We start from the raw sequence: 56,288 nt of genomic DNA, 5'->3' as shown, positions 1-56,288 counted from the left end.
AGCGCGATCACCTCGGCGGTGAGGCCCGGCACGTCGGCCTGCCATTGCGCGGCGAACGTGGCCCCGTACCGGTCGGTGAGCGCCCGGACGGTCTCATCGATCCACGCGGTCTCGACGAAGGGGTACTCCGGTTCCGGCGCGGGTTCGGTGGGTGGCTCGTCGGATTCGGCTGGCGTGGTGTCGAATTCGCTCAGCGGTTCGAAGACCGATTCCCGGGGGATCGCCGCGTCGAGTTCGGCCGCGAGCGAGGACTCGGGCTCGGTGTCCCCGGTGTGCCGCGCGATCGGGTCATCGATATCGAGGACCCGGTCGGCGATCTCGCCCGCCAGCAGCAAGCCGACCTGGGCGAGGGTCCCCGTCCCGGGGAACCGGACATCGGACAACCGCCCGGATGTATCGATCAATGCCACACCCTCGGCGCGCCGTTCGGCGCGCAGGCCGGTGAACAACTCGACCTCGGCGATGAGCCGATCCTGGCTCAGCAGCGGTACCTCGCTGGGCCCGAGGTCCGCGGCATACACCACCGGCCGCTCGACAAGTGCCCGCCGCACCCGCCGCGCCGACTCGGCATGGCGGGTCGAGGCCGGACCGGTCCCGGCGGGTTCACCGAGCAGCCCATGGACGCTGTGTAGATGCTGCAACGCCCGCGGCGGCCGGAACAGCGCGAACACCACCGCGCGATCGATGTCGTAGAGCGCCTCGCCGGCGGCCGGGTCCGACGCCCAGCCGCTCGCGTCACCGTCGGCCAGCGTCAGGGCACCACGGGTGGCCAGCCAGCCCACCGCATCGACGAAGGCATCGCGGTCGGCGGCGCGCTCGGTCGCCAGGTCGAGCCCGTCGATCTGGGCGGTATACACCGCCACCTGGTCCGCGAGCTCGGACAGCGTGATCTGATCGCCCGCGCGACCCAGCGCGGCCAGCGCCAGCGCCAGATACGCGTAGCGGCGCCGATCGAACACCCGGTCGGCGGGAGTGCGCGCGGGCCTGCTCGCATCGAGCCGATCCAGCACCGGGAACACCCGCGCGGTCGTCTCGGTGACTTCGAGCCGGTACCCGAACAATTCCGCCAGATCCTCGCGCAGCTCGGTGGCCCAGCGCCGCACCAGCGGGAGCGCGATGCGATCCGGATAGGTGCGGGTCACCAGGTGATTGGCCAGCACGACGCGGGCGGCGCGTTGATAGTTGTCCAGCGCGAGAGCGTCGATGCGCCGGTGTGTGGTCATGTTCGATCCCCCTCGCTGCCGGTCGCGACCTTGCGCGCAGCGGCCCGCGTCGTCTGGCGTACCTCGAGCTTGCGATTGTTCAGATGAAGCATCCCGGCGGCCGTGCGCACTACCGTGGATCCGCTGTGCGCGGAGACGGTGAGCGTGACACCGCTGTCGGACCCGGTGGTCCCGCCGACCCGCCCGCTCACCGGCACCCAGGCTGTCGAGGCGGCGTCGAGCAGCCGCAGCAGCACCTCGGTCTCGCGCTCGTCGAGCACCCGCTCGTGCACATCGGCGCCGGCCAGCGACCGCGCCGCCGCCGCGCGCTCGCGCTGCGCCGCCAGCTGTGTCTCGCGCAGTCGGCGAATCCCCGCGTCATTGCGGTGGATCCGGGCCGGCGCACCGGCCGAGGGCGGACGCCCGGTCTCGGCCAGCGTCCGCGAGATCTCCAAGGGCGGTGCCTCCCACCAGGATCGGATCGCGGGCACGATATCGGCATCCGGATGCTCGGTGGCCAGATGCCGCGGGCGGCCCAGCCCGAACACCGCGTCGAAGAGGGCGTGCGCGCTGTCGGCGGTGGGCGCGGCGGTGAACCAGGCCGCGAGATGTCGCAGCGCGGATTCCCGGCTCACCCCGCCCTTGCGGGTTTCGGTGACCCGCCGCAGCAGCGACAGCACCGCGGCGATGGCGCTCATGGTGGCCTCCCGCAGCCGCTCGGCCTCGGTACTCGCGCCCGCGACCTCGTCCGCGGGAACGAACCAGGTGCGCAACCCGTCCCAGCGGGAACGCCAATCCGCCTGCCGCCGTGCCGGACTCAGCAGCACCCGTTCATCGCAGCGGGCGGCGCGTTCGATCAGCTCGTCGAGGCCGGTGGCTTCGACCGCGAGGATCGCCGCGGCCAGGCGCGGTGCGAAGCGGGCCAGGTCGAGCCCGAATTCGCGCATATGCGCGAGCAGGGCGTCCTTGTGGGCGAGGAACGCCTCGGGGGTGATCTCGGTGGTGCGGACCAGATCACCGAGCGAGAGATAGAACTGCGCCGCGTGCCCGGCCATATCGGTCAGCGCGATATCGAGCCTGCGCAGCGTGCGATAGACCCGCTCGGCGTCGGCACCGCGATTGGCCTCGGCCAGGGCCTCCAGATCGGCAAGCAGTTCCGGCAGCACCAGTCGCGGCAGCGCCACATCGTCGAGACGGGCCTCCAGCACGCCCGCGACCGCCCGGTAGGCCTGGAACCCGGCCTGGGCGAACTGGTAGACGAAGTGCCGGTTGCGGTATTCGGCCAGGGTCGCCGCCCGTGAGCCGTCATAGCTGCGTTCGAGCACACCCCAGCGGTGCAGTTGGTCGAGCAGCGGGCCGATCTCGGCCGCCGTCAGCCTGGTCAGCTCGCTGGAGGCCCCGGAGTTCGCGGCCGTCCCCTCGGCGGCATCGATCCAGGCGGCGACGTCGTCGGCGTGCAGCAGCACCACATACGCCGCCCGCGCCCGATCGAAGGCGTCCAGCACCCGCAGATAGTCGCCGCGCTTCTCGGCGGTCGCGAAGGAGAACAGCCGAAGACGCTCGTCCCGGTAGGCGGGTTCGGTGCTCGGGGAGCCGTCGACGGAAGCGGTCACCGGGAACAGGGTAATAGCGGGGCGATCGCTACCGGCACGATGAACCCCTGTTCGGCGTGGCCGCGTCCGGTATGCCGGTGTTCGCTCCAGGTGCTACCGGTTGCGGGCGCGGTCTGTCGCGTGCGGGCGCGGCGCTGTCGTGCGGACCGATGCTCAGTCCGGTGCCAGTGCGCGCAGCTGATCGAGGTAGGCGCGGGTACGTGGATCGCCGGGGAACCGTTCGATGATCTCACGGGCCACCTCGCCGGCGATCCACATCAGCGACGGCAGCGACCGCCGCTTGCCGGAGAACGCCCGCATGCCCTCGTCCAGCGCGAGTTCCAGATCGCGTCGGCGGACCGCGACCACCGCCAGGGTCAGATGGGCCTCCGAGACCCGCATCGGGTTGCGCAGCGAACCGTCGGCACGGGTGGCGTCGGCGATCACCTGCCTGGCGTAGGTCTCGGCGAGTGTGTCGTCGCCGGCGACCCGGCAGCAATCCATCGCGTAGAAATCGAACTTCTGCGGATCGACGACGAAATGATTGTCGATATCGGTGGGGTGGTCGAGCCGGTCCAGAATGGCGCGTCCGGCCGACAACGCCCTGTCCACCTCGCGGCGATCACCGATGCGTGCCCACGCCTTGGCCCGCTGCGCGGCCAGCTGCACGCCGACGCCCAGCGAATCGCAGTCGGCCGCAGCGGGATCCGCGGCATCGATCGCACCGCGGTAATTGCCCTGCGTGAGCGCGAACCAGGCTGCCATTTCCGCACTCCAGCCGACGATTTCGGGATGCTCGGCCTCATGGCCCAGCGAGCGCGCGGCCCGGCGAGTGGCCTCGGCGGTGGTACGGCGGCCGAGATCGTAATCGACACATCCCACCAGCAACGCCACCCAGCCAGCCAATTCCAGCACCTCGCGGTGCTGGGACAGAGTGAGCCTGCCATCGAGCAGCGAGGTGATCCGGCGCAACCAATTGGTGCCCTCGATATGCAATTCGTGCGGATCCGTATAGGGGTATTCACAACACAGCCGTTCGGCGGTGATACGGATGGCCTCGAGGGTGGCGGGGGAGACGTCCGACATACGCAGCCGGCCGATGAATTCCAGTGTGTCCATACCGGTTGCGGCCAGCAGCTCGTCATCGCGGTTGGGTCGCGACTTCGGAAAGAACGCCGCGGTGACGGTATCGAAGGCGGCCGCGATGATGGGCGCGTAGAACTCGTCCGGCCGCGACTCACCCGATTCCCACCGGCGCCAGTTACGCAGCAGGGTACTGTCGGTCGGCAGGTTGTGGGATGACTTGGCGCGCATCGCGCGGACGGCGTCTGCTTGTGACCACCCCCTCGCGTCGCGCTCCGAACGCATCCGAACAGCCCAGACGGGTCGATCGTCAGTAGCGGCCACGTCTGTAGTATCGCACCAGTTAACTTTCGGTGCACCGGATAGGGCACCTAGATGTCAGTGGGTTGACATCTGCTTTCGCCGCAGTTGATCGGACATGATCGAGATGGGCCGATGTTGGTACGGCCCAGCGCAACACCCCCGCATCCGCGGGGAGATCCCGGAGGCGCACTGCTCCCCGCCACGGCGGGGAAAGACCCAGGAGGTACGGGTGGAAGCGTTGATCTATGGATATTTGCGTGACGACTTGGCCGAAGGCCATGGCGACGAGCTGGAAGCCGCGCTACGTGCGCGGGCTCGGGCCGAAGGCCTCTGCTTCGCCGCGACTTTCCATGAATCGACACCGGGTGACGGCACCGCGTTCGCCGAGCTCACCCAGGAACTGAAGCGAGCCGATGCCCATCACGTGGTGGTGCCGTCACTCGATCACCTTGCCGGCCAGACGATTCCGCGGGACATGCTGCTCGCGAAGCTGGCCAGCGATGCGGAGGCCACAGTCTGGACCTTGCAGACCTGAGCCCACCCGGGCGCACCGCCGCCCGAAATCGGTTGCCGCGGTGCTGAGCCCGTGCCGCCCCTGCGCGCGCGTTCATCGCTGTGCTGTGCCCGGCGCGCCGAGGCGCGCCCCGCAGTGTCGATCAGCGACCGAAGCCGCCGGGCCCGCGCCGACGCAGATACTTCTCGAACTCCGCGGCGATGGCGTCGCCGTCGATCTTGGCCATGGTCTCGTTGAGATCACTCGCCGCGTCGCCGCGCTCCTCGAGCGAACGCACGTACTCGCTGATCTCCTCGTCGTTGACCGTCATCTCATTGACCGTCGACTCCCACTCCTCGGCCTGCGCGGGCAATTCCCGCAGCGGCACCTCGATATCGAGGACGTCCTCGACCCGGTGCAGCAACGCGATGGTGGCCTTGGGATTGGGTGGCTGCGAGACGTAGTGCGGCACCGCGGCCCAGAACGACACCGCGGGCACCCCCGCCTTCACGCACTGATCCTGGAGCACCCCGGTGATACCGGTGGGTCCTTCGTATCGGGTCTGCTCCAGGTTGAAGCGCTCGGCCGCCTCCTTGCTGTAGGCGGAACCGGTCACCGGCACCGGCCGGGTGTGCGGCGTATCGGCGAGCAGCGCCCCGAGGATCACCACGGTCTGCACCTCGAGCTGATCGATGAGTTCGAGCAGGTCGGCGCAGAACCGGCGCCAGCGCATATTGGGTTCGATCCCGCGCAGCAACACCACATCGCGGTCGCTGCCCGGCGGCGAGCACACCGTCAGCACCGTGGCCGGCCACACGATCTCCCTGGTCACGCCGTCGACCTGACGCACCATGGGCCGGTTGACCTGGTAGTCGTAATAGTCCTCGGAATCGAGTTCGGCCAGCGGTCTGGCATCCCAGATCAGTTCGAGGTGTTCCACCGCACCGCTGGCGGCATCGCCGGCGTCGTTCCAGCCCTCGAAGGCGGCGACGAGTACCGGATTCCGCAACGGCGGCAGTTCCGGGCCGGGCGAGGCCGGAGATTCACTCGAGTTCACCCGAGCCAGCCTACGACCAGAGCGGATGTGCCGTGACCGCGACGCGGTATTCGCCGCCGCGTGTCGGCGCCGGTGTGGGCGGGGGCACGGTGGACGGACATACTGCGCGGAACGTTGTACGCAGGCTCTACCCTTGAGGGCATGTCTGCGTCCAGCTCCACCGCGTTCGATACCACGCTTCTCGACACGCTCGCTCGCCGTGTCGTCATCGGCGACGGCGCGATGGGCACGATGTTGCAGGCCGCGGATCTGTCCCTGGACGATTTCCGTGGCCTCGAAGGGTGCAACGAGATCCTCAACGACACCCGCCCGGATGTGCTGCGCGGTATTCATCGCGCGTACTTCGAGGCCGGCGCCGATGCGGTGGAGACCAATACCTTCGGCTGCAACCTGCCGAACCTCGCCGATTACGACATCGCCGACCGGATCCGTGAGCTATCGGAGAAGGGCACCCGCCTCGCGCGCGAGGTGGCCGACGAGATGGGTCCGGGCGCGGATGGCTCGGCGCGGTTCGTGCTGGGGTCGATGGGCCCCGGCACCAAGCTGCCGACGCTGGGTCACGCGCCGTACGCGGCGTTGCGCGATGCCTATTCCGAGGCTGCCCTCGGCATGCTCGACGGCGGCGCCGACGCCATCCTGATCGAGACCTGCCAGGACTTGCTGCAGGTCAAGGCCGCGGTCACCGGCAGCAGGCGGGCGATGGAGCGCGCGGGCCGCCGGATTCCCATCATCACCCACGTCACCGTGGAGACCACCGGCACGATGCTGGTCGGCAGCGAGATCGGGGCCGCGTTGACGGCGCTCGAGCCGCTGGGCATCGACATGATCGGCTTGAACTGCGCGACCGGCCCGGACGAGATGAGCGAGCATCTGCGGCATCTGTCGCGCCATGCCCGCATCCCCGTGTCGGTGATGCCGAACGCCGGCCTGCCGGTGCTCGGCGCCAACGGTGCGGAGTACCCGTTGACCCCGGAAGAGCTGGCGGTGGCGCTGTCGGGCTTCGTCTCCGAGTTCGGCCTGGCACTGGTGGGTGGCTGTTGCGGCACGACGCCCGAGCACATCCGTCAGGTCACCGAGGCGGTGCGGGAGGTCGAGCCGACCCTGCCGCCGATCGAGCAGCGGCGCGATCCGGTGCACGAACCGGCTGTGTCGAGCATGTACACGGCGGTGCCGTTCGCGCAGGACGCCAGCGTCATGATGATCGGTGAGCGCACCAATGCCAACGGCTCCAAAGCATTCCGTGAGGCGATGCTGGCCGGCGACTGGCAGAAGTGCCTCGACATCGCCAAGGACCAGACCCGCGACGGCGCGCACATGCTCGATCTGTGCATCGACTACGTCGGCCGCGACGGCACCGCCGATATGAGTGAGCTGGCGAGCCGGCTGGCGACCTCGTCGACCCTGCCGATCATGCTCGACTCCACCGAGCCGCCGGTGCTGCAGGCCGGGCTCGAGCACCTGGGCGGGCGCTGCGCGGTGAACTCGGTCAACTACGAGGACGGCGACGGCCCGGATTCGCGGTATCAGCAGATCATGCGGCTGGTCGCCGAGCACGGCGCGGCGGTGGTTGCGCTGACCATCGATGAGGAGGGTCAGGCCCGTACGGCGGAGAAGAAGGTGGAGATCGCCGAACGCCTGATCGCCGATATCACCGGCACCTGGGGTTTGGACGAGTCCGACATCATCATCGACACCCTGACCTTCACCCTCGGCACCGGCCAGGAAGAGTCCCGGCGCGACGGCCTGGAGACCATCGAGGCGATCCGCGAGCTCAAGCGCCGTCATCCGCGGGTGCAGACCACCCTCGGCCTGTCCAATATCTCCTTCGGCCTCAACCCGGCCGCGCGGCAGGTGCTGAACTCGGTGTTCATGCACGAATGCGTGCAGGCCGGGCTCGACAGCGCGATCGTGCACGCCTCGAAGATCCTGCCGATCGCCCGCATCCCCGAAGAGCAGCGCGAGACGGCGCTGGATCTGGTTTACGACCGCCGCCGCGAGGACTATGACCCGCTGCAGAAGCTGATGCAGCTGTTCGAGGGTGTGTCGGCGTCGTCGTCGAAGGCCTCGCGCGCCGAAGAGCTGGCGGCGTTGCCGCTGTTCGAACGGCTGGAGCGGCGCATCGTCGACGGTGAGAAGGCCGGCATGGAAGCCGACCTGGACGAGGCGATGGCCCAGGTGCCACCGCTGCAGATCATCAACGAAACCCTGCTCGCGGGCATGAAGACCGTCGGCGAGCTGTTCGGTTCCGGGCAGATGCAGCTGCCGTTCGTGCTGCAATCGGCCGAGGTGATGAAGGCCGCGGTGGCCTACCTGGAACCGCATATGGAGGCCACCGACGATTCCGGCAAGGGCCGGATCGTGCTGGCCACCGTCAAGGGCGACGTGCACGACATCGGCAAGAACCTGGTGGACATCATCTTGTCCAACAACGGCTACGAAGTGGTCAATCTCGGTATCAAGCAACCGATTTCGACCATTCTCGACGCCGCCGTCGACAAGAAGGCCGACGTCATCGGCATGTCGGGACTGCTGGTGAAGTCCACCGTGGTGATGAAGGAAAACCTCGAGGAACTCAACGCCAAGGGCATGGCCGACCAGTTCCCGGTGCTGCTGGGCGGCGCCGCGCTGACCCGCTCGTATGTGGAGAACGACCTCACCGAGGTCTACGAAGGCGATGTGCACTACGCCCGCGACGCCTTCGAAGGGTTGCGGCTGATGGACGACATCATGTCCCGCAAGCGCGGCGGCGGCCCCGACCCCGACAGCCCCGAAGCGATCGCGGAACGGGAGAAGGCCGCCGAACGCAAGGCCCGCCACGAACGCTCCAAGCGCATCGCCGCCGAACGCAAGGCCGCCGAGGCGCCGGTCGTGGTCCCCGAACGTTCCGATGTGGCCGCCGACCTGCCGGTGCCGGTGCCGCCGTTCTGGGGCACCCGCGTGATCAAAGGCCTGGCCCTGCACGAGTATTCGGGGCTGCTCGACGAACGCGCGCTGTTCCTCGGCCAGTGGGGGTTGCGCGGGCAGCGCGGCGGCGAGGGCCCCAGCTACGAGGAGCTGGTCGAGTCCGAGGGCCGCCCCCGGCTGCGGGCCTGGCTGGACCGGCTGTCCACCGAGGGCGTGCTCCAGCACGCGGCGGTCGTCTACGGGTACTTCCCGGCGGTGTCCGAAGGCGATGACGTCATCGTGCTGACCGAACCCGATCCCGCCGCCCCGCAGCGGTATCGGTTCACCTTCCCGCGTCAGCAGCGCGACCGGTTCCTGTGCATCGCCGATTTCATCCGTTCCCGCGAACGCGCCGTCGAGACCGGCCAGGTGGACGTGCTGCCCTTCCAGCTGGTCACCATGGGCCAGCCCATCGCCGACTTCGCCAATGAACTGTTCGCCGCCGACAACTACCGCGATTACCTCGAGGTGCACGGTATCGGCGTCCAGCTCACCGAGGCGCTCGCCGAATACTGGCACCGTCGCGTCCGCGAAGAACTGGTGTTGGAAGGGCATTCGGTCGCCGAATCCGATCCCGACGACGTCCAGGAGTACTTCAAGCTCGGCTACCGCGGCGCCCGCTACTCCTTCGGCTACGGTGCCTGCCCCGATCTGGAAGACCGTGCCAAGCTCGTCGATCTGCTCGACGCCGAGCGCATCGGGGTCACGCTGTCGGAAGAACTGCAGCTGCACCCGGAACAATCCACCGACGCGTTCGTGCTGCTGCACCCGGAGGCGAAGTACTTCAACGCCTGAGTGCGGGCACCCGGGCCGGGCCCGGGTGCCCTCGGCGGCACGATTGCGACAGGCTGTGACGGTTCTCACGGATAATCGTCCGCCGGTGGGGTATTGGCGACCTCCGGGGCTGCTGCGCCCCGGTGACCTGGGTGTTTCCGGTGTAGCCCGGCCGGATTCCGGCTCACGCGGCGCCCGGTTCGGCGTGAGAACGCCACGACACCCCGCCACCGCACCATCCACGCGGGCGAAACCAGCAACGCTGCTGGAACCTGTCGGACGCTTATGCCATTGTCGGAGGGTGGCAACTGCATCCGGGGCAGTCGGCGGATGCGAGTTCATCCTGCAGCTCACCGGTGCAAACGACTTCGGCGCGTAGGGATTCCAGGCCGGTCCTGGCTCGGGCGCGAAGTGCTGGAGGACTCGGCGGGAAAGCAGGAGGGGCACAACCTCATGACGGCGGATCGGTTGATCGCTGGACGGTATCGGCTCACGGATCCGATCGGGACGGGCGCGATGGGCGTGGTGTGGCGCGCCACCGACGTCCGGTTGCGGCGCACCGTGGCCGTCAAGCAGGTGTTGCTCGGCCCCGGACTCACCCGCGAAGCCGCGCTGGAAGCGAAACTGCGCGCCAAGCGTGAGGGCCGGATCGCGGCACGCCTGCACCATCCCAACGCGATCACCGTCTTCGACGTCGTCGAGGAAGACGAACAGCCCTGGCTGGTCATGGAGTACATGGACGCGCCCAGCCTGGCGGCCAAACTCGCCGGTGGGCGCACCCTGCCCGCCATGCAGGTCGCCAGGATCGGCGCCCAGGCCGCTGCCGCCCTGGCCGCGGCGCACGATGCGGGCATCGTGCACCGCGACGTCAAGCCGGCCAACCTGCTGGTGGCCGACGACGGCACGGTCAAGATCACCGACTTCGGCATCTCCCGCGCGGTCGGCGACGTCACCGTGACCGCGACCGGTTTCCTGGCCGGCACCCCCGCCTACCTCGCGCCAGAGGTCGCGCGCGGCGAGAACCCCGAACCCGCCTCCGATGTCTTCGCACTCGGCTCCACTCTGTACGCGGCGGTCGAGGGCGCGCCACCCTTCGGTGAGGGCGACAACCCCCTCGCGGTACTGCACGCGGTGGCCCGCGCCGAGGTGCGCGCACCGGAGCAGGCCGGTGATCTCGGACCCGTGCTGATGCGGCTGCTCGCCGCCACCGTCGACGAACGCCCGACCATGAAGGAAGCCAGGCGCGCACTGGAAGATGTTGCGGCGGGGCGCAGTCCACGGGTGGGCGTCCTCGCGGCGACCAAGGTGCTGCCGCATCCGTCGCCGGCGCGGGACACCGACAACGCCGCCGCGGCCACCCAGGCGGTACCGCGTCCGTCTTCCGGCCCGGCCCCGAGCCCTGCGCCGAGCCGTCCGGTCCTGCCCGCCGCGCCGGGCACCGTCCCCGCCGCGCCCGGCACCGTCCCCGGCGGGCCGGTGCCGTCCCGGTCGGGTTCGGGTCGTGGCCGCGTGATCGCGCTGGTCGCGGCGGCCTCCGCGGGCGTACTCGTGCTCGTCGCGCTGATCGCCGCCGCGGTCAACGGCGGCGGCGAACCATCGGCGGGCGGATCCGGATCGCCCGCGGTGACGGCGACGCAGCCCTCGGTCGACGCCGTCGCCCCGGATGGTTCCGGCACCGGCGAATCCTCCTCCGACGACGCCACCACCACCGCACCGACGACCACCACGACCACGGCCACCCCCAGCACGACCACCTCGTCGGCCACGACGACCCCGTCCGGTCCACCGACCCCTGAACGGGTGGTGCAGTTCGTCAGCGGCTACTACGGCATGCTCCCCGGCAATGCCGCAGCCGCCTGGTCCCAGCTCGCACCCGCCTACCAGGCCCAGACCGGTTACAGCGACTACCTGAACTTCTGGTCCGGCATCAGCGCCGTCACCGTGCACAGCGTCACACCCAACGGGGACACCGGAGCGACGGTCTCGCTGACCTATACCCTGAAGGACGGCTCGACCTCCACCGAGAGCCGGTGGATCCAGGTCGCCTCGGACAACGGGCGGTTGCTGATCGCCAATTCGGGACTGTAGGGGGAACACGCAGAGGAGAGGATCAGGTGAACACGCGGCCGGCGGGTGTGCTGTGGGATATGGACGGCACACTGCTCGATTCGGAGAAACTGTGGGATATCGCGGTGCGCGACCTCGCCGTCGAGCTCGGCTCGCAGATGACCGATGAGCTGCGCCGGTCACTGATCGGCGCCTCCGGCCCCAACGCACTGCGCATCGTGTTCACCGGACTCGGCCTCGATCCACAGCCTGCGGCGATGCGCGCCGCGGGCGAGTTCCTGGAGCGTCGGGTCACCGAGCTGATGGCAGAACCCATCCCGTGGCGCCCCGGAGCGAAGGACGCGCTCGCGATGGTGCGCGCGGCCGGACTGCCGAGCGCGCTGGTGACCAACACCAAGCGTTCGCTTGCCGAATTCGGCCTGGACACCCTCGGCCGGGAGTACTTCGACGCGTCGGTCTGCGGCGACGAGGTGCCGCACGGCAAACCCGAGCCCGACGTCTACCTGCGGGCGGCCGAGCTCCTGGGGCTCGACCCGAAAACCTGTGTGGCGGTGGAGGACTCGCCCACCGGTGTGGCGGCCGCGGAGGCCGCGGGCTGCGCGGTGCTCGTGGTGCCGTGTGAGATCGCGGTGCCCGAGGCGCCGATTCGTACCCAGCGCGATTCGCTGGTCGCACTCACCATGGCCGACCTCGGTGCGGTGCTGGATACTCGGTATCCGGTGGGCCGGGGCTGAGGCCACGTCACCGGTTCCCGTGTCCGCGCAGGTCGAATGTGTTGCCGGACAACAAGACCGAACGGTCCGTGACGATTGTCACCGCCTATCTCAGGAAAACCCGGGCGTGTCGGGAATAGTCCGATAACAATGTCGCTATGGCAGCGACGGTAGCCCTGGACGAGATCGTCGACACCACTCGCTTTCCGATCACCGAACCCGACAGCGCCGGTTGGCGCGCGGCGGTGGCGGCGGCGCGAGCCGACCTGGCGCAGGACGGATGTACCGTGCTGCGCGAATTCATCCGGCCGGAGCTGCACGAGCGGCTGCGGGAGCAGGGTGAGCAGATGGCCCCGCACGCGCACTATCAGGTGGAGCGGGTCAACGCCTACAACATTCCGCTCGATACCGCACTGCCCGAGGATCATCCGGGGCGCATCGTGCTCGAACGCGGCAACGCCTTCGTCCCGCGCGACCGGATCGCCACCGACGCGCTGATCCACCAGCTCTACACCAGTCAGCTGTTCCAGCGATTCGTGGCCGATTGCTTCGGCTTGCCCGGTCTGCACGAATTCGCCGACCCGCTGGCCGGACTCGTGCTCAACGTCGTCGCGCCCGGCATGTCACACCCCTGGCATTTCGACACCAACGAATACACCGTCAGCATGCTCACCCTGGCGCCCGAAGCGGGCGGAGTCTTCGAATACTGCCCGGGCATCCGCTCGCCGCACGCGGAGAACCTCGACGATGTGCGCGCGGTGCTCACCGGCACCGGCCAGCACCTGATCCAGCGGCTCGAGCTGCGCCCGGGCGATCTGCAACTGTTCCAGGGCCGTTTCTCCCTGCACCGGGTCTCCCCGGTGAGCGGCCGCACCCAACGGCATACGGCGATCTTCGCCTACAGCGACCGACCAGGTGTCATCGGCACCGTGGAACGCACCCGTCAGCTCTTCGGACGGGTGCTGTCGGACCATCACGCCGCGGCCGACGCCGTCCGTGGCGACCGGCTACTCGACTGAGCAGCGCAGTTCGACCCGAGAGGAACCATCGTGTCCGTGCCTATGCACACCACCGGGAAAGCCTCCTTCGACGACATCTACGACCGCCCCGATCCGCGCGCCTACTACGCGCGCATGGCCGAATTGGATTACTGCATACCGCAGTTGGCGAAGCCGCATTTCGAGCAGCAGCTCGCCGAATACCGCGACGCCACCGGGGTGAGCGCACCGACCGTGCTCGATATCGGCTGCTCCTACGGCGTCAACGCGGCCCTGCTGCGGCTGGACACGACCATCGACGAACTGGGGGAGTACTACGGCGCGGCCGCCGCCGACGATCCGGCCGCGCTGATCGCCCTCGACCGGGCCCGCCTCGCCGCCGACGACACGCGGCCGGAGGTCCGCTTCGTCGGCATGGACGCCTCGCGTCCGGCTCTGGACTACGCGCACGCCGCCGGCCTGCTGCACGACATCGTGCACGCCGATCTCGAGGCCACCGACCCCACCGACGAGCAGCGCCGGATCCTGGCCGCCGCCGACCTGGTGATCTCCACCGGCTGTATCGGCTATGTCACCGAGAAGACCCTGCTCCGGGTGGCCACCGCCGACCCGGAACACAGGCCCTGGATGGCACACTTCGTCTTGCGCATGTACGGCTTCGACGCGATCGAGGGCGAGCTTGCGGCCCTCGGCTACCGCACCGAACGGATGCCGGGCGATTTCGCGCAGCGCCGCTTCGCCTCCGATGCCGAACAGGCGCAGGTGTTGAATACTCTGTCCGCCAACGGAATCGATCCGACCGACCGGGAAGACAGCGGTTGGCTCTACGCCAATCTCTACATTTCCCGCCCCGCCGCCTGACATCGACTCACACCGAGGAATCAGACTTGACCGAACGCACGTTTGCCGCCGAGGACCAGCTGCCCCGGGTACCGCTACCGACGCTGGACGACAGCTGTACCCGGTTCATCGAGTGGTGCACTCCGCTGCTGACCGCCGACGAACTCGCCGCCACCGAGGCCGCCGTCGCCGATCTGCTGCGCCCCGGCGGCCCGGGCCGGACCCTGGATGCCGCGCTGCGCGACTACGACGCCACCCCCGGCGTCGGCAGCTGGCTCGACGAGTTCTGGCCGTCGCGGTATCTGGGCCGGCGCGACCGGATCGCGCTCAACGCCAACTTCTTCTTCCTGTTCCGCGACGACACCACCCTGGCGACATCCACCGGGCCCGGGCAGGTGGAGCGAGCCGCGGGCATCGTCAGCGCTGCCGTCGACTACAAGCTGGCGCTGGATCGGGAGGAGATCCCGCCGGTCACCCAGCGCGGGCAGCGGCTGTCGATGTGGCAGAACAAGTACCTGTTCTCCGAGACTCGCATTCCGGGCGAAGAACAGGACACCGTGCGTGTGCCCTACAGCCCCGAATGGCCGGGGCCCTCGGACGCGCGCCACATCCTGGTCTTCCACCGCGGCAGCATGTTCCGGATGGAGGTGATCGGAGCCGACGGCGCACCGCACAGCTTCGAGGATCTGACCGACGGGCTGCGCGCGGTGCTCAAGGCCGGAGCGAAGTACGCCGCCACCGACACCGCGGTCGGGCATCTGACCACGCTGCCCCGCGCGGACTGGGCCCGCAGCCGCGCGGGTCTGCTGGCCGAACCGGTCAACGCCGCGGCACTCGACACCATCGAGACGGCACTGTTCTGCGTCTGCCTGGAGGATTTCGCTCCGCGCGACGAAACCCACGCCTGCGACATCCTGCTGCACGGCGACAGCGCCAACCGCTGGTTCGACAAGTCGGTGTCGTTCATCGTCTTCGCCGACGGGCAGGCGGGCATCAACGTCGAGCATTGCGGTCTCGACGGCACCACGATCCTGTCGTTCGTGGACACCCTGCTGGAATCGACGGTCGCCGAACACGCCGAGCGCTCCGGTGCCAGGCCGCAGGGGCTGCCGGTGGTAGAGCCGATCGAGTTCCGGCTCAGCGCCGCCCAGCGCGCCGAGATAGCCGCGGCGGGGGCGGCGTTCGCCCGCTATGCGGCCGAGAACGCCACGACCACGGTGTCGTTCGACGATTTCGGCACCGCCAAGGCCAAGCAGCTCGGCATCTCCCCGGATGCCTTCGCGCAGCTGAGCTATCAGCTGGCCCACCGCCGCAGCAAGGGCCTCACCGGCGCCACCTACGAATCCATCGCCACCCGCCAGTACCGCAACGGCCGCACCGAGGCCATGCGGGTGATCACCCCGGAGATGGTGGCGTTCGTCGACGCGATGGAAGACGCCTCCGCCGACACCGCCGCCACACTGGCCGCCGCCGAGGCCGCCGCGGCCGCGCACGTGGCCCGGGCCAAACAGTGCCAGTCCGGGCAGGCGCCGGAGCAGCACCTGTGGGAGCTGGAATGGATCCAGCGTCGTCGCGGCACCGAGCTGGGCGTCACCGAGCCCATCCCGCTCTACAGCAGCCCCGGCTGGACGATCATGCGCGACGACTACCTGAGCACCAGCTCCGCGCCGTCGGTCAATATCCGGTACTTCGGGTTCGGTTCCACCAGTTCCCGCTGCATCGGCGTGGCCTACGTGCTGCTGCCCGATCGCTGGAACCTCTACCTGGCCACCCCCGCGCCGGTCGCCGACCAGATGCACGCCTTCGCCGACCACCTGCGCACGGCGGTCGCCGATCTGGAAGCCCTGCTCGCCGCCCGGTGACGTTCGGGTCGGGTGGCGTCCGGCGGCTGCGGCCGGGCGGACGCCACTCGACCGGAAACGGTTTGCGGGGGTCTGAAACAATGACAACCCGTGAAGACTTTCGAGGCCCTGTTCGCCGAGCTCCAGGATCGTGCCGTCACCCGACCCGAGGGGTCGGGGACGGTGGCCGCGCTGGACGCGGGCGTGCATACCCAGGGCAAGAAGGTGCTCGAAGAGGCCGGTGAGGTGTGGCTGGCCGCCGAACACGAGAGCGACGAATCGCTCGCCGAGGAGATCTCGCAGCTGCTGTACTGGGTGCAGGTGCTGATGGTGGGTCGCGGACTGCGGCTAGAGGACGTCTACCGACATCTGTGACGTCCGCCGCGAATCCGCCGTCATCCCTCCCGAAAGGACCCTCTCATGCTGCGCGTCGCAGTCCCCAACAAAGGCGCACTCTCCGAATCGGCCGTGTCGATCCTGTCCGAGGCCGGCTACCGCAAACGCACCGATTCCCGCGACCTGACCGTCCTGGACCTGGCCAATCAGGTGGAGTTCTTCTTCCTGCGGCCCAAAGACATCGCCATCTACGTCGGTTCCGGTGAACTCGATCTGGGCATCACCGGCCGCGACCTCGCCCTCGACTCGGCGGCACCGGTGACCGAGCGGCTCGCTCTCGGTTTCGGCGGTTCCACCTTCCGCTACGCCGCCCCGGCCGGCCGCGACTGGACCGTCGAGGACCTCGCGGGCAAGCGCATCGCCACCTCCTACCCGAACCTGGTGCTGTCGGATCTGGCCGGGCGCGGCATCGAGGCCGAGGTCATCCGGCTCGACGGCGCGGTGGAGATCTCCATCCAGCTCGGCGTCGCCGACGCCATCGCCGACGTGGTCGGCTCCGGGCGCACCCTGCGCCAGCACAATCTGGTCGCCTTCGGCGCCTCGCTGTGCGATTCGGAGGGCGTGCTGATCGAGCGCGAGGGCTCCGACCGCGACGACAAGGCCCGCAACCAGCTCATCGACCGGGTCAAGGGTGTCGTGTTCGCCCAGCAGTACCTCATGCTGGACTACGACTGCCCCAAGAGCCTGCTCGACCAGGCCGCCCAGATCACCCCCGGCCTGGAATCGCCGACCGTGTCGCCGCTCACCGATCCCGACTGGGTCGCCGTGCGCGCGCTGGTACCGCGCAAACTGGGCAACTCGGTGATGGATCAGCTCGCCGACCTGGGCGCCAAGGCGATCCTGGCCACCGACATCCGGTCCTGCCGGGCCTTCTGAGGACTCGGGCAACCCCCGGCGTTCGCGCCGGGGTTGGCCTCGCCCTGAATTCAACCCGTGTGCCGGGCATCCCGGCGTTGCTACCGTGCGGCCCTCGATGAGGAACGCAAGGAGTGACGACCGTGTCGCACACACCCCCCGACAGCGGCCCGAGCCGCCGTATCCACTGGAATGAGGACTGGTCGGCCACCGTGGTCGGGCTGGCATTGCTCGCCCTGGTCCTGAGTGGGCTGATCCCGGATTGGCTGGTGCCGTGATGCCGGGGCCGGAGCACACCGAGAACCTCACCACCGCCGACACCGGGACAACCGCGCAGCCGGTGCGGTCGGAGACCGAGGCGCTGCGCCCGGCCGCGGTCGCCGCACCCGCCGCCGTGGTGGGCGGTGTGCTCGTCGTACTGCTGCTCGGGGCGTTGACGCGGTACGTCGAGACGCAGGTGCCGAACTGGACCGCCGACACCCCGCTGCGTCGTGTCGCGAAGACGGTCGAATACCCCGTGTACGCGATCGCCTTCGGTCTCATCGGCAACGTGGTGCTGGCGAAACTGGGCCTGCGCGAGCGCCTTTCGGCCGGGTTCCGCACCGAATTCTTCATCAAGACCGGTGTTGTGCTGCTCGGCGCCTCGATCAATCTGAAGGTGCTCATGACAGCGGCCGGACCAGCGATTCTGCAGGCGTTGCTGCTGATCACCGCGGTCTTCGGGTTCGCCTGGTGGCTACGGTCAGCGCCGCCATCGCGGCAGCCGGAGCAGTGCAGGCCAAGCGGGAGCAGATCGCCTACGCGGCCTCGCTGGTGATCATCTTCGCGCTTCCGTCGATCTTCGTGCTGCCCTGGCTGGCCGGACTGTTCGGGCTGTCGGACGCGGTGGCCGGCGCGTGGATCGGCGGCAATATCGACACCACCGCGGCGGTGGCCGCTTCGGGCGCGATCGCCGGTGAACAGGCCCTGCAGATCGCCGCGATCGTGAAGACGACCCAGAACGCGCTCATCGGAATCGTCGCCATCGCCTTGACCGCCTACTTCACCCTGCGGGTGGAGCGTGCGGCCGGAGCGGCACGGCCGTCGGCACGCGAATTCTGGGACCGCTTCCCGAAATTCGTGCTCGGCTTCCTCGCGGCGTCGATCATCGGGACGCTCTACCTGCAAGCGGTGGACTCCGGCACCGGTGCCGACCACATCGCGATCGTCAACGATCTGCGGACCTGGTTTCTGATCCTGGCCTTCGTCTCGATCGGGCTGGAGTTCTCCCTGCGCGGTCTGCGCGCGGCGGGCGCGCGTCCGGTGCTCGTCTTCGGTGCGGCGGCCGCGGTGAACATGGTCGTCGGACTGGGGCTGTCGGTGCTGCTGTTTCGCACCTTCACGCCGTAGGTATCCACCCGCCCGGGCGTGTTCCGGAGCAGATCTAATCAGCGACCGACTCGGCGAAGATCTGCTCCGGAGACTCGGGTTCGTCCGGCCACCCCGGATACTGCGGGGGAGTGCCGCCGTACTCCGGGCACAGGTGCTTGTAGTCGCAGAATCCGCACAGCCAGCTCTTGCTCGGCGGAAAGTCGCCGGTGCGGCCGGCGTCGCGGATGGCCTGCCACAGTGCGGCAAGGGTGCGCTCGAAGCGGTTGAGCTCTTCCTCGTCCGGGGTGTAGGTGAGGATCTGCTCGTCGGCCAGATAGATCAGCCGCAGCTGGGCCGGGACGACGCCGCGGGTACGCAGCATGACCAGGGCGTAGAACTTCAGCTGGAACAGCGCCTTGGTCTCCTGGGTGACTCCGGGAGCGCGGCCGGTCTTGTAATCCACCACCCGCAGCTCACCGGTGGGCGCCACGTCGATCCGGTCGACGAAACCGCGCAGCAGCACGCCGTCGGCCAGTTCGACCTCGACCCGGGACTCACACGATTCCGGATCGAACCCGGTCGGATCCTCCAGCCGGTAATAGGCCCGTACGAGCGCACGGACCTCGTCGAGGAACACCTCGAGCTCGGCCTCGGCGATCAGCTCGGCCACCTCCGGCCGCTCGGCCAGCACCCTGGCCCACGCACCGGCCGCGAGCGCTTCGGCCCGGTCCGGCCTCCGCTCGGCCGCGGGCAACCCGTAGAGATCTTCCAGCACCGCGTGCACCACCGTGCCGCGCACCGCGTGCCGAGCCGGCGGTTCCGGAATCCGGTCGATCGCGCGTAACCGATACTTGAGCGGGCACTGCTTGAAATCCATTGCCCGGGAAGGCGACAGCGCCGGACGAGAACGAACCGGCGCCGCTTCGGGGCGGGGCGCCGGTTCGGCGTCGGCAGGGGGCGTGGTCGCTGGTGCTGGCATACCTGGCAGGCTATCCGGCGGCACCGACACGGTGCCGTGAGACGGCAGCGACGAACAGATTTTCGCGGAACGGAGATACATGACGGCCAGACGGACCGGGCCATTCACCATCGGTGACCGGGTGCAGCTGACCGATGCCAAGGGCAGGTTGTACACCGTGCTCCTGGAGCCGGGCAAGGAGTTCCACACCCACCGCGGCGGGATCAAGCACGACGATCTGATCGGCGCCGACGAGGGCAGCGTGGTGAACTCCACCAACGGCACCCCCTACCTCGCGCTGCGGCCGCTGCTGATCGACTACGTGCTCTCCATGCCGCGCGGGGCCGCGGTGATCTACCCGAAGGATGCCGCCCAGATCGTGCACGAGGGCGATATGTTCCCCGGCGCGCGCGTGCTCGAGGCCGGCGCGGGCTCCGGCGCGCTCACCTGTTCGCTGCTGCGTGCCGTCGGCCCCGAGGGCGAGGTGGTGTCCTACGAGATCCGCGACGACCACGCCGAGCACGCCGTGCGCAACGTGGAGACCTTCTTCGGCGAACGTCCGGCGAACTGGTCGCTGACCGTCGGTGACGTCGCGAACTACGACGGCCCGCAGGTCGATCGGGTGGTGCTCGACATGCTCGCACCCTGGGACGCGCTGCCCGCGGTGTCCAAAGCCCTGGTCCCCGGTGGCGTGCTCATCGTCTACGTGGCGACGGTGACGCAGCTGTCGAAGATCGTGGAGACGCTGCGCGAGCAACAATGCTGGACCGAGCCGCGCTCCTGGGAGTCGATGGTGCGCGGCTGGCATGTGGTGGGTCTGGCGGTGCGCCCCGAGCACCGGATGCAGGGCCACACCGCGTTCCTGGTGAGCGCCCGCAGGCTGGCCGAGGGCACCGTGACGCCGAAGCCCCAGCGCCGGCCCTCGAAGGGCTGACACCGGGGCTTCGGTGGTGTGACGACGATCAGACGATCACGCGGGGACGCAGGGCGCCTGGGCGAAGCCGAGCAGCAGGCAGCCGCTGGCATCCGAGAGCTTCCAGGTGCCGTCGACGTTCTCCCAGGTCAGCGGCATCGCCGGGGCGGCGCCGTGCGGGGAGGTGATGACGACCTGCGCGGTGGCGGTGTTGCCCTCGGTGGTGACGTCGGTGACGCCGAAGGTGAGGGTGCCGTAGCCGGCCAGCGCGGCGTTCATCTGGTCGATGTTGGCGGTGCGCTGTTCGCCGTTGACGATCAGCTTCGTCTTCTCCGCCGTCGGCACATCGGGGCTGGCCAGCTTGTCGAGCACACCCTGGAGGGTTTCCGGGGTCGGAGCCTCGCCGGTGCCGTGGTCTCCGTGCTCGGCGCCGGTGGTGGTGGCGGCAGCGGCGCTGGTGGTAGCGCTGGTGCTGGTGGCGGCGCTGTCGCTGCTGTCGTCGGAACCGCAGGCGGCGATGCCGAGCGACAGGGCGACGGTGGCGGCGGCAGCGACAGACAAGCGCAGTGCCCTCACGGGAAGGAGCATGACTGGCAACCTTTCGGCTAGTCGGTGAGCAGCCTCACCGGTAATGTGTTAGGGCAGGCTAACATGGTCGTTCCGGTCGACGGGCGCTGCCTAGATGTGATCACGACGAAACCATGTCGGACAGCGAGAACGGTTCGCGCCCGGTAGCGTTGATAGACCGGGACTGGGAGGAGCAGCACATGAGCCCCATCGAGAATTCGGATTCGGCGGCCTGGAGAGAGCTCGAGGCGGTGCGCGCCGAAGCGGCTGCACTCCGGAGGCAACTCGCGGATTCACCGGATCGTGCGCGGGAATTGGAAGCCCGCATCGATTCGCTGACTATTCGCAACACGAAGCTGATGGACACTCTGAAAGAGGCGCGCCAGCAACTGGTCGCGTTGCGTGAAGAGGTCGATCGGCTCGGTCAGCCGCCGAGTGGTTACGGCGTCCTGATCGGCGCCTACGACGATCAGACCGTCGACGTGTTCACCTCCGGCCGCAAGATGCGGTTGACGTGTTCGCCGAACATCGACACCAGCACCCTCGAGTACGGCCAGACCGTGCGGTTGAACGAGGCGCTGACGGTGGTCGAGGCCGGGCACTTCGACGCGGTCGGTGAAATCGGCACGTTGCGCGAGGTCCTCGACGACGGCCGTCGCGCACTCGTGGTCGGGCACGCCGACGAGGAGCGCGTGGTCTGGCTGTCCGGCCCGCTGTCCAAGGTCGCCGAGATCGACGACCTCGACGATCCCGACGCCCCGGTGCGCCGGCTGCGCCCCGGTGATTCGCTACTGGTGGACACCAAGGCCGGTTTCGCGTTCGAGCGCATCCCCAAGGCCGAGGTCGAAGACCTGGTGCTGGAGGAAGTGCCCGATGTCGACTACAACGACATCGGTGGTCTCGGCCGCCAGATCGAGCAGATCCGCGACGCGGTGGAGCTGCCGTTCCTGCACAAGGACCTGTTCCGCGAGTACGCGCTGCGCCCGCCCAAGGGTGTGCTGCTCTACGGTCCGCCGGGCTGCGGTAAGACGCTCATCGCCAAGGCGGTGGCCAATTCGCTGGCCAAGAAGATCGCCGAGGCCCGCGGTGAGGATGCCAAGGAAGCCAAGTCCTACTTCCTCAACATCAAGGGCCCGGAGCTGCTGAACAAGTTCGTCGGCGAGACCGAGCGCCACATCCGGATCATCTTCCAGCGGGCCCGTGAGAAGGCCTCGGAAGGCACCCCGGTGATCGTGTTCTTCGACGAGATGGACTCGATCTTCCGCACCCGCGGTTCGGGCGTGTCCTCGGACGTGGAGACCACGGTCGTTCCGCAGCTGCTGAGCGAGATCGACGGCGTCGAGGGCTTGGAGAACGTCATCGTCATCGGCGCCTCCAACCGCGAGGACATGATCGACCCCGCGATCCTGCGTCCGGGCCGCCTGGACGTCAAGATCAAGATCGAGCGGCCGGATGCGGAATCGGCGCAGGACATCTTCTCCAAGTACCTCACCGAGGAACTGCCGCTGCACGCCGATGATCTGGCCGAGTTCCACGGCGACAAGGGAGCCTGCATCCGCGCGATGATCGAGCGGGTGGTGGAGCGGATGTACGCCGAGAGCGAGGACAACCGCTTCCTGGAGGTCACCTACGCCAACGGTGACAAGGAGGTCCTGTACTTCAAGGACTTCAACTCCGGCGCCATGATCCAGAACATCGTGGACCGGGCCAAGAAGTACGCCATCAAGGCGGTGCTCGACACCGGCAACCCGGGCCTGCGCATCCAGCATCTCTACGATTCGATCGTGGACGAGTTCTCCGAGAACGAGGACCTGCCCAACACCACGAATCCCGATGACTGGGCACGCATCTCGGGCAAGAAGGGCGAGCGCATCGTCTACATCCGGACCTTGGTCACCGGCAAGAACGCCAGTGCCAGCCGGGCGATCGACACCGAGTCGAATACGGGTCAGTACCTGTAATCGCGCCGTGCGGAGGGCCGCGTTTCCGTGTGAAGCGCGGCCCTTTGTCGTGGCGGGCCCGTCGTCGCCGCGGCTCGCTCGGGCAGTGACACTGTGCGGTGATGCAAGTCACTGATCGCGAGTTCGGCTATAACCGCTGAACGGCGCCACAATTGCGCTGATCAGCCTGTCGTATGCCGAGCCCTGATCGACGAAACGGCCGCGGCGATTATCTGAATCATCCATGCTTCAGATGGCTGGCGCAGCGGGGTTGCGCCGGATTCGAGATGGAGGAGTCACCATGTCCGGTTCCGCATCGGATTTCCTGGCCGAAGTGCTGTTCAAGACGATTCTGGAACTGCTGAGCAGCGGCAGCGCGGGATAGGCCGCGTCGAAGGACGAGCCGGCAGGGTCGCGCCCCAGGGGGTGCGGCCCTGTTGTCGTCTGCGCGGTCATTCCGTCGGTGCCGCGGATTAGTCTGACGGCATGACTTCTGAGCCGACCGAGATCTGGCACAACCCGCGGTGCACCAAGAGCCGCGCCGCGCTCGCGCACCTGGACGAGACCGGTGCCGAGTACACCGTGCGCCGGTATCTGGACGATCCGCCGACCGCCGACGAACTGCGTGCGGCGCTGGCCAAGCTCGGCGCCGAGCCCTGGGACATCACCCGTACCGGCGAACCGGAAGCCAAGGAGCTCGGCGTGGCGAGCTGGGGTCGCACCGAAGCCGATCGCGACCGCTGGATCGAGGTGTTGGCGACCCATCCGAAGCTGATCCAGCGGCCGATCGTGTTCATCGGAAACGGCTCGGCGGTGGTGGCCCGCGATGACGAAACGTTGCGATCGCTGGACTGATGCCGACCGGGGGTGAGCCCACGCCATGGCGCGTCGGCCACCTCCATATATGCAGCGTGTGCCATGTTCGGCGCCCGGATGGACGTGGTAGCCGAGTGATGTCCGAGGGAGTGGGTGCTGTAACGACCGCGCGGCGCGGTGTGATGTAGATCATGTCATCGCGGCTCGGGAAGGTCCTGATCCGCAGTTGGATCGAGCGTGGGTCAGCAACGGGTCGGGGCGTCGAGCTCCACGCCGGTTGGAGGTTGTCATGAACTCGATCGTCAAGAAATTCGCCGTCGGCGCATCCGCCGCGACACTCATCGGCGCGGCCGGAATCCTCGGCGCGGCACCCGCACAGGCGCAGCCGCCCGGGTTCTGTTCGGTCAATCCGGTAGCGGCGACCGCCGCCTACTCCCAATGCGGCGGACCGGTCTGGCATCAGGTGCGCGTCACCTGCTGGGCCTGGTGGTCCTGGTTCAGCAGCTACGAACGCTGGGGTAACCCGGCATGGGACGGGCAGCAGTCCTGGACCAGCTGCGATCTGCCGTTCTCCATGCAGACCTGGCAGGTGGTAGTGCGCTGACGGCAACGTCGCCAGGTGCCTGTGTCGACGGGATGCGGCACCTGGCGCGAAAACTATTCTTACGGACTCGGGTACGCCGCAATGAGGATGGCGAATCGGCCTGCGGACTGACGCCCGGCGCCGGCCCGCGCCGGTAGTGTCGGCAGCCATGAAGGTACAGCTGCGCCACAGTCCCGCCTCCGCCGTCGCCAGGTGCTTCCTCGCGGGCGGCGAGCCCATGCGCGTCGAAAGCGGTGCCATGGTGGCGAATTCGGCGGGCGTCACGCTGCAGGCCAAGGCCGAAGGCGGCATCTTCGCCGGGCTCAAGCGGTCGATGCTGGCCGGTGAATCGTTCTTCGTGTCCACGTTCACCGCGCCACCGGAGGGCGGCTGGGTCGACGTCGCCCCTTCGCTGCCCGGTGACATGCTGCCGTTGACCATCCAGCCCGACCGGCCCTTCTTCATCAGCCGTGGCGGCTGGATCGCCAATTCGCATGGCGTGCAGGTGGAAAGCAAATGGGGTGGGTTCGCGAACCTGTTCGGCGGTGAGGGCGGTTTCGGTCTGCGGGCGACCGGTGAGGGTGAGGTCGTCGTCGGTGTGTTCGGCGCGATCGACGTCATCGACCTGCAACCGGGCGAACCGATCACCATCGACACCGGCCATGTCGTCGCCTACGACCTGGCCATGAACTTCACCATCCGCCGCGCGGTCTCCGGACGGTCGATCCAATCGCTGAAATCCGGTGAGGGACTGGTCTTCGACTTCACCGGCCCCGGACGAGTGCTGCTCCAGACGCGCAACCCGAGCGCGTTCGCCTCGTGGACGGCGTCGACGTCATCGGGGTAGGTGCCCTGCCCGTCGCCGGGCGTGGTGTCCGAGCTCGGCGGCGGCATGGCGACTGCCATGGTGACGCGCACGCTCGGGCCGGTGCATTGATCGGCAGGGCGGCCGTTCAGGTGAGGATTTCGCGCAGTAGATAGCGGGTGTCGGGGACGAACGGCCAGGCCGGATCGGTGAGGTGGTCGCGGAGGGTCTGCTCCGTCCACCACCAGCCGTCGGCGATTTCCTCCGGCTGGTGCCGGATCGGGCCGTCGTAGCGCAGTTCGTAGGCGAACAGGTGGCAGCGCATCGGGCTGCCCGCCCATTCGCCGTCCCAGCGGGCGCGGGCCAGGGGAGTGGGTTCGGTGTCGGCCGTGACGCCGAGTTCTTCGGCCAGCTCGCGGATCGCGGTCTGCCGCGGGGATTCGCCCGGGTTCACCACTCCGCCGGCCAGGCAGTCGTGCATCCCCGCGAAGACCTTTTTCGTCTCGGTGCGGCGATGGACGTAGATCGCGCGGCCGTCGCCGGAGCGGAGCAGCACTCCGGCGCTGGCATGCCAGAGTCCGTCACGGTAGACGACGGCGCGGTCCTCGGCACCGATTTCTCGCCCGGTGCTGTCGTAGACGGCGATCATCTCCGAACCCACCGGGCGAGAGTAACGTGTGCCGCGTAGATCGCTCGACGAAGGGATCGGCTCGATGGCGCTGCCACGCGCGCTGGGGAAATTCAATCGGCAGGTCACCAATCCGGTGACATCGGTCATCGCCGGGCGCGCCCCCGGCATGGGCATCGTCGTGCACAAAGGCCGCAAATCCGGCCGCACGTACCGGACCCCGGTCCTGCTCTTCGCCGACGGCCACGAATACCGCATCGCCCTCACCTACGGTCGTGACGTCGACTGGGTGAAGAATGTCGTCGCCGCAGGTGATTTCGCGGTGGAAACGCACGGGCAGACGGTGTCCCTGACCGATCCGCTGATCCGCCACGATGCCGCCGCGAGCTGGGCGCCGCCCGTCATCCGGCAGGCGCTGGTCGCGATGTCGGTGCCCTACTTTCTCGAGGCCAGGACCGTCGACTGATCTGGCCGCGGTCGCCGGTACACCGATGACTTCCGGGTGAATCGGTCGTCGATATCTCTGGGTACACCGACAGATAGGAGCCCAGGTATGACGAGACCGTTTCGAGTGGGTACGACCTCGGTGCGGGCGAACGGGGTGGATCTCGGCATCGAGAGCTTCGGCCGCGAGAACGATCCGCTGACCCTGCTGGCCGGCGGCACGACGATGCTGTCCTGGCCCGACGCGCTGTGTGAGCGCCTCGCCTCGGGCGGGCGGCGAGTGATCCGATACGACCTGCGCGACTCCGGCACGTCGACGACCCTCGACCCGGAGAATCCGGCCTACAACCTGCGAGATCTCGCCGCAGACGCGGCCGCGCTGGTCGGGGCGCTCGGCGCCGGGACCGCCCATCTCGGTGGGGTCGGCGTCGGCGGGATGGTCGCCCAGGTCGCCGCGCTGGACCACCCGGACGTGTTCACCGCACTGACCCTCGTCGGTACGCGGCCGGTGGCGCCGGGCCCGGTCGACGAGGACCTGCCGGACCACGACCACGCGGTCATGGGCGCACTGTTCTCCCATCCGTGGCCGGACTGGACCGACCGGGACGCTGTCGCGGCCTTCGCCGCCGCGGGAGCCGAGCCGCTGGGCGACGATCCGGAACAGGCACGGGCGACGGCGGCCCGAATCTGGGACAGGACGCCGTCGAGCGATCCCGCGGTGCACCAGGCGAACCAGCTCGGGATGGTGTTCTCCCGGATCGACTGCACGCCGCGCTGGCGGGAACGGCTCGGTGAGCTCGACGTACCGGCCCTCGTCGTGCACGGCCGCGCCGACCCGTTCTTCCCGGTCGGCAACGGTGAGGCCCTCGCCGCCGAAATTCCCGGCGCGCGACTGCTCGTCCTCGACGACATGGGCACTGCTCTGCGCCAGGCCGCGGCCGACACGGTCGCTGCGGCGATGCTCGCCCTGTGACGTGCTGACCGGCGGCCTCCCCACCCGGTCCGTCAGTGCCGGCCTCGCGATATCGGCGTGGTTCTCGAATTCGACCCGAGCTGTCGGCCACCGGCGTGCACGCAACGCGTGGTGAACTGACCACATCGCCGGCTGCCGGCGGTTCTCCGGCCGCGATGGACCAGGAGAACCGCCGGAACCGTCAACGGTTGTCGCGCGGGTCGAGCACGACCTGGGTGCCCGGCCCTGTCGCGACCTGGAGGGTGCGCAGCCGCAGCAGTGCCGGGTGCTCCTCCAGCAGGCGTGCGGTGTTGGCCAGCGACCGCAGGGCGGCCGCTTCGGCGCGGGCCCGCTCGAGCTCGGCGCGTCCGCGTTCCTTGGCCAGCACGGTTTCCAGTGCCGCCTTGCGCAGTTCACCGGGCAGCATCAGATCGCGTGCGCGCAGGCTCTTGACCTCGATGCCGAGTTCGGCGACCGCATCGGCCACCCGGCTGTAGTCGGCGGTGAGCAGGCTGCGATCGGCGATCACTTCGTCGAGGGTGTGCGCGGCGACGGCGTCGCGCACAGTGTCCTGCACCGCCGCGTACAGCACGGTGTCGGAGTTCTGCGCACCGGTGGTGAACGCGACCGGGTCGAGGACCTGCCAGGTCAGCGCGAAACTCGCCCGCAACGAAAGTCCGTCGGAAGTGAGCAGTTCCTGACCGGTGACGTGCATCAGCCGCGGCCGCACATCGACCTCGACCAGCGTGCAGCGCTTGGCGTCGTACCGGTGGCGGCCGGGTTCGAGCACCCGCTCCAGGGTGCCGTCGCGATAGAGCAGCGTGCGCTGCCATGCCATGACCGTCGTATACATCTCTCACTCCCTCCCGGAGTCTGTGCCGCGAAGCCCCCGGGCAGGCGGATGCCACCCCATCCGGCCCCGACGACGCGGTGGGGGCGTCCCCCGGCGGTAGCCGGAGAGCCCGCAGAACCACGCCACCGCAGCGGACCGGATGGGGGACACCGTAGGAGGGAATCGAACCCATCAGACTTAAGAGGTCTGTGCCACCGGAGGCACGAAAGAGCCGACACGGGGAACGCGATCCGGAGATTCCGGGGCGCCCCTTGCTCTCTCGTAGGTGAGACGGTACGGAAATCGCGCGGTAGGTGCGAACGATTTTTCGCGGAGTGCGGGCTGTGCTGATGCGGCCGAGCGCTGGGTAGTGCGCCGCTTGTGACGCTCCAGCTCGGCGATCAGCGCCACACTCGCCAGGCCGATCAGCAGCACAGCCACAGCAGGGCGCCGGACGAGTGGTCGAGAAGCGCCCCCCAGAGCGGTCGCCCCGGCAAGTCAACGGTTGTCGGCGAGTTCGGCGAGTTCTGCTGCCGTGCTGCGGATCTGGTGAGCTGGCGGGCTGCCCGGTCCGAGTTCATCGGCGCCAGCACCGGGACCGCCGGGCGGAGGATCGATGCGGCGTCCTCATGCTTGCCGAGGCGCCATCGGATGAGGCCGGTCTCCGTCGCCGCGAGCGGGTGCACGTCGCGGCGGGCATTCACCGCGGCGATGTCCCGGAAACGTGTTCACCGTTGCGCTGCACGCCGGGACGCGCGCAGCGAATCAGTCTTTGGCGCAACACATTACCGAGCGCGACGCCGCAGCGGTGGTAGTTCCGTCTTTCGGGCCCGCAGACGCTGGGCGGCACATGATCACCGGTGTCGCGGCGTTGATCACGCCGGTGCGGTTTATCCGCAGAGGTATCGCTGGCCGATAGCCGATGCGGGGGAGGGTCTGTGACGGTATGGGATGTCGTGTTGATCGTGCTCGTCGCCGTGCTGCTGGCGGTGACCGCAGCTCGGCGCGGCGGCTCGGCTACGAGTTGATCTGGCCGGACGCCGCCGCCTTCCTGCCACTGACCGAGCAGGTGCGCGCTGTGAAGCCCTGGCGCGCCGCGAGTCCATTGATGAGCGGCATACGCGACCGTTCACCGAAGTTCGCCACGACGAGCCGGTAGTCCGTCGAGTTCAGCCCATCCTCCCACCCTTTCCTGCATCGCCCGGCCGTCGCTGCGAGCCGGCCGTTCACCGTTCGCGGCGTTCCGGGCGAGCACCGGGCTTCGGCGCGGTCGCGGTTCGCGCAATGTCGGCGCTCGCCGGTGGCACCGAATCATGCTGCGCCGCTTCGCGATCGATCCGGCGGTAGACGATGCGCTGCTGAGTAAAGGTCCACGCGTTGTTGGTGACGAAATACACAGCACGGCGGTCGGCAGCAGCGCACCACCGATGAGTGCTCCGGCTGGGAACACCCACAGCGAGAGAGTGCGCATGAAGGGCAGGCCCGCGGATTCCTGACGGGCCAGTGCGGTGCGTGCGGTGAAATGGGTGGCTGCGGCCGCGATCACCATGAGGGTGATGGTGACGACGGCTGTCGCAGGGTGGGGTGGCCGGTGAGCGTGGACGACAGGGGGGCGCCGAAGAGATCGGCATCCAGGAACGAGCGCACCTCGGCCGCGTCGAAGAAGTAGTTGGCGGTGGCGGCGTTCTGTACGGCGGTCATCGGTGTGGGCGTCGCGGTGAACGGCAGATGGGTGGCGGCGGCGGTGGTGCGGTCGAAGGACCGCAGCACATGGAACAGGCCGAGGAAGACGAACGCCTGGCCGAGCAGCGGCAGACAGCCGGCGAACGGGCTCACACCGTGCTCGCGGTAGAGCCGCTGGGTTTCGGTGGCCTGCCGCTGCCGGTCATCCGGGTATTTCTTCCGGATCGCCTCGAGTTGAGGTTGCAGGCGGCGGATTGCGGCCTGGCTGCGCGCCTGTTTGAGGAACACCGGAAACAACGCCGCGCGTAGCAGGATGACCGCCGCGATCCAGGCGAGCGAACCGGGACCGACGACGGTGGCGGCCGCGTTGTGCCACACCGACAGTGCGGCGGACACGGGATAGTAGATGAAATCGAGCATGCCGGAGGCACCCCTGACTGAGTGGTGCGCGCACGAGGCGCGCGGACGGATCGGGTCAGCGTGAAAAGCCGACGTCGGTCCGCACGCGAAGCGACGTCAGGCCTGCCCGAATCCGGGAGCTCGGGGCCGCGGACGCCCGGCGGCATCCGGATTGCTCTGGCGCAGATAGGAACCACGCCGCCGCCGTTGCGCCGCCTGCGGCGGACCCGACGAACCGGCATGCACCGGAACCAGACGCATCGCCGGCGCCGACACCAACGCGACCGCCAGCACAACGGCCACCGCGCCGAAAAGCACAGCCGCTTCGCCCGCAGGAGCGGTGAGCAGCACGAGCGCAGGCAACAGGGCGGTCAGCACCGCGCCCACCGTCAGCTGCGCCCTCGTGAACATGCCTCGACGATACCGGAGCTGTGAATCACACGAATCAGTCCAAGTCGGCATCGAGCGCGTCCCAGGTGATACTCACGTCGAGTGGGTCGGTGATAGCGACGGCGACAGGGCTGTGTGCGCGGAAGCGGGTGTCGGTGACCACGTATTCGCCCGCGCTGTTGAGACGGAGAATCTCGATGGATTTGACTCGACCGTCATTGTTTTCCATGCGGACGATCCAGTATTGCTCGATACCGAGGCGGGCATACTCGGCGCGTTTGTCCACGCAGTCCATGGTCACCGTCGCCGGTGAGACCACCTCGACGACCAGAAGCGTGTCCGCTGCCGTCGGTTTCGTCTTCCACTTGTCTCGCGGGTCGTCGATACACCGGTAGACGATCGCATCCGGGCGACGGAAGTTGAAGGGCACTTCAGAGACCAGCATGTCCAGCTCGCCACTGGCTTTGATGCAGGGCATACCTGGCCCGCGTTTGCGAACGGATTCGCGCAGCGCCTGCTTGATGGTGTCGGTCACCGCGATGTGGTTCGGCGAGGGCGATTCGCAGTGCACGGGCATGCCGTCCTTGACCTCGATCGCCTGCGCAAGGTCCTCCGGCATAGCGAGGTAGGTGTCCAGATCGATCTGGGGGATACCGGCGCGCAGCCACGACCAGTCGTACGCCTCAGTCACCGCACCAACAATAGCCGGGTTCGGTCGAACTCGGACCGAGCGCCGAGACGGGCCATCGGTGGCGATAAATCACTGGCTCGGCTGCATGATCGCGCCGACGGGCCGGTTCAGGGTTCGGCGCGGACAGGTGGCTCGGCGGACGCAACCGGGCTGCCCGCGAATCCTCCGCCACCGGGTGCCGCGACGATCGCGCCGTCGACGCAGACGAGCCACTGACCGCACACACATCGCAGATAGCAAACCGCGCCGTGGGTGGAGACGGAATCGGGCGCGGGCCAGGAGCAAGAAGGGCAGGTAGCGAGCATGTGCCAAGCCTGATGTAATGGTCTAGTGCATTTCAACCCTTACGGCGGTGCGGCCGCGCAGCTCGCCGTCCGGCTGGTCAACGCGGCACCGGACGAGGATCTGGTCGGTCTGCTGGCCGCGGCCGACTACAAACCGCTGACGCCGCTCGACCCCCGGCAGACCGCCGAACTGCGCCGCTGGATCGCCCGGCTCGACGAGGTCTTCACCGCGCCCTCGGTGGACCTGCTCAACGATCTGCTCGCCGAGACCACCAGCCAGCCCTACATCTCCACCCACGACGGCCGCGCCCCGCACCTGCACTACTCGCGCATCGACGCCCCCGTGCACGAGCGGGTCAAGGCCTATACGGCGGCGGGGCTGGCGGAACTGTTCTGCGAAGACCCCGGCCGGATCGGCCGCTGCGCCCGCCCCGGCTGCGGCACTGTCTACGTCGACACCTCGCGCAACGGCCGGCGCCGGTTCTGCTCGACGCGATGCTCGAACCGCGTCCACGTCGCCGACCATCGCAATCGCCGCTCGGCCTGAGGTACTACTCGCTCGCCAGCCGCCGGTACGTCGCGTTCCACAACCATTCGACGGGGCCACGGTCGAAGCGCCGCAGCCACAGGTGCGCGAAGCCGACGACGATGAGCGCGACCACCAGGTACACCGCCACCGTGAACGGCACCCTTGCCTCCGGGGAGACTCGGGCCGCCAACCCGAAACCCCAGCCGTAGCAGATGATCGAAGCGACCAGATTCTGCAGGATGTAGCAGCTCAGCGCGGTACGGCCGACCTCGGACAGGCGCGCGCCGACGAATCCGGTCCGTGGCCGATTCAGGTAGAAATGCGCGACCAGCGCGAGGATGCCGAGCGACACGAACGGCGCGATCCCGTAGCGGGTGATCAGCACGGCGTCACCGCCGACGAATACCCCGAGCACCAGATCAGCGGGCGCGGCTACGCCGAACCCGAAGATCATCAGCCGTTTCCGCAACCGCGCGCCCTCCGGAGCGAACACCCCCGCCCGATACAGCCGTGCGCCGAGCAGGAACAGCGCGATCGACATCGGGAAGATGAAGATCGTCTCCAATCGGAAGCCGAGCGCGTTCTCCATCCGGAACAGCACCAGATCCCAGAACGACCCGTCGGCATAGGGGTTCGGATCCAGCGGCTCGGGGTCGGAGGCGGCGACCGAGCCGCCGCCGTCGGCGGTCATCGCGACGGCCAGCAACGTCAGCATGGTCAGGTGAATGCTCGCCTGCACGATCAGCCAGCGCCGCTGCGCCCGCTCGGAGGTGGCCAGCAGATAGGCGACGACCAGGCCGGTGAGCGCATATCCCATCAGCACATCGAATTCGGCAATGAGCAGGAAGTTCAGCAGCCCGTCCAGCAGCAGCAGGCCCGCCCGGATCGGATATCTGCCCGGCCAGCGCCTGCCAGCCCGCTGCGCGGAGGCCTGCTGAATGGCCAGGCCGATCCCGAACATGATCGTCAGCAGCCCGAGGTATTTGCCCTGCGCGAACTGCTGCAGGGCTCGTTCGGCCCAGCCCCATCCGTCCTCGACCGGAGCACCGAGGTGGTTGATGTAGCCGATGATCCCTTCGGGATCGGTGAGGATCCAGATATTGGTGCCGAGAGTGCCGAGGATCGCGATCCCGCGCAGCACGTCGAGGGCGACCAGCCGCGCCGGGCGGGCGGCCGGCGTCGCGGAGGTGGTCGTGGTGAGCGATTCGGTCATGGTCCGACTATCGCGCGCACGGGTGCGCTCGCGGGTCCTCCGGAAGTACCACGACCGGTATGACATCCGCGTCGCCGGTCGCGTCGCCTACGCTCGTGCACATGCAGCGCATCATCGGAATCGAGGTCGAATACGGCATCTCGACCCCCACGGAGCCGACGGCCAACCCGATCCTCACCTCCACCCAGGCGGTGCTGGCCTACGCCGCCGCCGAGGGCGTGCCGCGGGCCAAACGCACCCGGTGGGACTACGAGGTGGAGTCCCCGCTGCGCGACGCGCGTGGATTCGACCTGAGCCGGATGAACGGCCCCGCCCCGGTGATCGACGCCGACGAGGTCGGTGCGGCGAACATGATCCTCACCAACGGCGCGCGCCTCTACGTCGACCACGCCCACCCCGAATACTCCGCACCCGAGGTCACCGACCCGCTGGACGCGGTGATCTGGGACAAGGCCGGCGAGCGCGTCATGGAGGCCGCCGCGCGGCATGCCTCCAGCGTGCCGGGCGCACCGCGACTGCAGCTGTACAAGAACAACGTCGACGGTAAGGGCGCCTCCTACGGCACTCACGAGAACTACCTGATGAACCGGGACACCCCGTTCAACTCGATCATCGTCGGGCTCACCCCGTTCTTCGTCTCCCGGCAGGTGATCTGCGGTTCCGGCCGCGTCGGCATCGGCCAATCCGGCGATCACGCCGGATTCCAGCTGTCCCAGCGCTCGGACTACATCGAGGTCGAGGTCGGGCTGGAGACCACGCTCAAGCGCGGCATCATCAACACCCGCGACGAACCGCACGCCGACGCCGACAAATACCGCAGGCTGCACGTCATCATCGGCGACGCCAACCTCGCCGAGATGTCGACCTACCTCAAGGTCGGCACCACCGCGCTGGTGCTGGACCTGATCGAATCCGGCGAAGATCTCTCCGATATGCAATTGGCGCGCCCGGTCACCGCCGTGCACACCATCAGCCACGACCCCACCCTGCGCGCCACCGTCGCCCTCGCCGACGGCCGCGAACTCACCGGCCTGGCGTTGCAGCGGCTCTACCACGAGCGGGTGGCCAAGTTCGTGCACCGCGAAGGCAACGACGACCCGCGCGTGGCCGACATCCTCGACAACTGGGCGATGGTGCTCGATCTGCTCGAACGCGATCCGATGGAATGCGCCAACCTGCTCGACTGGCCGGCCAAACTGCGCCTGCTCGAAGGCATGCGCAGCCGTGAGGGCCTGAACTGGGGTGCGCCGAAACTGCATCTGATGGACCTGCAGTACTCCGATGTCCGGCTGGACAAGGGCCTGTACAACCGGCTGGTGGCGCGTGGGTCGATGAAGCGTCTGGTCAGCGAACAGCAGGTGCTCGACGCGATGACCAACCCGCCCACCGACACCCGCGCCTACTTCCGTGGTGAGTGCCTGCGCCGCTTCGGCGCCGATATCGCGGCCGCGAGCTGGGATTCGGTGATCTTCGACCTCGGCGGCGACTCGCTGGTGCGCATCCCGACACTGGAACCGCGCCGCGGCACCAAAGCCCACGTCGGCAAGCTGCTCGACGGCGTCGATACCGCCGCCGAACTGGTCGAACAGCTCACCACATAGGGCTGTGACCGGCCCACCGCACCCCATCGGCGGGCCGGTGACGGGTCACGACACTCACCGAATCCGCCATCGTGTCGGTGCGGCTGGGTAGTGTTGAAGAACGAGCACGCACATTGCGCACGACCGGGCCGGTGCTCACCCAGGGTCCGGGCGTGGTGAAACAACAGGAGGTCGGCTGCCATGGCACAAGAGCAGACCAAACGCGCCGGGGGCGGCGACGAGGACGAGGGCCCGGAGGGCGTCGACGCCGCCGGTCAGGAGCGGCGCGAGAAGCTGGCGGAGGACACCGACGACCTGCTCGACGAGATCGATGATGTGCTCGAGGAGAACGCCGAGGACTTCGTCCGCGCCTACGTGCAGAAAGGCGGCCAGTGACCTCAGGCGACCCGCTGCGTCTCCACCCGGGGCACGCCCTCTCGTCCTTCTCCGAACATCTGCGCATGTACGCACCCGATCTGTTGCCCGGCAACGGGTTCGGTGCCATGACCGCCGCCGGTAGCACCGGCGGCGGTGCACGCGATATCGCCCCGCACGGCACCACGATCGTCGCGGTCAGCTACCGCGGCGGCGTGCTCATCGCGGGCGATCGGCGCGCCACCCAGGGCAACCTGCTGGCCAGCCGCGATATGGAGAAGGTCTACATCACCGACACCTACTCGGCGGCCGGTATCGCGGGTACCGCGGGCATGGCCGTGGAGATGGTGCGGTTGTTCGCGGTGGAACTCGAGCATTACGAAAAGATCGAAGGTGTGCCGCTGACCTTCGACGGCAAGGCCAACAAGCTGTCGAAAATGGTGCGCGACAACCTGCCCGCGGCCCTGCAGGGCCTGGCGGTGGTGCCGGTGCTGGTCGGCTACGACCTGGAGGCCACCGATCCCGACAAGGTCGGCCGGATCGTCTCCTACGACGTCGTCGGCGGGCAGAGCGAGGAGCGATTCGGTTACGCCGCAGTCGGTTCCGGCTCTCATTTCGCCAAGTCGTCGCTGAAGAAGCTGTACGCCAAGGGCATCGATGAGGACCGGGCGTTGCGCATCGCGGTGGAATCACTGTTCGATGCCGCCGACGACGACACCGCCACCGGCGGGCCCGATCTGCTGCGCGGCATCTATCCCACCGCGATCGTCATCAACGATGACGGCGCGCTCGAGGTGACCGACAGCAGGCTCGCCGAGATCGCCCGCGGCATCGTCGCCGACCGAGAGGCAGCGCAGGAGGCCCGATGAGCGACCTCCCGCACGACACAGCAAGGAGTGCCAGCGAATGACGCTGCCGTACTACGCGTCGGCCGAGCAGATCATGCGCGACAAGACCGAGCTCGCGCGCAAGGGCATCGCCCGTGGTCGCAGTGTCGTCGTGCTCGTCTACGACAAGGGCGTGGTGTTCGTCGCCGAGAATCCCTCGGCGACGCTGCACAAGGTGAGCGAGCTCTACGACCGGATCGGCTTCGCCGCGGTCGGCAAGTACAACGAGTTCGAGAACCTGCGTCGCGGCGGGATCCTGCAGGCCGATCTGCGCGGCTACCAATACGGTCGCCGCGACGTCACCGGCCGGGCCCTGGCCAACGCCTACGCCCAGGCCCTCGGGTCCATCTTCACCGACCAGCTCAAGCCCTACGAGGTGGAGATCTGTGTCGCCGAGGTGGCCTACCAGGAGCAGGACAGCAACGCGGTGCTGTACCGGATCACCTTCGACGGCTCGATCGTGGACGAGCGCGAATACGTGGTCATGGGCGGCACCACCGAGCCCATCGTCACCGCGTTGAAGGCCTCCTATGAGCCGGGGCTCGACTTGGCCAGCGCGATCGGCGTCGCGGTCAAGGCGTTGCAGGCCGGCACACCCGAGGGCGACAAGGACAAGCGCGTCCTCGGCGTCTCATCCCTCGAGGTCGCCACGCTCGAGCAGGCACGACCTCGCCGGGCCTTCCGGCGGATCGGGCCCGCGGTGTTGGAGCGGCTGCTCGATACCTCGGCCGCCGGTGCGGGCACCGAAGCCGAGGCCGAGGCCCAGGCGGAGGCCGCGGGCGAGGGCGACAGCGGAGAGAAGTAACAGCAGCTGATCCGGGTCGTATGCGGCGCACACGCGGTCGTATACGACCCGGAGCCGGCTCAGGGCCGGGTCTGGCGCACGCCGGACGAACACCTCGGCCGCGGAGATCTGGGCGCGGGTCGGGGTGCTGTGTCGCTGTCGCGCGGCCACATACCAAAAATCTGGCGTCCACGAGCCCTGATGGACGAACGATTACCGTCCGAATCGTTGCCAACCCGTATACATATGGGTTCTCCGATCCCCGCGCGGGTGCTGTTCCTAGCTGTAATGTCGATAGTGTGCAGCGACGAATCATGGGGATCGAGACCGAATTCGGTGTGACGTGCACCTTCCACGGACACCGCAGGCTCAGCCCCGACGAGGTGGCCCGGTATCTGTTCCGCCGGGTGGTGTCCTGGGGTCGCAGTTCCAACGTATTCCTCCGCAACGGCGCCCGGTTGTACCTCGACGTCGGCTCGCATCCGGAATACGCCACCGCCGAATGCGACAACCTGGCCCAGCTGGTCACCCACGACCGGGCCGGTGAGCGGGTGCTGGAGGAACTGCTCATCGACGCAGAACAGCGACTCGCCGAAGAAGGTATCGGCGGGGATATCTACCTGTTCAAGAACAACACCGACTCGGCGGGCAACTCCTACGGCTGCCATGAGAACTTCCTCGTGGTCCGCGCCGGCGAGTTCTCCCGGATCTCGGATGTGCTGCTGCCGTTCCTGGTCACCAGGCAGCTGATCTGCGGTGCGGGCAAGGTGTTGCAGACGCCGAAGGCGGCCACCTTCTGCCTGTCGCAGCGCGCCGAGCACATCTGGGAGGGCGTCTCCTCGGCGACCACGCGCTCGCGTCCGATCATCAACACCCGCGACGAACCGCACGCCGACGCCGAGAAGTACCGCAGGCTGCACGTGATCGTGGGCGATTCGAACATGTCCGAGACCACCACCATGCTCAAGGTCGGCACGGCCTCGCTGGTGCTGGAGATGATCGAGGCGGGCGTGTCGTTCCGCGATTTCGCGCTCGACAACCCGATCCGGGCCATCCGCGAGGTCAGCCACGACCTCACCGGCCGGCGTCCGGTGCGACTGGCCGGCGGCCGCCAGGCCAGCGCGCTCGAGATCCAGCGCGAGTACTACGCCCGCGCCGTCGAGCATCTGCGCAACCGCGACCGGGATCCGCAGGTGGATCAGGTGGTGGATCTGTGGGGCCGCACCCTCGACGCGGTGGAGGCGCAGGACTTCGCGAAGGTCGACACCGAGATCGACTGGGTGATCAAGCGCAAGCTGTTCCAGCGCTACCAGGATCGCTACAACATGGAGCTGTCCGACCCCAAGATCGCCCAGCTCGACCTTGCCTACCACGACATCAAACGCGGCCGCGGCGTGTTCGACCTGCTGCAACGCAAGGGGCTGGCCAAGCGCGTCACCGAGGACGAGGCGGTCGACGCGGCCGTGGAAACCCCGCCGCAAACCACCAGGGCCAAGCTGCGCGGCGATTTCATCACCGCCGCCCAGGAGGCCGGACGCGATTTCACCGTCGACTGGGTGCACCTGAAGCTCAACGATCAGGCTCAGCGCACGGTGCTGTGCAAGGATCCGTTCCGCTCGGTCGACGAACGCGTCGACCGGCTGATCGCGTCGATGTAGCGGGCTCGCCGGCGGCGCTCAGTCGCCGGCGAGATGCCGTTCGATCGTCTCGACCTTCGAGGTCATCGCATCGGTGACGCCCGGCCGGATATCGGCCTTCACCACCAGGCTGCACCGCGGCGCGACCGCGAGAATGACGTCGGTGGCCTGCTTGACCACTGCCATCACCTCATCCCATTCGCCCTCGATGGTGGTGAACATGGCGTCGGTGCGGTTGGGCAGCCCGGACGCGCGCACCACGCGCACCGCCTCGGCGACCGCCCGGCCCACATCCACGCCATCGCCCAGCGGGGTGACTGAGAACGCAACGATCATGGCCGGCTCCTCGGGGATGGGATGTTCCGATGCCATCATCACACTGCCGCACCGGTTACCCGTGCGCCGCCGCAACACCACACCTCGCGGCGCATTACCCTGTTCGAGTGGCGATATCCAAGGTCGAGCGGTTGATGAATCTGGTCATCGCCCTGCTGTCGACCCGGCAGTTCCTCACCGCCGAGCGGATCCGCGACAGCGTCGCCGGATACGAGGATTCGGTCAGCGACGAAGCGTTCAGCCGAATGTTCGAACGCGATAAGAACGAACTCCGCGATCTGGGCATCCCGCTGGAAGTGGGCCCGGTCAGCCGGTTCTCCTCGGTGGAGGGCTACCGGATCAACCGCGATGCCTATGAACTGCCCGATATCGACCTGACCAGTGCCGAAGCCGCGGCCGTCGCCGTCGCCGTGCAGATGTGGGAATCGCCCGAGCTCGCCGCCGCCGCCGAGGGCGCCCTGCTCAAACTGCGGGCCGCGGGCATCCACGTGGAGACCGAGGCGGGTCTGGCCTCGGTGCCCGCGGTGCCGGCGCGCACCCGCGGATCCGAGCCCGTGCTCGGCAAACTCCTGGCTGCCATCGACGCGGGCCAGGCCGTGCGGTTCGAGCATCGTGGCGCCGTCAACGCGCCCTACCTGATGCGCGATGTGGAGCCGTGGGGTGTGGTGACCCACCACGGCCGTTGGTATCTGGTCGGCCACGACCGGGAACGCAATGCCACCCGCACCTTCCGGCTGTCGCGCATCGGCGACGAGGTCACCGCCTACGGCCCGCGCAACGCGGTCCGCAAACCCGACGAGGTCGACCTGCGCGAGATCGTCACCCGGGTGACCGGCACGGCCCCGGTCAGCGGCACCGCGACGGTGTGGGTGGCCGAAGGGCGCGGACGCGAGCTGCGCAGGCTCGGCGTCGAAGGGGGCACCCGGACCATCGGCGGTCGCAGCGGCACCGTCATCGAGGTGCCGGTGCGCTCGCGGGACTGGATCGCGCGCCTGATCACCGGGCTCGGCCCGGACGCCGTCGTCCTGGCACCCCGCGACCTGCGCGACGATGTGGTGGCCCGGCTGCGATCGGTCTTCGACCACACGGAGGTGCGGGCATGAGCGGCCAGCGCCCGACGGCGGCAGCGTGCGTCACCACGCAGGGCGCCCGAGCGCGCCGGAAGGAGGCAGCATGAGCAGCCGGTTGTCGGTGCGGCTGTCGCGGCTGCTGAACATGGTGCCGTATCTGATGGCCCATCCGGGGATCAGCGCCGCCGAGGCCGCCGCTGATCTGGGAGTCACCACCAAACAGCTGATGAGCGACTTGAACCAGCTGTGGATGTGCGGGCTGCCCGGTTACGGCCCGGGTGATCTGATCGATCTGTCGTTCTCCGAGGAGAGCATCGACGTCACCTTCTCCGCAGGGATCGACCGCCCGCTGCGGCTGACCTCGACCGAGGCCACCGCGCTGCTGGTGGCGCTGCGGTCGATCGTCGACACGCCCGGCATGGTGGACCCGAGTGCCGCCCATTCGGCGATCGCCAAGATCGAGGCCGCCATCTCCGGCGCCGTCCCCGAGACGGCGGGCGGGCCGCAGCCGGTGGAGGCGCCGGCCGTGGCGACCGTGCGGGCGGCGCTGGCCGCCAGGCACGCGCTGCGGCTGGTGTACTACTCGGCCAGCCGCGATGTGGTCTCCGAACGCATCGTCGACCCGGTGCGGATCGTGCTGGTCGACAACAACAGCTACCTGCAGGCCTGGTGCCGTCAGGCCGAAGGGGTGCGACTGTTCCGATTCGACCGGATCGAGGCCGCCACCGAACTCGACGAACCGGCCCGCCCGCCCAGTGCCGCCGCCGACACCGACGCGGCCCTCGACCTGTTCCAGGACGATCCGGCGCTACCGCTGGCGCGCCTGCGGATCCGCGGCGACTACGGCTGGGTGCTCGACCAGTACCCGATCCAGCGGCTGGCCGTGCACGGCGACGGCAGCATCGAGGCGACCATGCGGTTCGCGACGCTGGACTGGATGGCGCGGCTGCTGCTCGGCTTCGGTTCCGGCGTCACCGTGCTCGGCCCCCCGGAACTGGTCGCCGCCGTCCGGGAACGATCGAACGCGGCCCTGGCCGCCTACGACGAGGTGGCCGAGGAACAGGCGGGTCCGGCTTGACGAATCGGGTCATGGTGCTCGGCGCAGGCAGTATCGGAACCTTCGTCGGCGGGAAGCTGGCAGCGGCAGGCGCCGAGGTGACCTTCGTCGGACGACGCCCGATCCTGGACCAGATCACCCGAGCCGGCCTGCGGCTGACCGATCTCGGCGGCGGCTCGGACACGGTGCCCGCCGACCGCTTCACCGTCGCGACCGAACCCGAGGCCGCCGAACCCGCCGACCTGGTGCTCGTCACCGTGAAATCCGGCGCCACCGCGAGTGCGGCGCACAGCCTCTCGGGCAGGCTGCGGCCGGGCACGGTGGTGCTGAGTTTGCAGAACGGCATCGGCAACGACGGCACCATTCGCACGGCGCTGCCTGGCAGCGTGGTGCTCGCGGGCATGGTGATGTTCAACGTGGTCCAGCACGGTGACGGCCATTTTCATCGCGGTACCGACGGCGGCGTCGCCGTGCACGACGATCCGGCGCTGGACCGCTTCGCCGACGATTTCCGCCGTGCGGGCCTGCCGCTGGACCGGCACCCCGACCTACTACCCGTGCAGTGGGCCAAACTGCTGCTCAACTTGAACAACCCGGTCAACGCCCTGTCCGGCCTGCCGCTACGCGAGGAATTGGCCCAGCGCGACTACCGCCGCTGCCTCGCCCTGGCCCAGCGCGAGGCGCTCGCGGTGATGAACAGTGCGCGAATTCGACCGGCCCGGCTGACCGCACTCCCGCCCGCCCTGATGGCCCGGCTGCTGACGGTGCCGGATCGGGTCTTCGAGCGGGTTGCCGGGCGGGTGCTGGCCGTCGATCCGATGGCGCGCTCGTCCATGGCCGACGATCTGGCCGCCGGGCGCCGCACCGAAATTTCCTGGTTGTGCGGTGAAATCGTGAGCCTGGGCGCGCTGGTCGGCTGGCCGACGCCGGTGAATCAGCGGCTCATCGAACTCGTGCTGGCCGCCGAGCAGGGTGACCAGCGTCGCTGGAGCGGACCGGAGCTGCTCGGCCAATTGCGCGAAGCGGCCGCTCAGCCGGTCGAATGAGGGGCACGGCCGCGGGTTGAACGCCCGGCCAACTCCGACCCACGGGCGGGTTCGGCCACGCCGGGGTCCGGTAGCATCGGTGTATCACAGTCTTTGGAGGTAGAACATGGGCAGTCTGAGCATCTGGCACTGGCTGATCATCGCGGTCGTCTTCGTGATGTTCTTCGGCGCGAAGCGGATGCCCGACGCGGCCCGCAGCCTCGGACGATCGCTGCGGATCTTCAAGAGCGAGGTCAGCCAGATGCAGAACGAGGGCGGCAACACCGGCGCCTCTTCCACTGCGCCCGCGGCTCCCGCGCAGCAGCTCCCGTCCGGCCAGGCCGCGAACCCGGCGCCCGCCGACCAGCCGCGCACCGAGTCGAAAACGCTCTGACCCACGCGTCGACCGGAGCGAGTTCGAGCTCGCTCCGGCTAGTGTGCTGTTGGCGTCCGGCCATCGCTCGGCGTCGGCGGTGAGCGGTCCAGGCACGCGAGCACAAGGGCAACCACACACACCATGCGAATTCCGTTCGACCCCCGGCGCAGCAGGCGCAGGACCAATCCCGACGGCACCATGTCGTTGGTCGAACACCTCCAGGAACTGCGTACCCGGCTGCTGATCTCCATTGCCGCGGTCCTGGTCACCACCGTCGTCGGGTTCCTCTGGTACGCGCATTCGTTCCTCGGCATCGAGAGCCTCGGCGAGATCCTGCGCGGGCCGTACTGTGGGCTGCCACCCGAGACCCGGGCCTCACTGACCCCGGACGGCGAATGCCGCCTGCTGGCCACCGGACCGTTCGAACAGTTCATGCTTCGCCTGAAGGTGGGCATGACCGCGGGCATCGTGCTGGCCTGCCCGATCTGGCTGTACCAGCTGTGGGCGTTCATCACCCCCGGTCTCTACGCCAAGGAACGCAAGTACGCGATCGGTTTCGTCGCCTCCGGTTCGGTGCTGTTCGTCACCGGCGCGGTGCTGGCCTACGTGGTGATCGCGCACGCCTTGAGCTTCCTGCTCTCCATCGGCGACAACGTGCAGATCACCGCGCTGAGCGGTTCGGAATACTTCAGCTTCATCATTCAGCTGCTGGTGATCTTCGGCGTCAGCTTCGAGACACCGCTGCTGATCATCGGACTCAACCTGATCGGCGTGCTCACCTACGCCCGGCTCAAGGCCTGGCGGCGCGGCATCATCTTCGGGCTGTTCGTCTTCGCCGCCATCGTCACCCCGCAGGACCCGTTCTCCATGCTGGCGCTGGCGTTGGCGCTGACGCTGCTGTTCGAGGTCGCCGTGCAGTTCGCCCGCATCAACGACGCGCGGCGCGCCCGCCGCGAGCGCGCCGAAGGCTGGGGCGACCTCGACGACGAGCAGGCCTCGACCGTGACCGGGCCCGAACCGGTCGGCTCCGCCGATCCCATCACCCCGGCCGAGCCGGTGGCCGCCCCCGAGAAAACCAGCCGTCCCGTGTCGGACTACTCCGATACGCTCTGACGGGTGACACAGAACCGGTCGCTGACGGGCGAGTTGGAGAGCTTCGCCGCCGATCTGACCTTCCGGCTTGACCCCTTCCAGCAGCAGGCCTGCCGCGCCCTCGAAGAGGGACACAGCGTGCTGGTATGCGCCCCCACCGGCGCGGGCAAGACCGTCGTCGGTGAATTCGCGGTGCACCTGGCGCTGGCCACCGGCGGCAAATGCTTCTACACCACGCCCATCAAGGCGCTGTCGAACCAGAAGTACGCCGATCTCACCGCCCGCTACGGCCGGGCCGAGGTCGGCCTGCTCACCGGCGACCAGTCGATCAACTCCGGCGCCCCGATCGTGGTCATGACCACCGAAGTGCTGCGCAACATGCTCTACGCGTCCTCGGACGCGCTGCACGCGCTGTCGTATGTGGTGATGGACGAGGTGCACTATCTGGCCGACCGCTTCCGCGGCGCGGTGTGGGAAGAGGTCATCCTGCATCTGTCGCCGGAAGTGCGGCTGGTCAGCCTCTCGGCCACGGTGTCGAACGCCGAAGAGTTCGGCGCCTGGATGGAGACCGTGCGCGGCGATACCGCCGTGGTGGTGGACGAGACGCGCCCGGTGCCGCTGTGGCAGCACGTCATGGTCGGCCGGCGCATGTTCGATCTGTTCGACAGCAACTCCTCCGAGCAGAAGGTGCTCGTCGACGAGGATCTGGTTCGCTACATCAGGCATCGGGAAAGCGCGGACCGGATGAACTCCTGGGGCGGCCCGCGGGGTCGCGGCGGCGGGCGCCGCGACTTCCGTCCGCTGCCGCGCCCCGAGGTGCTGGCCAAGCTGGACGAGGAAGGTCTGCTGCCCGCCATCACGTTCATCTTCAGCCGCGCCGGATGCGACGGCGCGCTGGCCCAGTGCCTGCGTTCGGGGCTGGACCTGGGGCGCGGGCAGGACCAGGAGCAGGTCGACGCCATCATCGAGAAGCACACCGGCGAGCTGCCGAAGGCCGATCTCGAGGTGCTCGGTTACTGGGAGTGGCGCGAGGCGCTGCACCGCGGGCTGGCCGCGCACCACGCAGGCATGCTCCCGGCCTTCCGGCACACCGTGGAAGAGCTGTTCGTCAACGGTCTGGTGCGCGCGGTGTTCGCCACCGAGACCCTCGCGCTCGGCATCAACATGCCAGCCCGCACCGTGGTGCTGGAGCGGTTGGTCAAGTTCAACGGCGAATCGCACGCCGAACTCACCCCCGGCGAATACACCCAGCTCACCGGCCGTGCCGGGCGCCGCGGCATCGACGTCGAGGGCCATGCGGTGGTGCTGTGGCAGCCAGAGGTGGATACCAGTGCGGTGGCCGGCTTGGCCTCCACCCGCACCTATCCGCTGCGTAGCTCGTTCCGTCCCGGCTACAACATGTCGATCAACTTGATCGACCGGATGGGCGCCGCCGAGGCGCGGGCCCTGCTGGAACGTTCGTTCGCGCAGTTCCAGGCCGACCGCTCGGTGGTCGGACTGGTGCGCGGTATCGAACGCAATGAGAACCAGCTGCGCAAGCTCGCCGGGCAACTGGGCGGGGTCGAGGGCGATTTCTTCGAGTACTTCTCGCTGCGCGAGCGGATCAAGCAGCGCGAACGTCAGCTGGAACAGCAGGGCAGGGCCGATCGGCGCGGTGCCTCGGTCGCGGCGCTCACCTCGCTGCGGCGCGGTGACGTCGTCGCGATTCCTTCCGGGCGTCGCGCCGGGCTCGCGGTGATCCTGGAACCCGATGCCACGCCCGGCGATCCGCGCCCGCTCGTGCTCACCGAGGACAAGTGGGCGGGCCGGATCTCGGTCGCCGACTTCCCGGTGCCCGCCCAGGCACTCGGGCATATGCGCCTGCCGCGCCGGGTCGATCACCGCATTGCCCGCACCCGCCGCGATCTGGCCTCGGCCCTGCGCAGCACCGGCATCGCCGCGCCCGGGCGCCAGCGGCGCAGCCAGCGTGCTCGCGCCGCCGAAGATCGTGAACTGGCCACCTTGCGGCGCAGCCTGCGGGCCCACCCCGCGCACCACCGGCCGGACCGCGAGCAGCTCAGCCGCATCGGCGAACGGTATGCCCGGCTGTCGCGGGAAACCGACACCATGCGCCAGAAGGTTGCCGCCACCACCAACTCGCTGGCCCGCACTTTCGATCGGATCCTCGGTCTGCTGGAAGAACGCGGGTTCGTGCAGGAGGGTGAGGTCACCCAGGATGGCCGCAGGCTCGCCCGGATCTACGCCGAAAGCGATCTGCTGGTCGCCGAATGCCTGCGGCAGGGGCTGTGGCGTGGACTCGGGCCGGCCGAACTGGCGGCGGTGGTATCGATCCTGGTCTACGAATCACGTCAGGAAGGCGGCTATCTCGGCGCGTCGGGGCCCACCGAACCGGTGCGCCGGGCGGTCGGAGCCACCGTGGGCGTGTGGTCGCAGCTGCGCACCGACGAGGCCAGGCACAAGCTCGCGCCCACCAGGGAACCCGATCTCGGATTCGTCACCGGTATCCACACCTGGGCGCGCGGCGACGGGTTGGCCGAGTCGTTGCTCGCCAGCGGCGATCAGGGTGCGCCGCTGTCGGCAGGCGATTTCGTGCGCTGGTGCCGTCAGGTGATCGACCTGCTCGACCAGATCCACAACACCGCCGATGACGTGGAGGTGGCGGCCACCGCGGCCAAGGCGGTGCGGGCGATTCGGCGGGGTGTCGTCGCGGTGGACGCCGCGTGAGAAAAGCGTTTGTGATTTGATTTCTTTCGCACGCGGGGGGCTACCGTGTGTGTACCGATGCGAGTGGAGGCAACCAGATGAGCGGCCCGTACGGACCGAACGACGCCCCTGGTCCCGGGGAGGGACGCAACGATCCCACCCAGCACTGGGGTGGACAGCAGGCGCCCGGCGGGGCCGGGCCGACCCAGCAGTGGGGCGGCCAGCAGCCGTCCGCGGCCCAGCCCACCCAGCAGTGGGGCGGTGCTGAGCAGGGCTCGCAGCAGCAGTGGGGACAGCAGCCCGGCCAGCCGCAACAACCCGGCCAGCCGCAGTGGGGCCAGCCCCAGCAGCCGAGCCAGCCGCAGAGCCAGCCCTGGGCGCAGCCGCAGCAGCCCCAGCCGCAGTGGGGCCAGCCGCAACAGCAGCCGCAGCAGCAATGGGGTCAACCCCAGCAGCCGCAACAGGATTGGGGCCAGCAGGGCCAGCAGCAGTGGAACCCGAACCAGCCGCAGCAGCCCCTGCAGCAGAGCGGTGGCGGCGGCGGTAAGAGCAAGGGCCTGATCATCGGTCTGGCCGTGCTCGGTGTCGCGATCGTCGGTGGCATCGTCGCGCTCATCCTGCTGCTCACCGCCAAGGACGAACTCGATCAGGCGGCCGTGCAGTCCGGTGTGCAGAAGGTGCTCTCGGAGTCCTACGGCATCGAAGACGTCAGCGATGTGTCCTGCCCCGCAGGCCAAGAAGTCAAGGTCGACGCGACCTTCACCTGCGACCTGAAGGTCAGCGGTGAGGCCAAGAAGGTCAGCGTCAAGATCACCAAGGATGACGGCACCTACGAGGTCGGCCGCCCGAGCTGATCCTCGATCGGGCGGTCCGCCACCCGCGGCACCGGTCCGCCACCCGCGGCACGGCCCGGCCCGGGTCGGAGCGCCGGAGAATGTCGGGTGCGCCTCAGAGCCCGGGGCCCGCGACGACCACCGCACCGCTCGGATCGAACTCCAATCGGTAAATCGCCGGCATCGGCATGGCCCGCACGAACGGCCACCCGATGCCGGCGATTCCGTATCCGGCCAGTGCGGCGGCGATGAACGTCCCGCGGCTGCCGACAACGATCGGCCCACCGGCTGCCTCCGCCCATCGACTCAGCGCTGACACCGCACGCTCCGACAACTGGCGCAGGCTTTCACCACCCGGCCGAGCCGTCTCCGGTCGTGCCCAACTCCGCGCGTACCAGCGCGCGTAGTCCGGCGTCGGCGCGATCCCCGAATCCCATTCCCGCAGCGCACTATCCGTCCGCACGGCGCGGCCCGCCGCCTGTGCGGTGGGCGCAACGGTCTGCACCGCACGCAGATACGGGCTCGACGCCACTACGGTCGGACCGCAGGCGAGCAGCTCGGAGACCAGTCGCCGAGCCGAGCGGCGGCCCGCGGCGGTCAGCGCGCGACGGTGGTCGTCGGGTCCGTCGGCGCGGGGTATCCCGGCGTCGGCGTGCCGGACGAGCAGCAGTGTCGGTCGCATGCATCGATTGTGCGGGCCGCGGGGCCCGGCTACGGGCTGTTCAGCCGCGGGGCGCGCCCATGGCGGTGATGAGTCGGGTGATGGGGCTGTCGGCGTTGTAGGTGACGGCGAGTTCGCGCAGGCGGTCGGGGTCTGCGGGGGTGGTGGGGAGAATGTCGGGGCGCGAGAGGGCGACGTCGGCGTCGCGGACCACACGGACCACCGGGGCAGCGGCGGTCAGATAGGCCTCGGCGGCACGGAGTTTGGTGCGGATGCCCTGGGAGAGATCTGCGGCCGGGTCGTCGACGGCGGCACGCAACGCATCCAGCGACCCGAAGCGGGTGATGAGTGTGGAGGCCGATTTCTCACCGATACCGGGAACACCGGGCAGGCCGTCGGAGGCGTCGCCGCGCAGCGTCGCCATGTCGGCGTAGGCGGGGCCCGCGTTCTCCAGCGGCACACCGTATTTCGCGGATACCTCGGCCGGTCCGAACAGCTCGGCCTTCGCCAGCCCACGGCCCACGTAGAGCACGCGGACCGGGGGCGCCGGGGTATCGCGGACGAGCTGGAGCAGATCGCGGTCGCCGCTCACCACGATCACCTCATCGGTCTGCTCGCGGGTCGCGAGTGTGCCGAGCACATCATCGGCTTCGAGGCCTTCGGCGCCGCCGGTGGCGATGCCTGCCGCCGCCAGCACGTCGAGGATCATCGCCACCTGCGGAGTGAGCCGATCGGGCACTTCCTCGGCACCCGGCGCCGCCTCGGCGGAGGTGTCGAGGCGATGGGTCTTGTACGTGGGCACCAGATCGACCCGGAACCGGGGCCGCCAATCCAGATCCAGGCCGACCACGAGCCTGCTGGGGGAGTGGCGGGTGATCAGGGCGGCGACCATATCGGTGAAGCCGCGCAGCGCGTTCACCGAGCGGCCGTCGGGGGCGGTGATCTTCTCCGGGATCGCGTGGAAGGCGCGGAACCAGAGGCTGGCCCCGTCGAGCAGCAGCAGGGGACCGGTAGCGGGAGCGGCTGACGTCACGGGCCGAGGTTACCCGCCGGGGGCGACAGGGCCGGAGGGAAACACCGGGCCGGGGCCGTCGCGGACAGCAGCGTGGGACAAGGATCCGGCTCGGCGGTGCGCGCCGCGCACCCGGGGTGGCAGTGCGGTCGTCGCCGGATCCGGCGCCGGCCGCCGGGCCTACGTAGCGACCTCATAGCAACACTGAACGCCCAGAGTGGATCCGAGCGGACCCTCGGACGGGTAACGTCGGGCGGTATGAGCTCGCACACGGATTCACGATTCGCGGCGGACGTCTACGCCGACCGGCTCGAGCGCGCGGTGCAGTCGATGCGCAACGCTCACCTGGACGCGCTGCTCATCACGCCCGGGCCGGATCTGCGCTATCTGATCGGTTCGGCCGCCGATTCGTTCGAGCGGCTGACCTGCCTGGTGATCCCCGCCGACAAGGGCACGCCTTCGGTGGTGATCCCCAAGCTGGAACTGGCCGCGCTGGACGGTTCCGCGGTGTCGGACCTGGGTTTGCAGGTCCACGATTGGGTTGACGGTGTCGACCCGTACCAGATCGTGAAGTCGGCGTTGCACGTCGGCTCCCGCGTCGCGGTCACCGACTCCATGCCCGCCCTGCACCTGATTCCGCTGGCCGAATCCTTCAGCGGCCTGCCGGCCTCGGCCACACCCGTGCTGCGCGAACTGCGCATGATCAAGGACGCCGCCGAGATCGAGGCGCTGCGGGAAGCGGGCGCCGCCATCGACCGGGTGCACGCCCGGATGGGGGAATGGCTGCTGCCCGGGCGCACCGAAGCCGAGGTGGCCGAGGATATCGAGCGCGCGATCATCGCCGAGGGCCATACCGAGGCCGAGTTCATCATCGTCGGCAGCGGCCCGAACGGCGCCATCCCGCATCACACGAAATCGGAGCGGCGGTTGCAGCAAGGCGACGTCGTCGTCATCGATATCGGCGGCCCGGTGGCTTCCGGGTACAACTCCGATTGCACCCGCACCTACGTCCTCGGCGAGCCCCGCGCCGAGGTGGCCACCCGCTACGCCGAGCTGGAAGAAGCGCAAGCGGCGGCCGTCGCGGCGGTGCGCCCCGGCGTCACCGCCGAATCGGTGGACGCCGCCGCCCGCGAACCGCTGAAGGCCGCGGGTCTCGGCGATGCGTTCCTGCACCGCACCGGGCACGGGATCGGCCTGTCGGTGCATGAGGAGCCCTACATCGTCGCGGGCAACGAGCTCGAAATGCGGCCCGGCATGGCGTTCAGCGTCGAACCTGGCATCTACTTCCGCGGTGAGTGGGGCGCCCGCATCGAGGACATCGTCGTGGTCACGGAGGACGGCGCCGAACCGATGAATCAGCGCCCACACGGGCTCACGGTGCTCTGAGCCGAGGACCCCCGATGTGGGGTGTCACCGGCTCGCGGGTGGCGGTCCGCGCCTGACGATCCAGCGTCGGCAGTCGACCACTGCGCCGGGTTGTGGACCGCAATCGGTGTGCGGGACGTGCGCGCCTGGCGATCCGGCGTCATCAATCGACCTCCGCGCCGGGCCGCCCGCTCACCCGTTGCCGACGCTCACTCGGCGCGCAATGTGCTGCTGGACAGCATCCGCTGCACCTGGATGGCAATGACCACGCGCGTCGGGTTTTCCCGCGGCACCCGGTAGCGCCCCGCGTACCGTTGCACCGCCTCGCCGACGCTGACCGGATCGTCGAGCACCGTCGCCGGGCCTTCCAGCGTCAGCCAGCGGATCCCGTCGACTTGACTGACCGCCGCGTACCCCGAGCGCCGGACATTGCGCACCTTCACCGACCCGTCGTTGGTGATGATGCGCGCGATCCCGGCCTCGGCGTCCCAGGTGAACCCGACGGCCACCACGTGCGGTGTTCCGTCGGCGCGCAGTGTGGTGAGAGTGGCCAGATGTCGTTCGGTCACGAACTCGACAGCGGCAGGGGAGAGTTGGACAGCAGCACCGATCGCCATGCCTCGACCGTAGCGACCTACGTAGTGCGAGCTGTCACCGCATCGGCTCGAGGGCTGCGCCCCGCCCCCCGCCACAGGCATCCGAAAGGCCGACACCGGGGATCGGGGCAGTCGATAGCCGTTCGTGGTTGCGATCAGCCGCGGCCGGGATGACAGGATGGGCGCATGGGACGGCGTAGTGCGCGAGAACTCGACGCGGGGACGGTGCTGGTACTCGGCGGGCGCAGCGAAATCGGGCTCGAAGTGGCGCGGCGGGTGGCGGCGGGGCGGACCGTCGTGCTCGCGGCGCGGCGCAGCGGGGACCTCGCGGCCGAGACGGCGGCGATCGAAGCCGCTGGCGCGTCGGCGGTGCACTGCGTGGAATTCGATGCCGACGACACCGCGAGCCATCCCGCGCTGCTGGAGAAGATCGCCGCCGAACACGGGCCGCTCGGGGTCGTGGTGGTGGCCTTCGGCATCCTCGGCGATCAAGCGCGCGCCGAGCGCGATCCGGCGCACGCGCTCGCGGTGGTGCACACCGATTTCACCGCACAGGTCAGCGTGCTGACGGTGCTGGCGAACCTGCTGCGCGCCCAGGGCAGCGGGCAGCTCGTGGTCTTCAGCTCCATCGCCGGCGTGCGAGTGCGGCGCGCGAACTATGTCTACGGTTCGGCCAAAGCCGGCCTGGACGGGTTCGCCAGCGGGCTCGGTGACGCCCTGCATGGCACGGGCGTGCACCTGATGCTGGTGCGCTCCGGATTCGTCATCGGACGGATGACCGAGGGAATGGCGCCGGCGCCGTTCTCCAGCACGCCGGGTCAGGTCGCCGAGGCCGTCGTCACGGGTCTGCGTCGGCGAGCGGAGCGGGTCGTGGTGCCCGGCATCCTGCGGCTGGTGTTCATCGCGTTCCGGATGCTGCCGCAGCCGATCTGGCGCAGGATGCCGCGATGAACCACGGTGCGGTGTCCGGGCCGGTTGCCCCATGGACGCGATGACCGGGCGCCCAGATCCCCTCCGATGGTCCGGCGCTCCCATCGCGGTCGTCGGAATCGGCGCGGACGGATGGGGCGGCCTCGGCACGACGGCACGAGAGTCGGTCACCCACTGCGACGTGCTGATGGGTTCGCCGCGCCAACTCGCGCTCGTCCCCGACGAGGTGACCGCACAGCGGATCAGCTGGCCGTCCCCGCTGCTGCCCGCACTCGCGGACCTGCTGCGCGCGCACGCCGACGCCCGGATATGCGTGTTGGCCAGCGGCGATCCGATGTTCTACGGCATCGGCGTGACGCTGGCCAAGCTCTTCGGCCCGGCCTCGCTGCGGGTGCTTCCGCAACCGTCGTCGGCGTCGCTGGCCTGCGCGCGGTTGGGCTGGCCGCTCGCCGAGATCCCGGTGGTCTCGACGGTCGGCCGCGCACCGGCGAACCTGCTGCCCGAGCTCACCGACGGCCGCCGCATCCTCGTGCTCAGCGCCGACGCGGGCACCCCCGCCGTCATCGCAGAGCTGCTCAGCCGCAACGGTTTCGGCTCCTCGACGCTCACCGTTCTGGAACAGCTCGGCGGCTCCGGCGAGCGCATTGTCACCGCGACCGCCTCGACCTGGGACGACCCGCGCACGGACCCGCTCAATATCGTGGCGATCGAGGTCGCCGCCGATTCCGATCGGCCCCGCACGACTCGACTGCCCGGGCTGCCCGACATCCTGTACGGCCGCGACACCCAGCTCACCAAATCCGAGATCCGTGCACTCACCCTGAGTGCTCTCGCACCGGCCCCCGGCGAACTGCTCTGGGACGTCGGCGGCGGTTCCGGCAGCATCGCCATCGAATGGTGCCGCACCCACCCCAGCTGCCGGGCGGTGAGTTTCGAACGGCTCGGCCAGCGCAGGCAGCGGATCGCGGACAACGCCGCCGCGCTCGGCGCCCCGGCCGTCGAGGTGCGCGGTGAGGTCCGAGCCGAACTCGCGACCGCTGACCTGCCCGTACCCGATGCGATCTTCCTCGGCGGCGGACTCACCCAGGACGGCGTCTTCGAGACATGCTGGTCACATCTAGGCCAGGGTGGGCGGCTGGTGGCCAATGCGGTGACCGCCGAAACCGAGGCCATGCTGGTCGGTCTCGCTGCCGCGCACGGCGGTGAGCTGCGCAAATTCCAGGTCTACCGGGCCGAGCCCCTCGGCGGGTTCACCGCGTGGCGGCCGCAGCTGCCGGTGGCGCAATGGTCGGTGGTCAAGGGCTCGGCCTGAGCGGCGATCCGGTCGTGCCCACGGGTGAAACAGGGCTGTTCCACGCGGTAGGGTCTGGTCCGAGTTCCGATCGCGATCGGAAACCGAATTTCCTGACCGGGGAGTTACATGAAGTACAAGAAGTTCGCCGCCACCGCTCTTCTCGCGGTCGCCGCCACCGGGGTCAGCGCAGGAACCTCCTACGCCGCTCCTTCGCCCACCCCGCCCGCCGCCCAGGACCAGAGCACCGCGGTGCCAACGGTCACCGGCGAAGACCAGGGCGTCGACTACACCCTCGAGCTCGCCGAGGCCGGCAAGTCGCTGGTCACCACCGTGACCGGGGGCGCCTTCAGCCTCGACACCGACGACAAGACGGTGACGTTGAAGAACGCCGACGGCGCCGTCGTCACCACGATCCCGCTGACCGCCACCGCCAAGGGGCAGCCGGTCGAGATCGCCGCGAGCGTCGACGCCGACGGCAGCAAGCTCACCCTGACCCCGCAGGTCACCCCGACCGCGGCAGCGCCGAGCCAGGCCGAGTTCATCTCTGCCCAGGGCTGGTTCATGGCCGAACTGCAGCGGGCCTCGCTCGGTGCGCTGGTCGGCGGCCTGATCGGCGCCGCGGTGGGCATCCTGTTCTTCGGTGTCGGCATCCTGCCCGGCGCGGTGCTCGGCGCCATCATCGGCCTCGCGGTCGCGGGTGGCCCGGAGCTGCTCAACGCGGGCCTGGCCTACTTCAGCGGCCAGCCCTGAACATCCTGATCCTGGGCGGAACCCGGCAGGCCCGGGAACTGGCCCGCATCGCCTCCGGCGAGCGAGGATTCGCGATCGTCTCCTCGCTCGCCGGACGTGTTCGCGACCCCCTCCTGCCGCCCGGCGAGGTCCGCGTCGGCGGGTTCGGCGGACCACAGGGCCTGCGCGAGTTCCTGCTGACCCGGCGGATCGATGCCGTCGTCGACGCGACCCACCCGTTCGCCGACACCATCACCGGCAATGCGGTGATCGCCTGTCGCGCCGCCGGCACTCCCTTGCTGCGGCTGAGCCGCCCGGGCTGGTCGGCCGGTCCGGGCGACACCTGGATTCGCGTGCCCGACCTCGCGGCCGCGGCCGCGCGAGTCACCGAGTTGGGGGAGCGGGTATTTCTCACCATCGGACGCCAGGGTGTCGGCGCGTTCGCCGGCCATCGCGCTCAGTGGTTCCTCATCCGCGCCATCGACGCACCCGAAACGGCGTTGCCGCCGCGCCACGAATTGCTGCTCGCGCGTGGGCCTTTCAGTGTCGAAGCGGAGTCCGAACTCCTGGCCCGGCACCGGATCGACGTCCTCGTCACCAAGGACAGCGGAGGCGCCGATACCGCCGCGAAACTCACGGCCGCGCGCGCGGCGCGGCTGCCGGTGCTGATGATCGACCGGCCCGCGCTCCCCGCGGGCATCGAGGTCGTCGCTACCGTTGCCGATGCGGTGGAGTGGTTACATCGTCGCGGGGACAGCGGCGCTCGACCAGGGCTCGTGGACTCGTGACGATGGGCGTTCACCGCCGCCAGAAGAAGTGGTGCACCACCCCGCTGGGGCTCGGAATCCGCTCGAGATGAAAACGATCGGTCAGTTCGTCCGGGCTCGACCACAACCGTTCCCCCTTGCCCAGTTCGACGGGCGCGACCACCACGTGCAGTTGGTCGATGAGATCGGCGTCGAGGAACTGCCGCACCGTGGCCACTCCGCCGCCGATCCGGACATCCTTGCCGTCGGCGGCCTCGAAGGCGCGGGCCAGGGCGTGTTCCGGGGTCGCATCGAGGAAGTGGAACGTGGTGTCGGCCAGCGTGAAGGACGGCCGCGGGTGATGAGTGAGCACGAAAACCGGGGTGCGGAACGGAGGTTCATCGCCCCACCAGCCCTGCCAGTCGTAGTTCTCCCACGGCCCCCGCTGCGGTCCGAACTTGTTGCGCCCCATGATCTCCGCGCCGATATTGTTGGCGTAATCACGAGTGATGTAGTCGTCGAGGCCGTAGGTCCCGCCCGGCTCTGTCCGGTTCACCCAGTGCGCGGTGGCTCCCGCCCAGGACATGAAGTCCGCCGGATTCGCATGCCCGAACGGCCGCTCCAGGCTCTGCCCGACGCCGGCGCCGTACCCATCGCGGGAAATGCTGAAGTTCTGCACCCGCACGAACTGTGTCATCGGAACCCTTTCTGATTGCAATTCGCAAGCAGTTATGAACGTACCGGCACTGCTTCGGCAATGCAACCAGTTGGGATGACGACTGTCGCGGTTGCGGTCGTCCGGTCTGGTGGTGCGGGTGAGTTGGCTCAACTCAACGTCGCACCGCGCCGATCAACCCCCGAAGCGCGCCGGCGGGCGGCGGATTCAGGCTGACGGCCGGCCGGGTTCGGGCATCGACCGATCGATCACCTCAGTGACCGGCTCCGGTCCGTTCGCCAACCCCGGTGGTGTCATGGAGGCGTGGTCGATCCCGCTGCGGCGACGGCACCGCCGCACCCACCTCGGGGCGGTCGCGGCCGAGGAGGGCGGGGAGGCGGTCGAACCATTCGAGGACGGCGCGTTCGTAGGCGATGCCGAATTCGAGGGTGGCACGTTGGTGGGGGCGCATGCCTGCGCAGTCTTCGCGCAGGTAACCGTCGAGGCGGCGCTGATGGACGTCGCGGCCCGCGGCGATGATCTCGTCCAGATGGGCCGGGTCGAGGTGTTCGCCGAACGACATCGTCAGCAGCAGGGGGACCCGGATGGTTTCGGCGCCGGGGTCGCGGGCGATCCACTCGCGGAAGGCGCCGCGTCCGGCCTCGGTGATCTGGTAGGGAGTGCGTTCGCGGGCACCGGTCTGCCCCTTCTCGACCAGGCCCGCGGCGTCCATGGCGGCGAGCTCGCGGTAGACCTGGCTCTGGGTGATGGTCCAGAAATCGCCGATCCGCTCCTGGGCCAGGTTCACCAGATCCCACCCGGACATCGGGCCCTCGTGCAGGAAGCCGAGGAGGGAGGCGGCCGTCGAGTTCAGCGGTCGTGTCCGCGCGCGGTTCGCCACTCCGGCTCCCTTCAACACTCCATAGTGGAATGTTGACGAGTCTACCCGCTGCCGGAACCGACTGCGGGCAGCGACTCAGACCTGGTAGCGCCGGGAGGTGTAGACCCGCGGTCCGTCCTCGGTCTCGACGACCGCGGTGGTCGAGGCGCCGATGATGAGCAGCGTCCGCATGTCGACGTCGGACGGGTCGAGATCACCCAGCGAGACCACGCGAACGGATTCGGTGGGGCCGCCGACGTCGCGGCCGATCACCACCGGCGTCAGTGGGGTGCGATGCTCGAGCAACACCTCGCGCATGGCGGCCACCTGCCAGGTGCGCTGGCTCGACGCCGGGTTGTAGATGGCGATGGCCATATCCGCGGCCGCGGCCGCGGACAGCCTGCGCGCGACCACCTCCCACGGTTTGAGTCGATCCGACAGCGAGATCATCGCGTAGTCGTGGCCGAGTGGTGCGCCGACCCGGCTCGCGACGGCATTGGCGGCGGTCACCCCTGGCAGCACCCGGACGGG

The 56,288-nt window shown here is 68.9% G+C and carries 56 protein-coding genes and 1 pseudogene (2 of these 57 cut by a window edge); 37 read left to right on the top strand and 20 right to left on the bottom strand.

What is annotated here, in order from left to right; all coding sequences use genetic code 11:
* The 3 genes from AC4HOU_RS03270 to AC4HOU_RS03260 all read right to left on the bottom strand — a co-directional run.
* Window positions 1-1,223: the 5' portion of a TIGR02678 family protein gene (locus tag AC4HOU_RS03270; RefSeq protein WP_195019577.1), read on the bottom strand. The gene continues 211 nt to the left of window position 1, outside the view; only the first 1,223 of its 1,434 coding nucleotides appear in the window; its start codon is at window positions 1,221-1,223; its stop codon lies off the left edge, out of view.
* Window positions 1,220-2,815, bottom strand: a complete 1,596-nt coding sequence (locus AC4HOU_RS03265; protein WP_195019576.1) for a TIGR02677 family protein — start codon at window positions 2,813-2,815, stop codon at window positions 1,220-1,222. Before AC4HOU_RS03265 ends, AC4HOU_RS03270 begins: the two co-directional genes overlap by 4 nt.
* A 153-nt stretch (window positions 2,816-2,968) precedes the next feature.
* Window positions 2,969-4,108 (bottom strand): XRE family transcriptional regulator, encoded by a 1,140-nt coding sequence (locus AC4HOU_RS03260; protein ID WP_163817048.1) that lies wholly within the window; start codon window positions 4,106-4,108, stop codon window positions 2,969-2,971.
* A 301-nt stretch (window positions 4,109-4,409) separates the two neighbouring features.
* On the opposite strand from AC4HOU_RS03260, the gene AC4HOU_RS03255 reads away from it, so the two are divergent.
* The gene (locus tag AC4HOU_RS03255; protein ID WP_163817046.1) at window positions 4,410-4,715 is read left to right on the top strand and encodes a hypothetical protein; all 306 of its coding nucleotides are present in this window, start codon (window positions 4,410-4,412) and stop codon (window positions 4,713-4,715) included.
* 121 nt (window positions 4,716-4,836) lie between these two features.
* On the opposite strand, the gene AC4HOU_RS03250 is transcribed toward AC4HOU_RS03255, so the two are convergent.
* Window positions 4,837-5,730, bottom strand: a complete 894-nt coding sequence (locus tag AC4HOU_RS03250; protein WP_036537599.1) for a PAC2 family protein — start codon at window positions 5,728-5,730, stop codon at window positions 4,837-4,839.
* A gap of 141 nt (window positions 5,731-5,871) precedes the next feature.
* On the opposite strand from AC4HOU_RS03250, the gene metH reads away from it, so the two are divergent.
* The 10 genes and pseudogenes from metH to AC4HOU_RS03200 all read left to right on the top strand — a co-directional run bounded on the left by metH (window position 5,872) and on the right by AC4HOU_RS03200 (window position 18,546).
* Window positions 5,872-9,468 (top strand): methionine synthase, encoded by a 3,597-nt coding sequence (gene metH, locus AC4HOU_RS03245; protein ID WP_194990522.1) that lies wholly within the window; start codon window positions 5,872-5,874, stop codon window positions 9,466-9,468.
* Window positions 9,469-9,900: 432 nt separating this feature from the next.
* Window positions 9,901-11,535, top strand: coding sequence for a serine/threonine-protein kinase (locus tag AC4HOU_RS03240; protein ID WP_163817043.1), 1,635 nt, complete (start codon window positions 9,901-9,903; stop codon window positions 11,533-11,535).
* Window positions 11,536-11,561: 26 nt separating this feature from the next.
* Window positions 11,562-12,248 (top strand): HAD family hydrolase, encoded by a 687-nt coding sequence (locus tag AC4HOU_RS03235; protein ID WP_324197310.1) that lies wholly within the window; start codon window positions 11,562-11,564, stop codon window positions 12,246-12,248.
* Window positions 12,249-12,385: 137 nt separating this feature from the next.
* Entirely contained in the window at window positions 12,386-13,246 is an 861-nt protein-coding gene (locus AC4HOU_RS03230; protein ID WP_195019575.1) for a HalD/BesD family halogenase, read from the top strand.
* 30 nt (window positions 13,247-13,276) lie between these two features.
* The gene (locus AC4HOU_RS03225; RefSeq protein WP_280213257.1) at window positions 13,277-14,086 is read left to right on the top strand and encodes a class I SAM-dependent methyltransferase; all 810 of its coding nucleotides are present in this window, start codon (window positions 13,277-13,279) and stop codon (window positions 14,084-14,086) included.
* A gap of 26 nt (window positions 14,087-14,112) precedes the next feature.
* Window positions 14,113-15,927 carry a choline/carnitine O-acyltransferase gene (locus tag AC4HOU_RS03220; RefSeq protein WP_194990524.1) on the top strand — a complete coding sequence of 605 codons (1,815 nt, stop codon included), beginning with the start codon at window positions 14,113-14,115 and terminating at the stop codon, window positions 15,925-15,927.
* A 90-nt stretch (window positions 15,928-16,017) separates the two neighbouring features.
* Window positions 16,018-16,281, top strand: a complete 264-nt coding sequence (locus AC4HOU_RS03215; RefSeq protein WP_014351583.1) for a phosphoribosyl-ATP diphosphatase — start codon at window positions 16,018-16,020, stop codon at window positions 16,279-16,281.
* Between the two features lie 45 nt (window positions 16,282-16,326).
* Entirely contained in the window at window positions 16,327-17,178 is an 852-nt protein-coding gene (gene hisG, locus AC4HOU_RS03210; protein WP_163817038.1) for an ATP phosphoribosyltransferase, read from the top strand.
* 122 nt (window positions 17,179-17,300) lie between these two features.
* Window positions 17,301-17,435 (top strand): hypothetical protein, encoded by a 135-nt coding sequence (locus AC4HOU_RS03205; protein ID WP_256673535.1) that lies wholly within the window; start codon window positions 17,301-17,303, stop codon window positions 17,433-17,435.
* Window positions 17,435-18,546: pseudogene (locus AC4HOU_RS03200) on the top strand (YeiH family protein). The gene AC4HOU_RS03205 and the pseudogene AC4HOU_RS03200 overlap by 1 nt, the downstream one beginning before the upstream one ends.
* A 34-nt stretch (window positions 18,547-18,580) precedes the next feature.
* Here AC4HOU_RS03200 and AC4HOU_RS03195 read toward each other — a convergent pair.
* Entirely contained in the window at window positions 18,581-19,486 is a 906-nt protein-coding gene (locus AC4HOU_RS03195) for a RecB family exonuclease (RefSeq protein ID WP_195007066.1), read from the bottom strand.
* A 79-nt stretch (window positions 19,487-19,565) separates the two neighbouring features.
* On the opposite strand from AC4HOU_RS03195, the gene AC4HOU_RS03190 reads away from it, so the two are divergent.
* Entirely contained in the window at window positions 19,566-20,399 is an 834-nt protein-coding gene (locus AC4HOU_RS03190; protein ID WP_163817032.1) for a tRNA (adenine-N1)-methyltransferase, read from the top strand.
* A gap of 36 nt (window positions 20,400-20,435) precedes the next feature.
* Here AC4HOU_RS03190 and AC4HOU_RS03185 read toward each other — a convergent pair whose 3' ends face one another.
* Window positions 20,436-20,966 carry a WKL family lipoprotein gene (locus AC4HOU_RS03185; protein WP_195019574.1) on the bottom strand — a complete coding sequence of 177 codons (531 nt, stop codon included), beginning with the start codon at window positions 20,964-20,966 and terminating at the stop codon, window positions 20,436-20,438.
* A gap of 179 nt (window positions 20,967-21,145) precedes the next feature.
* Between AC4HOU_RS03185 and arc the strand changes: the two genes are divergently transcribed.
* From arc to AC4HOU_RS03160, 5 genes are all read left to right on the top strand, one after another.
* On the top strand, window positions 21,146-22,906 hold the full coding sequence (gene arc, locus AC4HOU_RS03180) for a proteasome ATPase (RefSeq protein WP_036537583.1): 1,761 nt from the start codon (window positions 21,146-21,148) through the stop codon (window positions 22,904-22,906).
* 232 nt (window positions 22,907-23,138) lie between these two features.
* Window positions 23,139-23,270: a hypothetical protein gene (locus AC4HOU_RS03175; RefSeq protein WP_256673534.1), complete on the top strand. Its 132-nt coding sequence runs from the start codon at window positions 23,139-23,141 to the stop codon at window positions 23,268-23,270.
* A gap of 101 nt (window positions 23,271-23,371) precedes the next feature.
* On the top strand, window positions 23,372-23,740 hold the full coding sequence (locus AC4HOU_RS03170; RefSeq protein WP_195019573.1) for an arsenate reductase family protein: 369 nt from the start codon (window positions 23,372-23,374) through the stop codon (window positions 23,738-23,740).
* A 250-nt stretch (window positions 23,741-23,990) separates the two neighbouring features.
* Window positions 23,991-24,305 carry a hypothetical protein gene (locus AC4HOU_RS03165; protein ID WP_163817026.1) on the top strand — a complete coding sequence of 105 codons (315 nt, stop codon included), beginning with the start codon at window positions 23,991-23,993 and terminating at the stop codon, window positions 24,303-24,305.
* A 148-nt stretch (window positions 24,306-24,453) separates the two neighbouring features.
* Window positions 24,454-25,131, top strand: coding sequence for a TIGR00266 family protein (locus AC4HOU_RS03160; RefSeq protein WP_490724108.1), 678 nt, complete (start codon window positions 24,454-24,456; stop codon window positions 25,129-25,131).
* A gap of 106 nt (window positions 25,132-25,237) precedes the next feature.
* Here the strand turns inward: AC4HOU_RS03160 and AC4HOU_RS03155 are convergent, their stop codons facing one another.
* Complete coding sequence (locus tag AC4HOU_RS03155) at window positions 25,238-25,738, bottom strand: NUDIX hydrolase (RefSeq protein WP_195020784.1); 501 nt, start codon at window positions 25,736-25,738, stop codon at window positions 25,238-25,240.
* Between the two features lie 64 nt (window positions 25,739-25,802).
* On the opposite strand from AC4HOU_RS03155, the gene AC4HOU_RS03150 reads away from it, so the two are divergent.
* Together AC4HOU_RS03150 and AC4HOU_RS03145 are read left to right on the top strand one after the other, a co-directional pair.
* Window positions 25,803-26,183: a nitroreductase family deazaflavin-dependent oxidoreductase gene (locus AC4HOU_RS03150; RefSeq protein WP_163817022.1), complete on the top strand. Its 381-nt coding sequence runs from the start codon at window positions 25,803-25,805 to the stop codon at window positions 26,181-26,183.
* A gap of 87 nt (window positions 26,184-26,270) precedes the next feature.
* Window positions 26,271-27,134: an alpha/beta fold hydrolase gene (locus tag AC4HOU_RS03145; protein WP_195019571.1), complete on the top strand. Its 864-nt coding sequence runs from the start codon at window positions 26,271-26,273 to the stop codon at window positions 27,132-27,134.
* Between the two features lie 181 nt (window positions 27,135-27,315).
* On the opposite strand, the gene AC4HOU_RS03140 is transcribed toward AC4HOU_RS03145, so the two are convergent.
* The 5 genes from AC4HOU_RS03140 to AC4HOU_RS03120 all read right to left on the bottom strand — a co-directional run bounded on the left by AC4HOU_RS03140 (window position 27,316) and on the right by AC4HOU_RS03120 (window position 31,108).
* Window positions 27,316-27,966, bottom strand: coding sequence for a slipin family protein (locus AC4HOU_RS03140; protein ID WP_195019570.1), 651 nt, complete (start codon window positions 27,964-27,966; stop codon window positions 27,316-27,318).
* 1,205 nt (window positions 27,967-29,171) lie between these two features.
* Complete coding sequence (locus AC4HOU_RS03135) at window positions 29,172-29,342, bottom strand: hypothetical protein (protein WP_490724107.1); 171 nt, start codon at window positions 29,340-29,342, stop codon at window positions 29,172-29,174.
* A 145-nt stretch (window positions 29,343-29,487) separates the two neighbouring features.
* Window positions 29,488-30,048 carry a membrane protein insertase YidC gene (gene yidC, locus AC4HOU_RS03130; RefSeq protein ID WP_228815100.1) on the bottom strand — a complete coding sequence of 187 codons (561 nt, stop codon included), beginning with the start codon at window positions 30,046-30,048 and terminating at the stop codon, window positions 29,488-29,490.
* 96 nt (window positions 30,049-30,144) lie between these two features.
* Window positions 30,145-30,438, bottom strand: a complete 294-nt coding sequence (locus AC4HOU_RS03125) for a DUF6412 domain-containing protein (protein ID WP_194991090.1) — start codon at window positions 30,436-30,438, stop codon at window positions 30,145-30,147.
* A 34-nt stretch (window positions 30,439-30,472) separates the two neighbouring features.
* Window positions 30,473-31,108: a Uma2 family endonuclease gene (locus AC4HOU_RS03120; protein ID WP_194991091.1), complete on the bottom strand. Its 636-nt coding sequence runs from the start codon at window positions 31,106-31,108 to the stop codon at window positions 30,473-30,475.
* Between the two features lie 330 nt (window positions 31,109-31,438).
* On the opposite strand from AC4HOU_RS03120, the gene AC4HOU_RS03115 reads away from it, so the two are divergent.
* Entirely contained in the window at window positions 31,439-31,939 is a 501-nt protein-coding gene (locus AC4HOU_RS03115; protein WP_194991092.1) for a CGNR zinc finger domain-containing protein, read from the top strand.
* 4 nt (window positions 31,940-31,943) lie between these two features.
* On the opposite strand, the gene AC4HOU_RS03110 is transcribed toward AC4HOU_RS03115, so the two are convergent.
* A complete protein-coding gene (locus AC4HOU_RS03110) occupies window positions 31,944-33,134 on the bottom strand; it encodes a DUF418 domain-containing protein (RefSeq protein ID WP_194991093.1) in 1,191 nt (396 codons plus the stop codon).
* A gap of 101 nt (window positions 33,135-33,235) precedes the next feature.
* On the opposite strand from AC4HOU_RS03110, the gene dop reads away from it, so the two are divergent.
* From dop to pafA, 5 genes are all read left to right on the top strand, one after another.
* Window positions 33,236-34,735: a depupylase/deamidase Dop gene (gene dop / locus AC4HOU_RS03105; RefSeq protein WP_163810597.1), complete on the top strand. Its 1,500-nt coding sequence runs from the start codon at window positions 33,236-33,238 to the stop codon at window positions 34,733-34,735.
* 180 nt (window positions 34,736-34,915) lie between these two features.
* The gene (locus AC4HOU_RS03100; protein WP_014351559.1) at window positions 34,916-35,110 is read left to right on the top strand and encodes a ubiquitin-like protein Pup; all 195 of its coding nucleotides are present in this window, start codon (window positions 34,916-34,918) and stop codon (window positions 35,108-35,110) included.
* Window positions 35,107-35,958, top strand: coding sequence for a proteasome subunit beta (gene prcB, locus AC4HOU_RS03095; RefSeq protein WP_195019569.1), 852 nt, complete (start codon window positions 35,107-35,109; stop codon window positions 35,956-35,958). Before AC4HOU_RS03100 ends, prcB begins: the two co-directional genes overlap by 4 nt.
* Window positions 35,959-35,995: 37 nt before the next feature.
* Window positions 35,996-36,781 (top strand): proteasome subunit alpha, encoded by a 786-nt coding sequence (prcA, locus tag AC4HOU_RS03090; RefSeq protein ID WP_163810601.1) that lies wholly within the window; start codon window positions 35,996-35,998, stop codon window positions 36,779-36,781.
* A gap of 278 nt (window positions 36,782-37,059) precedes the next feature.
* Window positions 37,060-38,418 carry a Pup--protein ligase gene (pafA, locus tag AC4HOU_RS03085; RefSeq protein ID WP_181062422.1) on the top strand — a complete coding sequence of 453 codons (1,359 nt, stop codon included), beginning with the start codon at window positions 37,060-37,062 and terminating at the stop codon, window positions 38,416-38,418.
* Between the two features lie 18 nt (window positions 38,419-38,436).
* Here the strand turns inward: pafA and AC4HOU_RS03080 are convergent, their stop codons facing one another.
* Complete coding sequence (locus AC4HOU_RS03080) at window positions 38,437-38,733, bottom strand: MTH1187 family thiamine-binding protein (RefSeq protein WP_163810603.1); 297 nt, start codon at window positions 38,731-38,733, stop codon at window positions 38,437-38,439.
* 107 nt (window positions 38,734-38,840) lie between these two features.
* On the opposite strand from AC4HOU_RS03080, the gene AC4HOU_RS03075 reads away from it, so the two are divergent.
* The 7 genes from AC4HOU_RS03075 (at window position 38,841) to AC4HOU_RS03045 (ending at window position 46,910) form a co-directional block, all read left to right on the top strand.
* On the top strand, window positions 38,841-39,836 hold the full coding sequence (locus AC4HOU_RS03075; RefSeq protein WP_163810605.1) for a helix-turn-helix transcriptional regulator: 996 nt from the start codon (window positions 38,841-38,843) through the stop codon (window positions 39,834-39,836).
* A gap of 70 nt (window positions 39,837-39,906) precedes the next feature.
* Complete coding sequence (locus AC4HOU_RS03070) at window positions 39,907-40,881, top strand: helix-turn-helix transcriptional regulator (RefSeq protein WP_163810607.1); 975 nt, start codon at window positions 39,907-39,909, stop codon at window positions 40,879-40,881.
* Window positions 40,878-41,906, top strand: a complete 1,029-nt coding sequence (locus tag AC4HOU_RS03065; RefSeq protein WP_228815098.1) for a 2-dehydropantoate 2-reductase — start codon at window positions 40,878-40,880, stop codon at window positions 41,904-41,906. Before AC4HOU_RS03070 ends, AC4HOU_RS03065 begins: the two co-directional genes overlap by 4 nt.
* 106 nt (window positions 41,907-42,012) lie before the next feature.
* Window positions 42,013-42,279, top strand: coding sequence for a Sec-independent protein translocase subunit TatA (gene tatA / locus AC4HOU_RS03060; protein ID WP_195019568.1), 267 nt, complete (start codon window positions 42,013-42,015; stop codon window positions 42,277-42,279).
* A 123-nt stretch (window positions 42,280-42,402) separates the two neighbouring features.
* Window positions 42,403-43,374: a twin-arginine translocase subunit TatC gene (gene tatC, locus AC4HOU_RS03055; RefSeq protein WP_163810611.1), complete on the top strand. Its 972-nt coding sequence runs from the start codon at window positions 42,403-42,405 to the stop codon at window positions 43,372-43,374.
* Between the two features lie 3 nt (window positions 43,375-43,377).
* Complete coding sequence (locus AC4HOU_RS03050) at window positions 43,378-46,077, top strand: DEAD/DEAH box helicase (protein ID WP_195019567.1); 2,700 nt, start codon at window positions 43,378-43,380, stop codon at window positions 46,075-46,077.
* Between the two features lie 77 nt (window positions 46,078-46,154).
* A complete protein-coding gene (locus tag AC4HOU_RS03045) occupies window positions 46,155-46,910 on the top strand; it encodes a DUF4333 domain-containing protein (RefSeq protein WP_163810616.1) in 756 nt (251 codons plus the stop codon).
* Between the two features lie 94 nt (window positions 46,911-47,004).
* Here AC4HOU_RS03045 and AC4HOU_RS03040 read toward each other — a convergent pair whose 3' ends face one another.
* Window positions 47,005-47,571, bottom strand: coding sequence for a histidine phosphatase family protein (locus AC4HOU_RS03040; protein WP_195019566.1), 567 nt, complete (start codon window positions 47,569-47,571; stop codon window positions 47,005-47,007).
* A 40-nt stretch (window positions 47,572-47,611) separates the two neighbouring features.
* Complete coding sequence (locus tag AC4HOU_RS03035) at window positions 47,612-48,583, bottom strand: 5'-3' exonuclease (protein ID WP_195019565.1); 972 nt, start codon at window positions 48,581-48,583, stop codon at window positions 47,612-47,614.
* 237 nt (window positions 48,584-48,820) lie between these two features.
* On the opposite strand from AC4HOU_RS03035, the gene AC4HOU_RS03030 reads away from it, so the two are divergent.
* Window positions 48,821-49,948 carry a M24 family metallopeptidase gene (locus AC4HOU_RS03030; protein WP_194991224.1) on the top strand — a complete coding sequence of 376 codons (1,128 nt, stop codon included), beginning with the start codon at window positions 48,821-48,823 and terminating at the stop codon, window positions 49,946-49,948.
* Window positions 49,949-50,136: 188 nt separating this feature from the next.
* Here the strand turns inward: AC4HOU_RS03030 and AC4HOU_RS03025 are convergent, their stop codons facing one another.
* A complete protein-coding gene (locus AC4HOU_RS03025; protein ID WP_163810624.1) occupies window positions 50,137-50,544 on the bottom strand; it encodes a PPOX class F420-dependent oxidoreductase in 408 nt (135 codons plus the stop codon).
* 165 nt (window positions 50,545-50,709) lie between these two features.
* On the opposite strand from AC4HOU_RS03025, the gene dprE2 reads away from it, so the two are divergent.
* The 4 genes from dprE2 (at window position 50,710) to AC4HOU_RS03005 (ending at window position 54,264) form a co-directional block, all read left to right on the top strand.
* Window positions 50,710-51,474 (top strand): decaprenylphospho-beta-D-erythro-pentofuranosid-2-ulose 2-reductase, encoded by a 765-nt coding sequence (gene dprE2 / locus AC4HOU_RS03020; protein WP_195019564.1) that lies wholly within the window; start codon window positions 50,710-50,712, stop codon window positions 51,472-51,474.
* A 40-nt stretch (window positions 51,475-51,514) separates the two neighbouring features.
* Window positions 51,515-52,765, top strand: coding sequence for a precorrin-6y C5,15-methyltransferase (decarboxylating) subunit CbiE (gene cbiE, locus AC4HOU_RS03015; protein WP_195019563.1), 1,251 nt, complete (start codon window positions 51,515-51,517; stop codon window positions 52,763-52,765).
* A gap of 108 nt (window positions 52,766-52,873) precedes the next feature.
* Window positions 52,874-53,497 carry a DUF8020 domain-containing protein gene (locus AC4HOU_RS03010; RefSeq protein ID WP_163810632.1) on the top strand — a complete coding sequence of 208 codons (624 nt, stop codon included), beginning with the start codon at window positions 52,874-52,876 and terminating at the stop codon, window positions 53,495-53,497.
* On the top strand, window positions 53,494-54,264 hold the full coding sequence (locus AC4HOU_RS03005) for a cobalt-precorrin-6A reductase (protein ID WP_195020782.1): 771 nt from the start codon (window positions 53,494-53,496) through the stop codon (window positions 54,262-54,264). Before AC4HOU_RS03010 ends, AC4HOU_RS03005 begins: the two co-directional genes overlap by 4 nt.
* Window positions 54,265-54,274: 10 nt before the next feature.
* Here AC4HOU_RS03005 and AC4HOU_RS03000 read toward each other — a convergent pair whose 3' ends face one another.
* The 3 genes from AC4HOU_RS03000 to AC4HOU_RS02990 all read right to left on the bottom strand — a co-directional run.
* Window positions 54,275-54,919, bottom strand: coding sequence for a dihydrofolate reductase family protein (locus AC4HOU_RS03000; protein ID WP_163810634.1), 645 nt, complete (start codon window positions 54,917-54,919; stop codon window positions 54,275-54,277).
* 232 nt (window positions 54,920-55,151) lie between these two features.
* Window positions 55,152-55,703, bottom strand: coding sequence for a PadR family transcriptional regulator (locus AC4HOU_RS02995; RefSeq protein ID WP_416383085.1), 552 nt, complete (start codon window positions 55,701-55,703; stop codon window positions 55,152-55,154).
* 150 nt (window positions 55,704-55,853) lie between these two features.
* Window positions 55,854-56,288: the final stretch of a precorrin-2 C(20)-methyltransferase gene (locus tag AC4HOU_RS02990; RefSeq protein WP_195019562.1), read on the bottom strand. It continues 1,161 nt past the right edge of the window; the window shows 435 of its 1,596 coding nt (coding positions 1,162-1,596); the start codon falls outside the window, past its right edge — the gene reads right to left on this strand; it ends in the stop codon at window positions 55,854-55,856.

It is taken from the genome of Nocardia sp. JCM 38205, from assembly GCF_058222935.1.
This window is presented reverse-complemented; position numbering and strand designations above follow the sequence as displayed.

What these genes read in the sequence shown, in the direction of transcription:
- AC4HOU_RS03145 (WP_195019571.1), top strand. Translation starts at nt 26,271, where the DNA reads ATGACGAGACCGTTTCGAGTGGGTACGACCTCGGTGCGGGCGAACGGG.
- arc (WP_036537583.1), top strand. Translation starts at nt 21,146, where the DNA reads ATGAGCCCCATCGAGAATTCGGATTCGGCGGCCTGGAGAGAGCTCGAG.
- cbiE (WP_195019563.1), top strand. Translation starts at nt 51,515, where the DNA reads ATGACCGGGCGCCCAGATCCCCTCCGATGGTCCGGCGCTCCCATCGCG.
- AC4HOU_RS03080 (WP_163810603.1), bottom strand. Translation starts at nt 38,733, where the DNA reads ATGATCGTTGCGTTCTCAGTCACCCCGCTGGGCGATGGCGTGGATGTG.
- yidC (WP_228815100.1), bottom strand. Translation starts at nt 30,048, where the DNA reads ATGCTCGATTTCATCTACTATCCCGTGTCCGCCGCACTGTCGGTGTGG.
- AC4HOU_RS03195 (WP_195007066.1), bottom strand. Translation starts at nt 19,486, where the DNA reads ATGCCAGCACCAGCGACCACGCCCCCTGCCGACGCCGAACCGGCGCCC.
- AC4HOU_RS03030 (WP_194991224.1), top strand. Translation starts at nt 48,821, where the DNA reads ATGAGCTCGCACACGGATTCACGATTCGCGGCGGACGTCTACGCCGAC.
- AC4HOU_RS03155 (WP_195020784.1), bottom strand. Translation starts at nt 25,738, where the DNA reads ATGATCGCCGTCTACGACAGCACCGGGCGAGAAATCGGTGCCGAGGAC.
- AC4HOU_RS03110 (WP_194991093.1), bottom strand. Translation starts at nt 33,134, where the DNA reads ATGACCGAATCGCTCACCACGACCACCTCCGCGACGCCGGCCGCCCGC.
- AC4HOU_RS03000 (WP_163810634.1), bottom strand. Translation starts at nt 54,919, where the DNA reads ATGACACAGTTCGTGCGGGTGCAGAACTTCAGCATTTCCCGCGATGGG.
- tatA (WP_195019568.1), top strand. Translation starts at nt 42,013, where the DNA reads ATGGGCAGTCTGAGCATCTGGCACTGGCTGATCATCGCGGTCGTCTTC.
- AC4HOU_RS03165 (WP_163817026.1), top strand. Translation starts at nt 23,991, where the DNA reads ATGAACTCGATCGTCAAGAAATTCGCCGTCGGCGCATCCGCCGCGACA.
- dprE2 (WP_195019564.1), top strand. Translation starts at nt 50,710, where the DNA reads ATGGGACGGCGTAGTGCGCGAGAACTCGACGCGGGGACGGTGCTGGTA.
- AC4HOU_RS03170 (WP_195019573.1), top strand. Translation starts at nt 23,372, where the DNA reads ATGACTTCTGAGCCGACCGAGATCTGGCACAACCCGCGGTGCACCAAG.
- AC4HOU_RS03260 (WP_163817048.1), bottom strand. Translation starts at nt 4,108, where the DNA reads ATGCGCGCCAAGTCATCCCACAACCTGCCGACCGACAGTACCCTGCTG.
- AC4HOU_RS03240 (WP_163817043.1), top strand. Translation starts at nt 9,901, where the DNA reads ATGACGGCGGATCGGTTGATCGCTGGACGGTATCGGCTCACGGATCCG.
- metH (WP_194990522.1), top strand. Translation starts at nt 5,872, where the DNA reads ATGTCTGCGTCCAGCTCCACCGCGTTCGATACCACGCTTCTCGACACG.
- AC4HOU_RS03100 (WP_014351559.1), top strand. Translation starts at nt 34,916, where the DNA reads ATGGCACAAGAGCAGACCAAACGCGCCGGGGGCGGCGACGAGGACGAG.
- AC4HOU_RS03125 (WP_194991090.1), bottom strand. Translation starts at nt 30,438, where the DNA reads ATGTTCACGAGGGCGCAGCTGACGGTGGGCGCGGTGCTGACCGCCCTG.
- AC4HOU_RS03045 (WP_163810616.1), top strand. Translation starts at nt 46,155, where the DNA reads ATGAGCGGCCCGTACGGACCGAACGACGCCCCTGGTCCCGGGGAGGGA.
- AC4HOU_RS03160 (WP_490724108.1), top strand. Translation starts at nt 24,454, where the DNA reads ATGAAGGTACAGCTGCGCCACAGTCCCGCCTCCGCCGTCGCCAGGTGC.
- AC4HOU_RS03010 (WP_163810632.1), top strand. Translation starts at nt 52,874, where the DNA reads ATGAAGTACAAGAAGTTCGCCGCCACCGCTCTTCTCGCGGTCGCCGCC.
- AC4HOU_RS03040 (WP_195019566.1), bottom strand. Translation starts at nt 47,571, where the DNA reads ATGCGACCGACACTGCTGCTCGTCCGGCACGCCGACGCCGGGATACCC.
- AC4HOU_RS02995 (WP_416383085.1), bottom strand. Translation starts at nt 55,703, where the DNA reads ATGTCCGGGTGGGATCTGGTGAACCTGGCCCAGGAGCGGATCGGCGAT.
- hisG (WP_163817038.1), top strand. Translation starts at nt 16,327, where the DNA reads ATGCTGCGCGTCGCAGTCCCCAACAAAGGCGCACTCTCCGAATCGGCC.
- prcA (WP_163810601.1), top strand. Translation starts at nt 35,996, where the DNA reads ATGACGCTGCCGTACTACGCGTCGGCCGAGCAGATCATGCGCGACAAG.
- tatC (WP_163810611.1), top strand. Translation starts at nt 42,403, where the DNA reads ATGCGAATTCCGTTCGACCCCCGGCGCAGCAGGCGCAGGACCAATCCC.
- dop (WP_163810597.1), top strand. Translation starts at nt 33,236, where the DNA reads ATGCAGCGCATCATCGGAATCGAGGTCGAATACGGCATCTCGACCCCC.
- AC4HOU_RS03070 (WP_163810607.1), top strand. Translation starts at nt 39,907, where the DNA reads ATGAGCAGCCGGTTGTCGGTGCGGCTGTCGCGGCTGCTGAACATGGTG.
- AC4HOU_RS03230 (WP_195019575.1), top strand. Translation starts at nt 12,386, where the DNA reads ATGGCAGCGACGGTAGCCCTGGACGAGATCGTCGACACCACTCGCTTT.
- AC4HOU_RS03140 (WP_195019570.1), bottom strand. Translation starts at nt 27,966, where the DNA reads ATGTATACGACGGTCATGGCATGGCAGCGCACGCTGCTCTATCGCGAC.
- AC4HOU_RS03175 (WP_256673534.1), top strand. Translation starts at nt 23,139, where the DNA reads ATGGCTGGCGCAGCGGGGTTGCGCCGGATTCGAGATGGAGGAGTCACC.
- AC4HOU_RS03025 (WP_163810624.1), bottom strand. Translation starts at nt 50,544, where the DNA reads ATGGCGATCGGTGCTGCTGTCCAACTCTCCCCTGCCGCTGTCGAGTTC.
- AC4HOU_RS03185 (WP_195019574.1), bottom strand. Translation starts at nt 20,966, where the DNA reads ATGCTCCTTCCCGTGAGGGCACTGCGCTTGTCTGTCGCTGCCGCCGCC.
- AC4HOU_RS03190 (WP_163817032.1), top strand. Translation starts at nt 19,566, where the DNA reads ATGACGGCCAGACGGACCGGGCCATTCACCATCGGTGACCGGGTGCAG.
- AC4HOU_RS03150 (WP_163817022.1), top strand. Translation starts at nt 25,803, where the DNA reads ATGGCGCTGCCACGCGCGCTGGGGAAATTCAATCGGCAGGTCACCAAT.